Source organism: Prosthecobacter sp. (genome assembly GCF_044373815.1).
Taxonomy (GTDB): Bacteria; Verrucomicrobiota; Verrucomicrobiia; order Verrucomicrobiales; family Verrucomicrobiaceae; genus Prosthecobacter.
Genome location: NZ_JBIPNG010000001.1, coordinates 1 through 52,411, shown reverse-complemented (window position 1 = coordinate 52,411; position 52,411 = coordinate 1). Strand labels below are relative to the sequence as shown.

Below are 52,411 nucleotides of genomic sequence, written 5' to 3'. Positions count from 1 at the left end.
TCACACATGCCACCGAGCCGATCCACGCATGGTTCCCCTTCGCAGATCAACTCCAAGGCGTGGGCATCTCGAACGACGAAGGAAAGACATGGAAACTCCACGGCGCGCTCAGCATGCCCAAATGGGCGCTCGAATGCATGATCACCGAACTCAAGGACGGTCGTCTCTGGCTCCTCAGCCGCACAGGCAGCGGCTTCCTCTGGGAAAGCCACTCATCTGACAAAGGCCGCACTTGGGCGGAGCCGAAAGCTACCCGCATCTCCAATCCAGGCTCCCGGTTCTTCATCCGTCGTCTTGCCTCCGGCAATCTGCTGCTCATCAATCACTACAAGTTTAAGGGCCGCAGCCATCTTTACGCCCAACTCTCCACCAACGATGGCCAAAAATGGAACGAAGGCCTCCTGTTGGACGAGCGTTCCGGCGTCTCCTACCCCGACGGCGTGCAGGACAAGGACGGCCTCATCTGGATCACCTACGACCGCGACCGCCAAGGCGATGGCGAGATCTTGCTGGCGAAGTTCAAAGAGGAAGACGTGCTCGCAGGGAAAAACGTGTCAGGTGCGGTGGTGCTGAAGCAGTCGATCAACAAGCTACACAAGCCTTCACTCCTCCCCGCCAACTGGGACCCGGCGCTCGCAGGCGACATCGTCATGCAGCGACTCGTCAATACCTCCGCGCCGCGCGTGAAAGGTGCGCATGATGCGGAGTTTGTGTGTGTGGGTGAGCGTGCCTACATCGTCACCGAAGCCAATGACGTGAGGGCAGGGGAGAGCGCAGGCTGGCCGGAAATTTACGCGACTCTCTCCATCGTGAACCTCAAGACGCTTGCTCTGGAAAAAGTGATCGACTTTGCCAAGGGCGAACAGAGGTTTGGAAACGAGACTCTGCCAGTGGGCGCATGCTTCGTGCCGCGAATCCTGCAGAAGGATGCGAACACTCTGCGCTGCTACTTCACCAGCGAAGATCCCGGAAAGCGGCAGTCGCAGATGTGGTATCGCGACTTTGATCTGAAGTCCGGCGACTTCGTGCCCACGATCCACAAGGCAAAGCTGAAGACAGCGGCGGGCACCTTTGATTTCCAGCCCCAGTATTTTCATGCCGATGCAGCGGCGCAGGGCTTTGCCAAGCGAGCATTGGACTCCTCGTTCTTCATCTTTGATTCGTTCAAGAAGTTCGACGGCAAGACCTACGTCGCCCTGAACAACTTCAGCGGCAAACAGAACGCACTGTCTCAGGTTCATGAAGACTTGGAGACCTTTGAGGTTCTCGGCCATTTCAACGAGCCTCAGTCGGAGGCCTTGAGCGAATCAGCCGTGAACCGTCTGCCCGACGGCACATGGATGGCGATCTGCCGCAACGACAAGGGAAACTACCATTTCTCGACCAGCGCCGATGGCAAAACGTGGAGCGTGGGCAAGCCGCTGCCCATCGTGCCGAATGGCGCGAACTCGAAACCGACCTTCGACAAGTTCGGTGGCGTTTATTACCTCGGCTGGCAGGAGTCCACCCGCATCCAGGGCGTCAGCCGCAGCGTGTTCAATGTGGACGTTTCGCGCGACGGAAAAACGTGGGAGCGCAAATACCGCTTCGAGACGCTTCAGTCCTTTCAATATCCGACCTTTCACGAACACGAAGGTGCTATCTGGCTCGTCGTGACCCAGGGAGACAAAGACGCGAGCCGCAAAGAGCGCATCATGTTTGGCAAACTCGAAGACGTAGCGCAGTTCGAGCCGCAGGCTGGGCAAAAGCGTATCGTCTGGCCTGCGCCACCGCCGGTGGAAGCTGCGGTGATGAAGGTGGGAGTGAAGCTCTTCACGGACCGTGACTACGTGATTGAAGCCTTGCTTGAGCAGATCAGCGGCCTGCCATTTCTGCGCACAGGCATCGAGAAGATTGACGTGGAGATCACCAAGCCGGGCACGCTTTACGCACTCACGCCGTCCCCTCGGCCACAGGCTGCGAGCCAGGAAGCAGCACTCGCCAGCGCCGGTTTCACGAAGATGGATGCACCCGAGGTGCAGCTTTTCCCCGGTGAAATCAATCGCGTGAACTTGTATCGTAAAGAGGTCTTGGCTGGCGAGCAACTGCACTTCAAAAAGCTGGTGCTGCTGATCAGCGGCACTGGGGTGGCGCTGCGCGAAATCCATCCTTGATCAACACCACATCCTCTTGGTATCACCGCACATGACCCGCTTTCTCAACTGGTTTAACAATCTCTATCCCGTGTGGCTTGTGAGCCTCGCGACACTCGCGTTCTTCTTCCCGCAGACCATGCTGTGGTTCGACAAGCCGTGGATCTTCTGGTCGCTCGCGGCCTCCATGCTCGGCATGGGGCTCACGTTGAGCCTGGATGACTTCAAGGCCATCGCCCGCATGCCCGGCAGCGTGGCGCTGGGATTCCTCGCGCAGTACACCATCATGCCGCTCACCGGCTGGCTGGTGGCCACGCTGCTGAAACTTGAGCCCGGACTCGCGGTGGGCATCATCCTCGTTTCGAGCTGCCCCGGCGGCATGGCCTCCAACATGATCAGCTATCTTGCCCGCGCAAACGTGGCTCTCTCGGTGGTTCTCACGCTCGCTTCCACCTTGCTGGCCTTCTTTTTCACCCCCATGTGGACCAGCGCGCTGGCCGGAAAATATGTGCCGGTGGATGCCTGGGGCCTGTGCCTGTCGGCATTGCAACTCACGGTCGCTCCAGTCGTGCTTGGGGTGCTCATTCGCTGGAAGCTGCCGCGCACCGCCGATCGAATCGGAGCCTGCGGTCCCACCGTTGCCGTCCTGGCCTTTACACTTGTGAGCGGTGGCATCGTGGCCGCCAGTGCCGACGCCGTTGCCTCACATTTTGGCCGTCTGGCTCTCGCTGCATTTCTGCTGCACGTCATTGGCTTTGTGGTTGGCTACATCATTCCCAAAGTGCTGAGGTATCCCGAATCTGTCGCTCGCACGGTGAGTATCGAGGTGGGCATGCAAAACGGTGGCATGGCGGCCGCGCTCGCCCGTGAGCATTTTCCCATGATGCCGCTCGCCGCCGCCGCCGCCGTCTTCAGCGGTGTGATGCAAAACATCGTCGGCGGCCTCATGGCCGCCTGGTGGAAGCGCCGCACACCGGATGCATGATCATGAGCCGACGCGACATCTATTACTGGAAATGCGACCGCCCAGCGGCGTTTCACGGCACGCAGATGCGCGGCGCGGCGGATGCCGAAATCGAGCAGCAGCTTGGTGAGGCTTTGCAGCGGCATTTCGTCACGCAGGTCGTTGAGCTGAGCAAAGGAATCGGTCAGGGCAATCATCTCACCTGGAATGCCAGGGTGGCCGGACAGTCGATGTTCATGCGTGTCGAAAACGGCCCTGAAAAGGACGGCCAGCTTGCCGTGGAGTCGGCGCTTCTGGCAAGGGTGCGTGACGCCGGAGTGATGACACCGCGGGTTTATGCCTGCGATGCTTCGCGGTCTCGTGTCCCCTTCGCCTGGCAAGCCTTGGAGCGCATCTTTGACCCTGATCTCAATCACTGGTTCAAGCAGGGGCGTCTCGATGTGCCGCGCATTGCCTTCGGTATCGGCGAGGCAGTGGCTAAATGGCAGACGATCAAGCTGCCGGGCTTTGGAATCCTGGATGAGTCGATGTGTGGCTATCACGCCACCTACGCCGACTACTTCCATCTTCGCCTCGATCAACACCTGTCCTTCCTCGTCACCCGCGGCTTCCTCACGCAATCTCAAAGCGACGAAATCAGTGCCGAGATCGAAAATCATCAGTCGCTTCTCCAACTCGACACCGGCTGCTTCGTTCACAAGGACCTCGCCCTCTGGAACATCCTCGGCAGCGAAAGCGAGATCTCGGCCTTCATCGACTTTGACGACGCCATCAGCGGCGATCCCATGGACGATCTCTCGCTCCTCGCCTGCTTTCATGATGATGCGTTTCTGCGCCGGGCCTTTGAGGGTTATCAAAGCACCCGTGTCCTGCCTGCAGAACATATGCGCCGCTTCTGGCTGCATCTGCTGCGCAACATGATTGTCAAATCCGTGATCCGCGTGGGTGCGGGCTACTTTGACCGTGACGATGGCTTCTTCCTCATCTCGTCCGGCACCTCCGGCCAGTCTCTGCGCGAATTCACCCTCAAAAAGCTCTTCCACGCCCTTCACTGCCTGAGATCCGAAGCAGCATTGTAGCGCGGTATTCCGATACCGCGACCGCCCCGCCGCGAAACCAAACTCCGCATTACAATAAAGCATCGATCCACTCCGCTTGGTGCAATTGAAATTCGTCCTCATGCAGATGCCTTGGATTCTTCGCAATGTAATCCCGCGTTCTTCGCAATTCACCAAGATCACGAATGACCCGATCAAACGACTCCGGCTGCCAGACATTCCCGGCTCGTGTCACCAGTCGCTCCTCAAGATTACCTTCCTGCATCAAACGCGCGGCTGTAAATCGCTTCACCGAATACAACCACTCTTCCAGTTGAACGCCCGCAAACGGCTGCGCGATGACATGCACGTGATTGGGCATGATCACGAAATCACCAACCCACAAACGCCGTCCATGGAAGAAGCGCAGCGAGTCTGCTACCTGAGCTTGGGCTTCCTGCTGCCTCAGCGCACAGCAGCCGTGACATTGATCTAGTTCGAGAAAAAACTGACGCGCCATCTCGCGTTGAAAAGCTGCACGCACTGATGGGTCGAGCCCTGACACCGCCTGCCGAAAGCGTTCAGGATCACGATTCTGCCAATGAATGTCGATGCCGTGTTGAAACAGCCATTGAGACTCGTCCTGCTTCCAGCGCAGAATCACCTTAGACGGAAGAGAATCGGCCAGTCGAAAGGTCACGAAGTATGTGGCTCCGATCAACCGCCAGTGTGGCAGGTTGCGCTCATATCCAGGAATGAGCCAGAAATCCTCCTTTTCCTCATAAGCAGTAAACACCGGCCTTTCCGGGATTTGAACAGGCTGCGACAGTGGCTGGTGCGGCATGACGGCGTTGTAGCGCGGATTTCCGATTCCGCGATGGCGTTTTCTCGGTATCGGAATACCGAGCTACAACCAATCCATGAAAACTCACATCGGCACCTTTCTTTCAATCGGTTCACCTGCGGTCACTGAACTCGCCGCCGAGTGCGGCTTCGACTGGGTTTTGATCGATCTGGAGCACGGCTGCGAATCCGAAGCCGCGCTGCCAGATCAACTGCGCGCTCTGCGTGGCAGCGACACCCTTGCCATCGTGCGTGTGAGTGCTCCGCATCCAGATCTGATTGCTCGCGTGCTCGACTGGGGCGCGCAGGGCATCATGGTGCCGCACGTAAACACAGTCGCGGAGGCGCGGCATTGTGTGGACGCAGCCTATTATCCCCCGCAGGGCCATCGCGGCGTGTCACGCACCGTGCGTGCTTATGGCTATGGCATGCGTCTTCCGGACGGCGCCATGCCCAAGCCGATCATCCTCGCCCAGATCGAAACCGCCGAGGCGGTGGCGAATGCCGGTCAAATCGCCGCCGTGGAGGGTATCGACGCGCTCTTCATCGGCCCCGCCGATTTGTCCTTCGACCTCAAGGCCCAGCAGTCACCTCGCAGCTATGATGATTGCGTGGACAGCATCGTCAAAGCTGCCAAAGACCACAGCAAAGGCTGCGGCATCCTCGTGCGGCATGCGGATGATAAGGAAAAGCTCAAGGCCCTCGGGTTCACCTGGATCGCCATGGATTCCGACCTCTCGCTGGTGCGCGAGGGCTTCAAGCGGAATCTCGCGGCGGCGCGGGCATGGTGAAAAAGTCTGACTTTTTCCTGTTCAAAGGCGTTTCCCCTATAATCTCGCCTCCCCCATGACCGCATCCCCCCAAATCAAATCCAAGATCGTCGAACTGTGCGAAACCCTCGTGGCCGACACCGACGTGAAAAATGCCCGCGAAAAAGCAGAAGCCTTCCTCGCCAATGAATCGGCAGTGTCTCTCTATCGCGAGATGGCCACGCTCGGCCGCGCCCTGCACCAGAAGCAGCACAACGGCGAAGAGCCCAGCGGAGAAGAAATTTCCCGTTTCACCGATCTGCAGGATCAGTGCGATGCCAACACCGCCATCCTCAGCTTCATCGAAGCCCAGGACGTGCTGCGCGGCATCGCCGAAGTGGTCACAAGCTACGTCGGCAAAAGCCTCGAACGCGGTGAAGTGCCTGCGGAAGCCGAAGTGTTCTCCAAAGGTTGTGGTGAAGGCTGCGGCTGCCACTAATCACTTGGCTGCATGAAAGCGTTCGTCCTGATCGCTGCGATGCTGTTTTGCGTCTCGTCCTTCGCGGGCGAGGCCAAAACGGTGAAGTTGCTCACCATCGGCAACAGCTTCTCCGCCAATGCCACGCATTACCTCGGCGATCTGGCGAAGGCGGGCGGGCACACGCTCATTCATCAGCCCCTCGTCATCGGCGGTGCCTCATTTCAGGTGCACGCCGAGAAAGCGCAGAAGCATGAAGCAGACCCGAAGGACAAGGCGGGTCTCTACACAAGTGGCCGCGGGTTGAAGGAAAATCTCGAACTGCAAAAGTGGGACTACGTCACCATCCAGCAGGCCAGCATCAAGAGCCACGACTTCGCCACCTATCAGCCCTACGCAGGCTGGTTGCGCGACTACATCACCAAACACGCGCCCCAGGCGAAACTGCTCGTGCACGAAACCTGGGAATATCGAAAAGACGATCCACGCTTCTCCAAGCCAGGTGATCTCAAGTCACAAGAGGAGATGTATACCGGCCTGCGTTCCGCCTATGACAAAATCGCCGCAGAATTTGGTGCCCGCATCATCCCGACCGGCGACGCTTTCCATCTCGCGGACACCGATCCGAGTTGGGCTTATCAAACAGATACCACCTTCAATCCCAAAGCGGCCAAACAGCCGGAATTGCCGAATCAGACACACTCCCTGCACGTCGGCTGGCGCTGGGCCAAGCCCAAAAACGGTGGTAAAATCGCACTCGGCATGGACGGCCATCATGCCAGCATGGCTGGCGAATACCTCGGTGCCTGCGTCTGGTACGAGGTGCTGTTTGGCGAGAGCGCCGTAGGCAACACCTTCATGCCCAAGGGACTGGATCCGACAGACGCCCGTTTTTTACAGGAGACAGCGCATCGCGCCGTGACCGAACGGACAAAATGATGTCCAAAATGAGAGGGGCGTGTTCTTATGTGAACCATGACTCGCCTCGTCTCGCTTCTCTTTGCACTCAGTTTCTCAGCACATGCCGCCACGGAGGCGGACGTCATTGTCTATGGAGCCACCCCGGGCGGCTTTTGCGCAGCCATCGCAGCAGCACGTGAGGGCGCCTCTGTCATCCTTCTGGAGCCCACCGCTCATGTCGGCGGCGTAAACACCGGCGGCCTCTGCTTCAGCGACTCTAATCAAACAGTGCGCTGTACGGTTCTTGGCCTGTTCGAGGAATGGCATGCACGCATCGAAAAAGACTACCAGATGCGCGGTGTCGCACTGCCTTACAGCGTAAGTGACAAAGATCACAAACCCTGGACCTACGAGCCTCATATAGTGGCAAAGATCACGCAGCAGATGCTGGATGAAGCCGGTGTGAAGGTGCTGACGAAGCGAGTTTTGCAATCAGTGGCAAAACAAGGCAATCACATCACAAAACTAGTCACAAGTGACGGTGATTTCGCAGCCAAGGTGTTCGTGGATGGCACCTATGAAGGAGATTTGATGGCGGCGGCCGGAGTGAGCTGGACGATTGGCCGCGAAGGACGGCAGGACTTCGGCGAGCCTCTGGCCGGAAAGCAGTATTCCAAGGCGAAGCTGGCCATCTCGGGCCTTGATGACGCAGGCAAGCCGCTGCCGCTCATCACGACAATAGATGCTGGTGCTGATGAGGCGGGCGACAAGAACGTGATGGTGTACAGCTTCCGTCTTTGCGTCACGAAAGACCCGGAAAATCGCGTTCCCTTTCCGCAGCCTGCGCACTATGACCCTGCACGCTTTGAAGTCGTGCGGCGCTACTTTGCGCAAGAAAAGCAACCGCATCTGCTGTGGGACCTCTATCCGCTTCCGGGCAACAAGTTTGATGCAAACAACGGCATCGGCAAACAGTTCTCCATGGGTCTCGTGGGAGCCTGCAACGGCTGGAGCGAGGCAGATGAAGGCATGCGTGCGAAAATCTGGGAAGCGCACAAGCAATACACGCTGGAGATGCATCATTTCCTCAGCACCGATCCTGCCGTGCCAGAGCACCTGCGGCAGCAGATGTCGGAGATCGGCCTCTGCCGTGATGAATTCCCCGCTTATGGCCATTGGTCACCTCAGCTCTACGTGCGCGAAGGTCGGCGCATGATCGGTGAATACGTCGTTTCGCAGAAAGACATCATGGACGAGCCGAAGAAGGACGATGCCATCATCGTCTCATCCTTTCCAATCGATTCGCACGATTGCCAGCGAGTGGGGACGAAGGACATGGTCACGGATGAGGGCACCATCATGCCGGTGCGGATGGCGGGTCGGCGGCATGGCTATCCATATCACATTCCCTATCGCGCCATCACGCCAAAGCTTGCCGAATGTGACAACTTGCTGGTGCCCGTTGCGCTGTCTTGCACGCATGTGGGCATCTCATCGATCCGGGTGGAGCCTACGTGGATGATTCTCGGCCAGAGTGCAGGCATTGCCGCCGCTGTGAGTGCGAAGCAAAACCTCGCTGTGCAAAAACTTCCGTATGCCGCACTGCGTGAGCGGCTTCTGGCGCAGAAACAGGTGCTTGAACTGCCCGTTCTGCCGGATGTTCCACCCGAAGCGAAGGGTGCGATGAATGTTGATCCAAAAACCCTTCCCGGCATTGTGCTGGATGACTCGCAGGCCGAACTCAAGGGCCAATGGAGCCGCTCTTCCGGCTTCAAGCCACACATCGGCACCGGCTATCTCCATGATGACAAACGCGCCGACGGCCAGTCCATCGCCATCTTTCGCTGCAAAGCGCTCAAGACAGGCAGCTACGAGCTGCGCATGGCCTATTCGCCTCATGAGACTCGTGCAGCAAAGGTGCCAGTGACGATTCAATGCGGCGGACGCAAGACTGATATTATTGTCGATCAAACGCTGCCGCTGGCCGCTGGGGAGGCGTTTCGCACCATTGGCAGCGTGCAGCTTGATGGCGGTGTTGAAACAGTCATCACTGTCAGCAATACCGGCACAGCAGGGTTTGTGATTCTGGATGCGCTGCAACTCATCGAGTCTAACCACTAAACCCACCATGAAGACATTTTTCTTCGCTTGTTTGATCTGCGTCACCCACCTCAAAGCTGCGGACATCGTGGTGTATGGCGGTGTGCCCTGTGGCATCGCGGCATCCATCGTGGCTGCGCGTGAAGGGGCCAAAGTTGTGCTTATTGAGCCGACGAAGCACGTCGGCGGTTTGAGCACGAGCGGCATCAACACTGCCGAGAGCGAGCACATGCTGAAATGGACCATCGGTGGTTTTGCGGATGAATTTTATCGCCGCCTCGGCGCCCACTATCAGACCGGTGGTCCGGAGTATTTCTTTGAGTCCAGCATCGCCGAAAAAATCTACCTCGAAATGATGCGTGAGGCGGGCGTGGAGGTGCGTTCTGGTGCGTCGGTGGATACAGTGGAAAAAGATGGCGCGCGCATCACTGCCATTACCCTTACGGATGGTTCCAAGCTACAGGCGAAAGTCTTCATCGACGCAGGTTACGAAGGCGATCTCATGGCGCGTGCTGGTGTCAAATACGCAGTCGGTCGCGAGGCAAAGGCGGAGTTTGGCGAAGAGGCTGCGGGCGTCCGTTTTGACAAGACAGCGCGCCAAGCCCGGACGGTGGATGAGATTGGAACGTTGCTCCCTGGTATCAGTGCGTGGGCCAAAGATTTGTATGAAGGCGATGCCCATCGTGCACCGATGAACTACAATTTCCGCCTCACGGTGGCAAAGGATCCCAAGCTGCAGGTGCCCATCCCAGTGCCGAAGCATTACGACGAGAAGCGTTACGCGCTGCTGGCCAGCTGGCTTAGCGATCAGACCCAGCAAAAGAAGCCGGTGAAACTTGCGGACATCATCGACCTCTACGGACGTCGCAATGGCAAGTTTGAACTGAACAACAAGCAGTCCGCCATCTACTCTCTGGGACATTTTGGCGGTCAGTTTGACTGGCCCAATGCCACCTACGAAGAGCGTGCCCGCATTTACCAGGATCACATGGATTACACGCTCGGTCTGCTGCACTTCCTCGCCACGGATGCCGCAGTGCCTGCGAACGTGCAGGAGGAGATGAAGGCGCTGGGCCTGCACAAGAATGAGTTCACTGACAATGGCAGCCTGCCCTATCAGCTCTACGTACGCGAGGCACGGCGGATGCGCGGCGAACATGTCGTGACGCAGCAGGATGTGCAGGAAGACCGCCGCAAGCCGGACAGTATCGGCATGAGCAGCCATTTCATCGACTGCCATCATGTTCAGCGTGTGGCCTTGAATGAAAACGAGTTCGTCAATGAAGGCCGCATCTGGCGCATGGGCTACGCTTATCAGATTCCGTATCGGGCGCTGATACCGAAAGCCTCCGAATGCACCAACTTGCTGGTGCCCGGCGCTGCGAGCTACACCCATGTGGCCTTTTGCACGCTGCGGCTGGAGAGCGTGTGGATGATCACCGGTCACGCCGCAGGCATCGCTGCTGCGCTGGCGGTGAAGGATGGTGCCACCGTGCAGAATGTGCCGTTGGCCCCATTGCAGGACAAGCTGCGCGCCCAGAAGCAGGTGGTCGATTTCATTCCCGGATTGCCGGAGAAGTGTGAACATCTCAACGGTCCTCCTGAATTTTAACGTTCAATTCAGTTTCACTGCCTCCCAACCATGCCTACCCGCCGTCACTTCATCGCCTCCGTCACCGCCGCGCTTGGTGGTTCTGTTTTTGCCGCCAATGGAAAGCCGAAGACCATTCTGCTGCAATCTGCCTGGGATACAGTGAACATCGGTGACATCGGTCACACGCCGGGAACGCTGCGTGTCATTAAAGAGCATCTGCCGGAGGTGAAGGTGGTGCTGTGGGCGATGAAGCTGGACGAACGCGTCACCGCGATGCTCAAGACGCGCTTTCCCAAGGTGGAGATTCTGCAGGGCAGCCTCACAGGCAAAGGTGAAAAGGACGAGGCGCTGCGGCAGGCGATCATGGGCTGCGATCTGTTCATCCGCAACTCCGGCATGGGTCAGGACATCAGCTTCATGCAGTTTTGCCAGAAGGCAGGCAGGTCTTATGGACTGTTTGGGCAGTCGTATTTCGCCAGCATGGTGGAAGGCAAAGGCGCGGAGGAGCGCATCGCCTTGCTGAATGCGGCTTCGTTCATCTACACACGTGAGACGAAGACTCTGAGAATCCTCAATGGCGCTGGTATCAAGACGCCCGTGCTTGAGTTCGGGCCGGACGGCTGTTTCGGCATCGACGTGCGCGATGACATGCGCGGATTGGCGATCATGAAGAAACTCGGATTGGAAGAGCGGAAGTTCATCACCCTCCAACTGCGCACCAACACGGCCAAACTGCCCGGCGTGGATGACACCCGCACCCCGAAGCTCAACCCGCTGCATCCCACCCCTGAGCAGATCGCCGATGATGAACGCCGTGCGGCTAAGTATCGGGAGCTCGTCACGATGTGGGTCAAGAAGACCGGGCACAAAGTACTCATCGCCCCTGAGGTGAAGAAGGAGATGGAGCACAACAAGCGCCTCATCCACGACCCGCTCCCGCCGGAGATTCAGAAGCACGTCGTGAATCTGGAGTACTTCTGGAATGCCGACGAGGCCGCCTCCATTTTTGCGCGCGCCCACACCATCGTCTGCCACGAGCCGCATTCACCAATTATCGCCTTGGCAAACGGCACGCCGATCATCCACACCTACTCCGAGTTCCACTCGCCAAAGTGCTGGATGTTCAAGGACATCGGCCTGGGTGAATGGCTGCTGGAAATGGACGAGACACCAGCGGACAAGATGGCGGAGACTCTGTTCGCCATCGATGCCGACTACCCTGCGGCCCAGGACAAAGTGAAGAAGGCCATGGTTTATGTGCATGAATGCTTCGGCAAGTCGATGCAGCACGTGAAGGGCATTCTCGAAAAGGCATGATGATTTGACGGCAAAAAAAGGGCTGGGTCTCGTTTTCACACGCCATGTCTTCTATTTCTCGCCGCGCCTTTCTCCATCACAGCTCCCTTTGCCTTGCCGGTATCGGGGCTGATAGAATTCTCGCTGCTGATACTGCGGCGAAACCCCTTCTGCGTGTCGGCTTGATGACGGATCTGCATTATGCGGACAAGGAGCCCACCAAGACGCGGTTCTACCGCGAGGCACTGGCGAAGCTGGATGAGGCGGTGGAGGTCATGAATCGTGAAAAGCCGGCATTAGTGATCGAGCTGGGTGATTTCATCGATCAGGCGGATTCAGTGGAGCGTGAGATCGAATGGCTGAAGACGATGGAATCGCAATTCGCCCGGCTCGCGATTCCGAGGCATTATGTGTTGGGAAATCACTGCGTGGGCACGTTGACGAAGCAGGAGTTTGCCGCTCACACGAAGGCGACGGGAGGGCATGCAGCATTTGAAGAGAATGGGGTGACGTTTTTGATTCTCGACGCCTGCTTCCGTGAGGATGGCACACCGTATGAACGGAAGAATTTCAACTGGCAGGATGCCAATCTGCCCAAGGCGGAGCTGGAATGGCTGGAGGCTTCGCTGGCCAAGGCAGGCGGTCCGGTGGTTGTCTTCGCGCATCAACGGCTCGACATGGACAAGGCGCACGCCGTGTGCAACGCCGCCGAAGTGCGTGCGCTGCTGGAGAAGTCCGGCAAGGTGCTCGCTGTGTTCCAGGGCCACTCGCACAAGAACGACTATCAGCAAATCGCTGGCATCCACTTCACCACGCTCGTCGCCATGGTGGAGGGCAGCGGCATGGAAAACAACGGCTACTCGATGCTCGACATCATGGCTGATGGCTCGCTGCGCTTGAACGGCTTCCGCAGGCAGGTAAATCGTACTTTGAACCACGCATGAAACACTTTCTCCTTCTCCTGGCATTCACAAGCTCCGTGCTCGCGCTGGAGCCCGGCTTCGAATCCCTATTCGACGGCAAAACCCTTGATGGCTGGAAGCATGATGGCAACTGGACGGTGGTGAATGGCGAGATCGCACGCGTGAAGAAGGGCGGCTCATTGACCTATGAAAAGGCGAAGGTGCCGGATGATTTCGAGCTGCGCTTTGAGTGGAAAGTGGCGAAGGGCTGCAACAGCGGTGTGTATTACCGGCCGGGTCAGTATGAGTATCAATTGCTCGACAACGCCAACAGCCCCTACGGCGAAAATCCGCGGCAGAGTGCGGGCTCACTGTTCTTCTGCATGGCCCCGACCAAGGATGTGGTTCGACCATTTGAGCAGTGGAATGAGGCGCGCGTCATCTGCAAGGGCAGCGTCATCCAGCATTGGTTGAACGGAGAGAAAGTGGTCGATTTCGACTATGCCGATCCGCGCTGGAAAGACGCCATCAAACTGGTCAGCTATCGAGGCACGGACCTTGCAAAGCGGGGTGGTAATCTCTGGCTGCAGGATCATGGCGCCGATGTGTGGTTCAAGAACCTGCGCTGGCGCACGATTCCAGCTGACGAGCCGCTGGTGAGTGAAAACCTCACGCCCATGCCCGTGTCCGAGGCTGCATTGAAAAAAGAAGAGGCGCGTATTCAGGAGCTGCTGAACCCCAAACCCAAGCCTGCGAAAAAATCTGCGTTGCGGCACCAAGAGATGAAACGATTCAAGGCTGAGGAGGCGCATCAAGGTGTGGCAGTGGATGACACTTATTTTTATGCGATCACGAACGCGGCCATCGGCAAATATCGCAAAGACAGCGGCGAACGTGTCGGCGGCTGGAAGGAGGCGAAGGAGGGACACATCAAGCATCTGAACGCGGGAGTCGTGCTTGATGGGAAGCTCTACTGCGCGCATTCCAACTACCCTGAGATGCCGATGACGAGCTCCGTGGAGATTTGGGATCCACAGACGATGCTGCATTTGGAGTCCATTGACCTGACGGACGCCGACGGCTCGCTGACCTGGGTGGACCGGCGCGATGGGCTTTGGTATGCCTGTTTTGCGCAGTATGCGAAGACCGGTGATCCTGCGAAGACGCGGATCGTGATGTTTGATGCCCAGTGGAAGAATCTCGGAGAACTGAAATTTCCGAGCGAAGTGGCGGCGAAGTTTGGCAAGAACAGCAGTTCCGGCGGCAGCTTTGGGCCTGCCGGGCATCTCTTCATCACCGGCCATGATGCGCAGGAGTTGTATGTGCTCGATCTCCCGGCCAAGGGTGACGTGTTGCTCTGGCAGAGCGCGATACCGATCAGCGCCCACGGACAGGCCTTCGCCTGGGATCGCGGTAAAGACGGAGTGCTGTATTCCATCGACCGGAAGACCTCTGAGGTGATTGTCTCACGAATTTCGAAGTCCTGATTTTACCGCCAATCGTAGAATGGGTTTTCCTGACAAACTCTCATCCACACGATCATGTAACAAAAAGCATCCGCGCAATGGCAGGGGTCCCTCAGAGAAGGAACCGGCACTCTCAGCACCGGCTCCGGTGCGCTCACTGACAAACCCTACTCTTTCAAGACTCGATTCGAAGGCGAGCAGGGTACAAATCCTGAAGAACTCATCGGTGCGGCCCACGCGGGCTGCTTCTCGATGGCTTTCTCCATGATTCTGGGCGGCGCTGGATTTACCCCCGACAAGATCGACACCAGTGCCACCATCACGCTGGAACGGAAAGACGGGGGCTTTGCCATCACGGCCAGCCACCTCGATGTGACCGCCGTCATCCCTGGCATCGACGACGCCACCTTCCAAGACCTCGCGGGTAAAGCCAAGGCGGGGTGTCCCGTGTCCAAGCTGCTGAATGCGACAATCACGATGGAAGCGAAGCTGGCGTGATCCCGGCTGTGAATGAAGAAGACTTGTCAAGTCCGGTGTCTTTTGACACTGGCTTGGTCAGCTTTGCTGCAAGATGGCTTTCGTGCCCGGTTCCCAGGCGAGCCCCCAGTCACGGATGGACTTCATAACTGGCCGGAGGGAATCGCCTTTCTCAGTGAGTTCGTAGGCCATGCGCTTGCCACCGTCAGAGGCGGGGATCTGGCGGATAATGTCTGCTTCGAGAAGACGTTCGAGGCGGTCGCTGAGGATGTTGGTGGGAATGCCTTCGGGAGAGCTGACAAAGTCTTTGAAGCGGCTGCGGCCCAGCATGAGATCGCGGATGACAAGAAGCGTCCACCGGTCGCCAAACAGGTCGAGTGCACAGGACACAGGGCAGGGGGAGCGGCGTGAGGATGTCGGTGGCGCCTTGAGCGGGCGTTTGGATGCTTTGGCCTTGGGCATGGGGGACTATGATTCCAAATACTTGCGTTTCAAAAGTAAAAAACTTGCATAATGCAAGCAATGCACAATTTTGCTCGCATGAGCACCAGTACTTATTCTCAACTCGCCCCGCCGGGCGCCGGTCTGCCAGTCATCGAACTTTGGGTCGCCAGGCTGTTATTCGCGCTGACACGCCTTCGCGGCAATCGTGAGGCTTTTGTGACCAAGTTTGAGCAGGAGCGTGCGGCGATCCGTGCGCTGGTGGGATCATGCCCTGAAGCGCAGCGTGGTGAGCAGGTGCTCATCGCTCGTTTACCCGGCCTAGAGGACAGCAGCCGCGACTGGTCCGTGTGGATGACGCTGGATCATCTGCGCATCACCAACATCGCCTTCGCACGAGTCATCAACGCACTCACTCATGGGAATGTGCCGCCGGGAAAGGCGAGCACGGCGGCGGTCAAACCGAGTGTCTCGGTGACTGCAACCGTCGAGGCGGACTTTGAGCGTTCGTGTGATGGAGTGCTTGCTGCGATCACTGAAGCATCCGATTTGAAGACCAAGGTGCGGTTTGCACATCCGTGGTTCGGCCCACTGGATGCTTTCGGGTGGGCGGCAATGGCTGGCACGCACATGGGCATTCATCGTGCGCAGATTCAAAGCATCCTGCTAGGATTGGACCGATGAAGCAGCCGCTGTCGCTCACCACTGATCCCATTCCCCAGCTCATCTGGCGCATCGCGCTGCCGATGAGTGTGGGCATGTTTTTCAACACGATGTTCAATGTCGTGGACACGCTATGCGCTGGCTGGCTGGGCACAGACTCGCTGGCGGCGCTGTCGCTGTCGTTTCCGTTGTACTTCGTTGTGTTTGCCATCGGCAGCGGCATCAGCCAGGGCACCACGGCCTTGCTGGCGAATGCGCTGGGCGCGGGGCATGCGGCGGAGGCACGCAGGGTGTTCGCGCAGTCGCTGGTGTTTGCCACCACGGCGGGTGTGCTGCTTTCCAGCGTGGGCTGGCTGGTGGCCCCGGGGTTGTTTCGGCTGCTCGGCGCCGAGGGCAGTTATTTGAGTGCCGTGCTGGATTACATGCACGTGATCCTTGCCGGAGGGGTGTTCTTTTTGCTGCCGATGATCCTGAACTCAGCGCTGTCTGCGCAGGGCACCACCTGGGTGTATCGAAATTTTCTCATCGTCGGCTTCGTGGCGAACATCGTGCTCAATCCTGTGCTGATGTGGGGCTGGACGGGGTTGCCAGCACTGGGCGTGGCCGGCATCGCGCTGGCCACGGTGCTTGTGCAGATGGGCGGTGGAGTTTTTCTGTGGTCTCATGTCAGCAAGGCGGACTATTGCCGCAATCTGCGGCGGGATGATTTCAAACCTGATCTGCAGGTGCTGCGGCGGATTGCAGGACAGGCAATTCCAGCGGCGCTGAACATGCTCACCATCTCGCTGGGGGTGTTTGTCATCACTTGGTTCGTGAAGCACTTCGGCAAAGAAGCTGTGGCGGCCACGGGCATCGCCACACGCGTCGAGCAGATTGTGCTCATGCCTGCCATCGGTCTGAATTCAGCGGTGCTGAGCATCGTAGGGCAGAATCACGGTGCAGGACTCCCGCTCCGCGTGCGCGAGGCCTGGGTGACGAATGTGAAGATTGGCGCGGGGCTGATGCTGATCGGCGGCTTGCTCGTTTGGCTGTTGCGTGTGCCTGCCATGAGGATGTTCAGCCAGGATCCGATCGTGATCGGGCATGGTCGGAACTACTTGCTCAGCTCATCACTGACTCTTGCGGCCTACCCGATTTTGTTTGTCACCGTCTTTGCCATGCAGGGCATCAAACAGCCTGCCTATGGTCTGTGGATGGGCATCTACCGGCAGCTCGTCGCACCCGTGGTGGTGTTTCACACCCTGGCCTTCACGCTTGGCTGGGGGCTGTGGGGCGTGTGGTGGGGCATCTGCATCGTCACCTGGAGCGCCGCCCTTTTCGCGCTCGGCTGGGGATGGCGGAAGTTTTGAAGCATTTCTGTCGCTGCAGATGAGCAGCACCTGATTGACAAATTCGCGGCACCGGCGACGCATCCGTCATGTCCGCCAAACCTGATCCCGCCACGCTGCCTTGCAGTCCACTCGATGAAACCGCCGGTTTGAAATACTTCCCGCGCATGCTGGGCAAGATCCGTCTGCATGCCGCTGGCAAGCTGTGGGAGGATTTGCATGCGAATCTGGGCAAAGGCAGTGACGGCAGCTGCGTCGGATTCCTGCATGTGAACTATGACGATCTCAAGGGCCGCGTGCTGGAGGGTGGGGCGGATGAGGAGATTTTGCACTGGTGCCAGGTGCACGGCCGCCAGCTGAATGACACCGACAAGCTCGTCTGGAACTACTACATCCTGAAACTCGGCATCAATGATCATATCACGGACATATTGGCAAAACGAAAAGCCGATGGCGGTCTTGGTGATCGTGATGACATCCAGACCATCACGAAATATATTGATGTGGATGAGGGAAGACTGCCTTGAATGAGTGAAGAGGCGTCACCACCGGTTTCATTCTGGCAGAGCGTGCGGCAGTCGTTGCGTGGTGCGGAGCAGCATGACTACACCGCGCTGCCACTGAATCGTGCGGTCATCCTGCTCGCGGTGCCGATGGTGCTGGAGATGGTCATGGAGTCGCTGTTCGCTGTGGCGGATGTTTTCTGGGTTTCTCATCTCGGAAAGGAGGCCGTGGCCGTCGTGGGCCTCACGGAGTCGATCATGACGCTCATTTATGCGGTGGCGATTGGCATATCGATTGCTGCCACGGCGATTATTTCACGCCGCATTGGTGAAAAGGAGCCGGAGCTCGCAGCACAGGCGGCGGGGCAGATCGTGCTGCTGGGCTTGCTTGCGGCGACTGGCATTGGCATCGTGCTCGGGTATTTCGCCCCTGATATTCTGCGGCTGATGGGTGCGGGTGAGGAGATCGTGACGCTCGGCACCGGTTTTGCCCGCATGATGTTAGGCGGCAATGCCACGGTATTTTTGATCTTCCTCATCAACGCCATCTTTCGTGGTGCGGGTGATGCTGTGATCGCCATGCGCACACTGTGGCTGGCGAATGCGCTGAACATCGTGCTGGGGCCGTGCTTCATTTTCGGCTGGTGGATTATTCCCGAACTTGGCGTCACGGGTGCGGCGGTGGCGACGAACATTGGCCGCGGCATTGGCGTGCTGTATCAGCTCTGGCATCTCGCAGGGCATCACAGCCGCGTGAAAGTGCGCTGGCAGCATTTCAAACCTGAGAGGGAGGTAATCAGCGCGGTGCTCAGCAAGTCCGGCAGCGGCATCATCCAGCTTCTCATCAGCACGACGAGCTGGGTGGGGCTGTTCAAAATTCTCGCGCTCTTCGGCAGTTCGGCGCTGGCAGGTTACACGATTGCGATACGCATTGTGGTGTTTGCGCTGATGCCCGCATGGGGGCTGGCCAATGCCGGAGCCACCTTGGTGGGGCAGAATCTCGGCGCACATAAGCCAGAGCGTGCGGAGGCAGCGGTCAAGATCGCCGTGAAGTTCGACGTCATCGTCCTGAGCTTGATCGGGATCTTCTTCGTGCTGTGCGCACATCCGCTGATTCGTTTGTTCACCCAAGATCCTGAGGTGGTGGCGTACGGCACACAGGCATTGTGGGTCGTGAGCCTTGCTTTCCCACTTTACGCGGCCGGCATGTGCTTCGAGGCCGCGTTCAATGGTTCCGGTGACACCTGGACGCCCGCACGACTGAATTTCCTCTGTCTCTGGATAGGCCAGATTCCCATCGCGTGGCTGTTTTCAAAAACCTTCGCCTTTGGCCCTGTCGGCGCGTTTGTCTCGGTTCCCGTTTCCTACTCGTTGCTTGCCATCTTCAGCGGCCTGCTATTCAAACGTGGCCGGTGGAAAACCCAGAAGGTTTGAGCTCAGCCCGTCTTAGCATGTTATGAAATCCTTCTTACTTGGCCTGATCTGGCTTGTTTGTCTGACAGCATCTGCCGCTGAACTTCAATCCACTGGCGCAGGCATCGAAATTTCCGCCGGGAGTCTGGGCAGCTTCACGCTGACCTATCCTGAGTTTGATCCGGTGCACAAACAGATCGAGGTGAAAGTGGTGGGTGCGAATGCAACGGTACGCTATGAAGGCGGGGCGGAGTGCGCGGTTTCCATCAGCAAGGATGAGATTGAGCTCACTTTCAAAGGCATGCCGGAAGGGGTGAAGTCGTGGAAGATGTCTGTGCTCATCGACATCGGTTTCGCTAAAGGCGGCGAGTGGAAAATTGCTGAGAAGGAGGGCAGGTTTCCGGCGGAAAAGTCCACGCCACCTCAGTTCGCGAGCCTGAACAGCACGAGCTTCGTGCTGAAGAATGCGCAGGGGCAGAGCCTGAGCTTCACCACGCCGGATTATTCGTTTCAGCAACTCACCGACAACCGTGAGTGGAACTGGGCCATCTACAATTGGTACTTCATGGTGCCGTACAATAAGGACCAGCCAACGGCGAAAATTCGCATCACTTCAGATCTCGCTGCCGTCGCGAAGTTGATTGATCCCTTTGGTCAGAGCCTCAAAGATTCGTTCCCGAACAAGCTCAAAAACCCGGAAGACCTGAAGGCTGATGTGGAGGCGGACAAGAGTTACTACGCAAGCATCGAAACGCCAAAGCTGGATCGTTTCGGCGGCCAGCTCGGCAGCGGTGAGGCGTTGGGCCTGAAGAAGACCGGCTTCTTTCATGTGGAGCAGAAGCAGGACAAGTCATGGCTTGTTGATCCCGATGGGAACGCTTTCTTTCACCTCGGCATCTGCGGCTTCGCCCCGAGCGATGACTACACCTACGTCACAGGTCGTGAGGGCATCTACGAGTGGTTGCCAAAGGCAGAGGGTGAGTTTGCCAGTGCCTTCCGGCCCGGCGATGGGGATGCGAATTTCTCCTTCTATCTCGCGAACGTGATCCGCAAGTTCGGCGCTCCCTATGACTATGAAACGCATGCCACACGCATGATCGAGCGGGTGCGCAAGTGGGGCTTCAACTCCATCGGCGCGTTCAGCCCCACGCCCGAGAAGACGCATGTGAAGGCCGATTTCCCGTATGTGACCAGCCTGCCGATCAATGCCTGGGAAGGCGTGCCACGCATACCCGGCGTGCATGAGGTGTGGGATCCGTATGATGCAGCGACAGCGCAAAAGATCGCCGAAAACCTCGCGCGTGAGCTGCCAGCGCGCGCCAATGATCCGCTGCTCATCGGCTACTTCATCGTGAATGAGCCGCGTTACGATGAAATCTCACTCGTCGTTCCCTCTCTCACCGGCAAAGAAGCCTGCAAGCGTCGCCTGGTGGCGGTGCTGAAGGACAAGTATCACTCCGTCGATGTCTTCAACACCGCATGGCAGCTCAAAGCGGCCTCTTTTGATGAACTGATCGACGTCGGGCTCGCCGTGACGACGGACGCGGCCAAAGCAGATATGAAAGCCTATGTGAATGCGTTCATGGAAACCTACTTCGCGCAGATCGAAAAACTGTTCCGCCAGCACGACACCAATCACATGCTCATCGGCAGCCGTTTGCAGCCCGTGACGATCAACGACGAGCAGCTTTGCCGTATGATGGGCAGGCATCTCGATGTCGTATCCTACAATTACTACACCATGGGAGTGGATACGGCGGCGTTGAAGCGCTTCCACGAATGGACCGGCAACAAGCCGATGATGCTCAGCGAGTTCTTCTGGGCCTCGCCCAAGGACAGCGGGTTGGTGGGCGGGCGTGAAGTCAGCAGCCAGCAGGAGCGGGGACTGGCCTACCGCAACTACGTCGAGCAGAGCGCCGCCCTGGGTTTTGTCATTGGCATTGAGTGGTTCACCCTCATTGATCAGGCGACGACCGGCCGCTGGTTCAGCAAGTACAATGGAGAGAGCTACAACACCGGCCTCGTCAGTGTGGCGGATCGCCCGTGGAAGGACATGCTGGCCGAGATGATGAAGACGAACCACAACATCTATGATCTCCTGCTGGGCAAGCGCCCGCCGTTCGCCTGGGATGATCCCCGTTTCCGTGCCGAAGCAAAATAAGGCGGCTAGATCAAGGATGGTCATCCAGGTGCCAAGGATGCGCATCTGGTGCGAGTTGTGACTTGTGCTGGTGAACTGCTAGTCTCGTTGCTAAGATGTGGTTTATGCCATCCAAATCCAAAATCGTTCAGCTCGTGGCCAGCGGTGACCTGCGCCTTTCTGCCAACCAAACATGCTGGGCGGCGCAGGCCGCCATGGAGGAGGCGCTGGGTGCCGCATTGAAGGCGGAGGGCTGGGAGGTCAAGCGTGCGCATGCGCTGGACACATCCAAGAAGCACGGGTTCATCGATTCGCAACGGATGGGCATCGAGGTGTTTCGTGGCATCGATCCCGAGGCACCGCTGATCGTGGCGGAAGCAGTGTGGCAGTACTCGCACCATGTGCTGGCGGGTTTGACCACGCATCGCGGCCCGATTTTGACGGTGGCAAACTGGAGCGGCCAGTGGCCTGGGCTGGTGGGCATGCTGAATTTGAATAGCTCGTTGACCAAAGCGGGCGTGAAATACTCGACGCTCTGGAGCGAGGATTTCACCGACACTTTTTTCAAGACCAAGCTGAAGCAGTGGCTCAAGTCCGGCAGCATCACCCACGATCTCAGCCACGTGCAGAAGCTGGAGAAGGTGAAGGTGCCCGCAAAGACCGCGGCCCTGGGCAAGGAACTGGCCGCGACCCTGCGTGCGGACAAGGCCATCATGGGCATCTTTGATGAAGGCTGCATGGGCATGTTCAATGCCATCATTCCCGACCATGCTTTGCATGCTTGCGGCGTGTTCAAGGAGCGGCTGAGCCAATCGGCGCTGTACCATGAGACGATGCAGGTCAGCGATTCAGATGCACTGGCGATCCATACCTGGGTGGTGAAGCATGGCATGACCTTTCAGCTTGGCGACAATCACGCCATGCAGCTCACGCGCGATCAGGTGCGGCTCCAGTGCAAGATGTACGCTGCTGCGCTGCGCATCGCGGATGACTTCGGCTGCGACGCCATCGGCATCCAGTATCAGCAGGGCTTGAAGGATTTGCTTCCGGCAAGTGATCTCGTGGAAGGCATGCTGAACAACTCGGATCGCCCGCCGGTGAAGTCGCGTGACCGCAAACGCACCCTGCTGGAAGGCCAGCCGCTGCTGCATTTCAATGAAGTGGACGAATGCGCCGGGCTGGACGGAATGCTCACGCAGCGTGTGCATCGCGCGCTGCAGCAGCCGGTTGAGACGACGCTGCACGATGTGCGCTGGGGCGAAAAATACGGCAAAGATTACGTCTGGGTCTTTCTCATCAGCGGCGCGGCACCTCCCGCCCATTTCGTTGAAGGTTGGAAGAGCGCGGAGGGCTTCCGCCAGCCCGCGATGTACTTCCCGAGCGGCGGCTCCACACTTCGTGGTATTTCCAAGCCGGGCGAGATCGTCTGGTCGCGCATCTACGTGCAGGATGAAGCGCTGCACATGGACATCGGCCGCGGCTGTGTGGTCGATCTTCCACGTGAGGAAACCGAGCGCCGCTGGCAGCTCACCACACCGCAATGGCCGATCATGAGCGCGGTGACCTATGGCGTGAGCCGTGATCAGCTCATGGCCAAGCATCAGGCCAATCACGTCCAGGTCGCCTATGCGAATGACGCCAAGGCGGCGGACGACTGCATGTTTGCCAAGGCGGCGATGGCCCGCGCTCTTGGCATGCAGGTGAATGTGTGCGGCACTCTGTCGCGTTGATTGTTTTCCCAACCATGAAGCTCCTCCAACCCCTCCTGCTTGCCTGTCTCTGTAGCCACGCTTTTGCCGCCGACGGCCTCGCGCCGCTCAAGTACAACAACCCCGGCCTCGTGGTCGATCTCGGTGTGGGTTTGTGGGCGTGGCCGCTGCCGATGGACTTCGATGGCGATGGCGATCTCGACCTCGTGGTGAACTGTCCCGACAAGCCCTACAACGGCACCTATTTCTTCGAGAACGCCAGTGGAGACACGTCGAAAAACAAGATGCCGGTGTTCAAGCCTGCCAGGCGCATCAGTGCAGGAAAGCAGAATGTGCAGGTCAGCTATGTGGATGGCAAGCCACGGGTGCTTTCGCCCGGCAAAGAGTATCCCGACTTTCTCAAAACCGGTCTGGATCACGAGCAGAAGCTGCCCGTGGACGCAAAAGTCCATCCCAACAAAATCCGCGCCGACATGTGGCGCATGGTGGATTTCGATGGTGACGGAAACAACGATCTCATCGTCGGCGTCGGCGACTGGACCGAGTACGGCTGGGACAACGCCTACAACGAAAACGGCCGTTGGATGAACGGCCCCATTCGCGGCTATGTGTATCTGCTGCGCAACACCGGCACGAACGACAAGCCCGCCTACGACAAGCCCAAGAAAATCATGGCCACTGACCGCCCGGTTGAAACCTTTGGCTGGCCTTCGCCGAACTTTGCGGACTTCGATGGCGATGGCGACCTCGACCTGCTCTGCGGCGAGTTCCTCGACGGCTTCACCTATTTTCAAAACACCGGTACGCGCACCAAGCCGAAATATGAACTCAGCGTCCGCCTGAAGGCCGACACGGGCCGCTATCTCACGATGGATCTCGAAATGATCACGCCCACCGCGATCGACTGGGACAAGGACGGCGACCTTGACCTCATCTGCGGCGACGAAGACGGACGCGTAGCCTTCATCGAAAACACCGGCAAATTTGAAAACAAAGCGCCCGTCTATGCCGAGCCCCGCTACTTCCAGCAGGAGGCGGATCAGGTGAAGTTTGGCGCGCTCGTCACGCCTGTCGGTTTCGACTGGGATGGCGATGGAGACATGGACCTTATTTGTGGAAACACGGCGGGCTACGTCGGCTTCATTGAAAACCTCAGCGGCAAAGGCGTGGAGACGCCGAAGTGGGCCGCGCCTGTGCGCCTGGAAGCTGCGGGCAAAGTCATCCGACCGATGGCTGGCGGCAATGGCAGCATTCAGGGCCCCTGTGAGGCGAAGTGGGGCTACACCACACAGACCGTGGCGGATTGGGATGGCGATGGCCTGCCAGATCTTTTGCTGAATTCCATCCTCGGCAAAGTCGTGTGGTATCAAAACATCGGCACACGCCAAAAGCCGCAGCTTGCCGCAGCGCAGCCTGTGGAGGTCGAATGGAACGGCCCTCAGCCTACGCTCGCCTATGGCTGGCTGCGTCCGGAAGGCAAGGCGCTGCTCACCCAGTGGCGCACCACGCCAGTCGCCGTGGATTGGAACAAGGATGGTCTTATCGATCTCATCATGCTCGATCAGGAAGGCTACCTCGCGTTTTTTGAGCGGGCGAAGCAGGATGGCAAACTGATCCTCAAGCATCCGCAGCGTGTGCTGTGCGCAGCGCAGGAGGTGCAAGCACCTGCGGCAGCGGACAAGGCGGTCAAAGTGAAAACACCTGTCGCCATGAAGCCCGGCGAACCGCTGCGTCTGAATGCTGGCATCGCCGGTAAAAGCGGCAGGCGCAAGATCTGCATCATGGACTGGGACAAAGACGGCAAGCTCGACATCCTGCTCAACTCCGCCAACGCCAATTTCATCCGCCAGACCTCCAGCGGCGATGGCAAATGGTTCTTCACCGACATGGGCCTTCTCATTGATGCCAACATCGAAGGCCACGACGTGAGCCCCACCACGGTAGATTTCAACGCTGACGGTCTGCCGGACTTCGTCGGCGGCGCGGAGGACGGGCATCTCTATTACCTGCGAAATCCGCAGGCAAAATAGCTCGTTTCGCGCATACACCGCACTTTCCACGTGCTCTGCGCTGAGTAGTGAGAGAGATGACTTGGATCGAAATCCTCACCCTCAGCGCCGCAGGCTGCGCTGCCGGTGCGATCAATGCCATTGCGGGCGGAGGCACGCTGCTGACGTTCCCAGTGCTGCTCATGTTCGGCACGCCTCCCGTGCTGGCAAATGCCACAAGCACTGTAGGGCTGGTCATCGGTACGGCGGGCAGCATCGTGAGCTTTCGCGGGCATTTGAAAGCGATCCGCACACGGCTGTTCCAGTTCATCCCGATCTTCTTCATCGGCGCGGCCATCGGGAGCTGGTTGCTAACGCAGACCAGCGACGATCAGTTCTCCAAGCTCATTCCCTTTCTCGTTCTGTTCGCGACTGTACTGTTCTTCCTTCAGGGATTTCTGCGCAAGTCAGCAACTTCGTCGAAATCAAAGGCGCTGTGGTTTTCCATCGCACTGCAGCTGCCGGTGGCGATCTACGGCGCGTTTTTCGGCGCGGGCATCGGCATCCTGATGCTCGCGTCGTTCGGCTTCATGGGGATGACGAACATCCACGAGATGAACGCGCTTAAGAACATTCTCGGCTCGCTGATCAACGTCATTGCCGCCGTATGGTTCATCGCAGTTGGCATGGTCAACTGGCCGCAGGCATTGGCCCTGACAGCAGGTGCATTGATCGGCTACTATCTCGGAGCACACTACTCCCAGCGCATTTCACCGCAGAAAGTAAGGAATCTCATCACAGCCATCGGGTTGATCATTTCTGTGCTCATGTTCTGGAAGCAGTTTGGATGACCGGACTGCTCCCTCGTCGCCGAAAACGGCCCGCGAATAAGATCCATGAAGTCGAAATGGAATTTTAAAACGGCTTGGCACCAATCAATTCGAGCCAGCTGATAGTTCCCTGATGCCGCCAGGTAGCTGTTATCACGAACTGGCTTGACTTGCCCCAGGGGAGCAGTGTTTCAAGGCGTTTGCTCAATGCTTCATGCCTCGGTATGAAGGCATGCCCCTGACCACTGTCGGTCTCAACCTTGAAGCATTCGTATTCCGCATATCGTGGCGCATCACCTCCAAAGTAATGCATGCGGGAGAGCATGGCGATCAGAGTGAAATTTCCGGCCTGTGGCATTGTCAAAATATCTGAGAGGTCATTGCCACGAGCTTCACCAAGGAGCCAGTGGTTGATGGCTTCGCGAAATGGGTCCGGCATGCGAAGCTTGAAGTCCTGCGGGATGACAGGCCTCATGAACATCTCCTCCACGGGCTTGCCGTTCTGTGGCAGGTGGTGCCTGCGGAAGATGGTGGGAGACGCCAGCCATAACTCCTCCTTCTCCCGGTCCCAGAAAATGATGAAACGCTCGTTTTGGATCGACAGCGGTGCAAAAGCGGTGACACCTGCGACGCCATCGCTCAGCCTGTCTTTGAGGGTGTAGCTGCGCATGCTCGAACGACCGTCCTTTCCCCGCATGGGTTGGGGATCGACACTGATGGTATAACGCGAGTTCAGCTGAAGTGGGCGTCCGGCTGTGGTGAGGAATCGAGGATCGTCTTCCACAAACTGTGGAATGCGGGTCGCTGGTTTCAGCCGCTCCTGCTCGATTTGTTTCTCCAGCCTGGTGATTTGCTCGCTCAAGGACTTCATCTGTGGATGGTTTCGTCCGAGTGTCTGTCTAAGGTCGGACATTTGCCGCTGACAAAAGAGCAGTTCCTCCTGCAGCCGGTTTTCCCAGGCCGACATAAGGGCCTTGGATTTCGCAGGCGGCTGAACAGAAGCTGCGCTTTTGCCGGGAGACTGGCCGCTGAAATACCACACCACACTGCCTGCCACGCCCAGTAAAAGCAGGGCCAGCAGCAGGATGAGCACCACTGCACAGCCTATGCGCTGGCGCTTGAAAAGAGAACGAATCAACCCAATGAGACCGACCAAAACCAAGGCCAGCACCAGGATTTGCAGACCAAAGATATTGGCGCTGACTCCGAATTGTTCCTGAGGAGTGACGGTGGATGAAACAGTGCTCGCCTTGGCAGGCAGCTCAAGCTTCAGCGGCTGGTCCAGCAGACGACAAATGACAACTGCACTGTTTGTATTTGTTTTTGCAGAGATGAGGCTGGTCGTGAGAAGTTCGTTCTGGAGTTGTGTGTAATTGCAGTTGAGTTCCTTTGTCTTTTCAGAGTCACCAATCTGTGTGTGAATTCGAACAAGCTCGTCTTTGAGGCGGGTGATTTCGATCCGTGCCTTCACTTCATAGTCTTTAGAGGCCTGGTTCCACTGCAGGTGGCTGGACTGAGTGACGTTGGCATATTCGATGCGCACTTCGCTCGCTTCCAAGGAGCTCACGGTCCATTGGACGTAAAAGGATGATGCAGTCCCGCTGTGCTCACTCATGATGAACACCCGGCTTGAAGTGTTGGCCGTCGTGGTGCGCGAAGTATCGTGACGCAGGATAAACAGCACCACCAGAATTCCTGCAATCAATGAGCCTAGCACCATGCCGAGAGCGCCCCGCCTTTTTTGAGGCCGCGGCGAAGCCGTATGCGTTTTTCCCAGCTCCGTTTTTTCGGGCATGGGTGTCACCGCTCCGGCGAGCTGCGTGCGGAATTCTGCCGCCGTGGCAAAGCGCAGCTCCGGTTTTGTTTCCAAGGCACGCAGCACAATCTCATCCAGTCGCACGTCGATCTGCACGCGTTTGGATGGCGGTTCGAGTTTTTCATTCGGCAGCTCGCCAGTCAGAAGTTCGTAGAGAATCACGCCGAGTGAATAGATGTCCGCCCGATGATCCACATGGCTTGTGTCACTGCGCTGCTCCGGCGCTGCATACGCCGGTGTGCCGAACGGCTGTGACAATGACTCGCCGCCATTCTCTGACATTGTACCGATCATCTTGGCGATCCCAAAGTCGGCGATCTTCACGCGTCCTGTTTTGTCGAGCAGTAGATTTTCCGGTTTGATGTCTCGATGCACGATGCCGTGCTCATGCGCATACTGCAGCGCCTCACACACCGGTGGCACGATGGCCAGCGCCTGCTCCGGCGTGAACCGGCCTGCCTGCATCGCCTGGCGCAGATTGACGCCATCGACGTACTCCATGAGCAGATAGAAATAGCCGCCGGCCTGGCCGAAGTCGTGAATCGTGACGATGTGCGGATGATTCAGTGCGGCCAGCGCCTGCGCCTCCTTTTCAAAACGTGCGGCGAACTTCGCGTCCTCCGAGCGCTCTGGAGCGAGGAGTTTAAGGGCGACGAGGCGGTTCAGTGTTTTTTGCCGGGCCTTGTAAACAACACCCATGCCACCACGACCAAGGCACTTGATGATTTCCAGCTGTGGAAAATGCGGAGCCAGTTCCTCCGGAGTCAGCGGTGCCTGGGGTGAAAGGGGAAGGGCATCCGGCGGCAGTGTTTCCGTCGCGAAATTCAATGCGGCGAGGCAGCGCGGACACAGGCCCTGAGGGGCATCGGTCGGCAGTTCGCAGCCGCATTTGGGGCATGGGGTGGATTCGGAACTCATCGCTTCCATGAGTAGTTCAGGGGTTTCGCAGTCGTGTTACAAGCGAATTCCCATCAAACGCTGCTCAGCACTGCGACCACATGCTTCATCTCCATGTCCACATCCTCGCCTTCCGCCAGCGTGGCGGCGATGCTGGCACGGAACAGTTCACGGAAACGCTTGCGCAGCCGATGCACCGCCACGCGTGCCGCACCCTCGGTGCAGCCTGTTTTGGCAGCCAGCTCCGGGTAGGAGATGCTGCCGCGATCAAGTGTCAGGCAGTGCTTCAGCGCCTGAAAATCTTCGGCTTTGGATGCCGCCGCAAATTCAGCCTCCAGGCTGGTCAGGGTCTGCTCCAGGAGCGTCATCGCCCAGCGCCGTTCAAACATCGCATCCGGTGCCAGATCAGGCTCGCTCGCAAACCGGCGCTCCGCATCCTCTGCATCCAGCGGCACATGCGTGATGTGTCCTCCGCGTTTCTGCGAGGTGTTTTTGTGCCATTCGTTGATGAGAAATCGCTTCATCGCCACGAGCAGAAAGGTGCGAAAGCGCCCCTGCTCCGGCCCGGCGGCACGCAGCCAGTCCTTTTCCACCAGTCGCGCAAAAAACTCCTGCGTAAGATCCTGCGCATCGTGCGGAGTGTGGCCATCTCGACGAACATACGCATACAATGGATACCAGTAGGCCCGGCACAGCGTCTCCATGGCCTGTTGGGAATCCTGATGCTTCGCCGCCAGCACGACGGACCAGCGAGTGGTCACAAACAGTGGGGAAGGAGAAGGGCTGGCGGGCATGTTGGCGGCGTTTCTTCAGGAAACGCGGCCGCATGTTACATGCAAATCACACCAGCTGCCACGGGCCGCGCATCGGACGTGTCAGCATGGCGGAGGCTTCTGCATCATCGAGGATCTGCTCTTTCGCCGGATCCCAGCGCAGCTTGGAGCGGTTCAGCCGCAGGGCGATGTTGGCCAGATGCGCGATGGTGATGCTGCGGTGAGCGTACTCGATGGGAGCGGCTGGTTTCACACCGTCTTGGATGGCGTCGATGAAATTGCGGAAGTGGTCCTTGCTCTCGTAGAGGCGGACATCGCTTTCGGCCAGCGGCTTGCGCAGCGTGTCGGGCTTGATCTCCAGCTTGCCCCGGGTGCAGAGTACGCTGCCGCTTTCGCCTTCAAAAAGGATGCCGGAGCCAAAGTCCTGCTTGTCAGCCACACTCACGGTGGTGCCATCTTCGTAGCGATAGGCGAAGGAAAACGTTGGTGGCGTGGTATAGAGACTTCCGGCAACGGGCCAAGTGGCCTTCAGATCGAAGAACTCGACCGGGCCGCTCTCATCCTGCCCCAGCGCCCATTGCACGATGTCGAGGTGATGCGCGCCGAAGTCGGTGATGTTGCCGCCGGAGTAGTCGAAAAACCAGCGCCAGTTCGAGTGCAGTCGTGCCGGACAAAAGGGGGCGTCAGGCGCTGGGCCGAGCCAGAAATCGTAGTTCAATCCTTCTGGAACTGGCGCAGGTGCAGTTTGTGCCGCGCTGCCGTTGTTGTCGCGGTTGTCGCTCGCCAGACCGACGCGGATTTGTTTCAGCCTGCCGATCTTGCCGTTGCGCACGTATTCGCAGGCCATGCGGAAGTGGATGTCACTGCGCTGCTGGCTGCCGGTCTGCCACACGACCTTGCTGTCCCGCACCACGTCACTCATGAAGCGGCCCTGCGCGACGGTGAGGCTCAGCGGCTTCTCGCAGTAGATGTTTTTCCCGGCCCGTGCCGCCGCCACGGCCATCAGCGCATGCCAGTGGTCCGGCGTGGCGATCTGAACGGCATCCACGTCTTTGCGTGCGAGCACCTCGCGGAAATCCTCATGCGTGGCGCAGCCTTGCGTGCCGTAGGTCTTGTCCACCAGACGCCGCGCCGGTTCGCGGCCCAGTGTTCCCGCCTTTTTGATGATGCCCTTGTTGTAGCGGTCGGATTCGCGCTCCACATCACACACCGCGATAACCTGGACACGTTCGTCCTGCAGAAAATTCTTCACCACATCCGTCCCACGACCACCGCAGCCGATCAGCGCGAGCGTCGTTCGGTTGGACGGTGACACCGCGCCATTTTTCCCCAAAGCTGAGCCGGGGATGAGCGTGGGAAAGCCCAGTGCCGTGGTTGTGGCGGTGCATTTCTGGAGAAATCGGCGACGGGAGCAGGGTGCTGCGGCATTCATGGCTTTGAATGTCAACGTGTTGGCTAAGGCAGTTCTTCAAGCAAGAGCCAAGGATTGAGGACATGCGTAATCAGTTGAATGAGTATAGTAATTAGGCTGTAAGATGTTAGTGCAAATAGATGGCAGGTAGGTAAATATGGTTGACGATAAGCAGATACAATTACTAGAATCCATGCGTTAATCGTGAAATCCTCTGCTATGAAAACACATATCCTCGCCAGTCTGTGCCTCCTCGCCGTAGTTCCGGCGCTGTCTGCCCATGAGTTTACCGATCTCCAAGGTCGCAAGCTCGATGCAGAGATTGTTGCCGCCTCCGGTGGTCAGGTCATGCTCAAACGAACTGCCGATGGCCGCACATTCAATGTGGCTGCCAACAGCTTCATTCCAGCGGATCAAAAAATCATCTCCGACTGGGCGGACGCCAATACGAAGTACAGCTTTGACGTGACCTACACCAAGAAGAAACTCAATCAGACCCGCACGAAGCGGGGGGCCGTGACTCTTGAAGAGGAGACTTGGATCTACAAAATCAACATCAGAAACCGCCTGCCCACCGCAATAGGTGACCTTCGTGTCGATTATTGGTGCTTCCGCCGGGAAGACTCTGGCAAAGGCAAAGGAGCGGCCCGGATCGAAACTTCCGGCAGCAGCAAAGTAGAATCCGTTGTCGGCTCTGGCGCAGCGACGGTGGACACCACGGAAATCATCCTGCACAAAGAAGAGCTCGCGGGCGGCTTTTATTGGGCCAATGGCGACAGTGCCATCAAGTCTGACGGCATGGGTGGTCTTGCCATCCGCATCTTTGATAAAAACGGCCGTGAGGTTTACAAGTGGGCGACCAAGGACGACCTCTTCGCAGCCGCTGTGGGCAAGCCGCAGGCAAACGGCTCACGCTCGCAATCTAATGCCAGTCCGAAATAGTTCACTGCCCATCCTTGAATTTGCGCGTTTCGCACGCTGATATGCAGCGCCGGGTGTTTTCACCCGGCGCTTTGTTTTGGACCCCGTCAAGCGCGCCACCAAACCTCGCGCCGTGAAGAAGGCTGCGAACCGCAAACCACCACCCCACTCCGGGCGTGCGCGGGGGGATGCGCTCGGTCTGGTGGATCTGACGCTTGCCGCTGCCGAGGTTCAGCGAAAACTCAAGCAGACAGACCTGGTGCTCGACCACGTCACGCCGCAGGCCTTTGGCTTTGCGGCGGCACTCATGGTTCGGCACGCGGAGAAGACCATGCCCGGGCGTCGCGTTTGGATCTTGTGCGCGGACGTGAAGACGCAGGATCACGTGCATGCCGAACTCGGTGTATGGCAGTGCCCCGCCTTATATTTCCCGCGTCTTGGGCAGGTGGTGAACGATGCCTTGGTTGATCCTGAACTGCTGGCGGAGCGCGCGGGGGTGCTTGGCCGCATGATGGAAGGAGACGCGCCGGTCATGGTGCTGTGCGCGGAAAGTTTGGACGAGCCTGCTCCCGCACTGGCTGAAATCTCCAGCCAGCGCCGCGTGCTCAGCGTCGGCGCGAAGCTGGATGTGGAGGACCTGCTGCGAGATCTGAGCGAGGCGGACTACGAACGTGTGCCCGTCGTTACCGAGCGCGGTCAGTTCGCCCGTCGTGGTGGCATCGTGGACTTTTTCTCCTGGCAGGCGGAAGAACCGCTGCGACTGGAGTTTTTCGATGACGAGATCGAATCGATCCGTGCCTTTGATCTGCACAATCAGTCTTCCATCAAGCGGCTGGAGAGCGTGGGCGTCATCCTTCAGATGAATGACAATGCGGAGGAAGCTTCTCGAGTGCGGGAGCATCTGCATAAGGAGGATTTCGTCGTCACCATTGATTGTGAGGGCGAAGCGCATGCCCGCATTCTCAGCGGTGCGGCGCCCGTTGAGGGCATGGAGGATTACTCGGCGGCGATTCATGAGAACCCGCTGGGAGTGTTCGATGCTTCCGACTTTGTTTTGCATGAAGCACGGCGTGAGCACTTCGCCCGTCAAATTCGCGAATGGCATGGCGATGGCTGGCGCACCGTCATTTTCTTCCATAACGAGGCTGAACGTGAGCGTTTCGCGGAACTGCAGAGCGGCCTTCCTGCCTCGCTCGAAACAAAGCTGGGCTTGTTGTATCGCGGTTTCACCGTGCCGGCGGCCAAACTGGCGGTGCTGACCGGAGCTGAAATTTTTGGCCGTCATCAAAATATCCGCCGCGTGCGCGGCTCGAAACTCGATGAAGCCGAAGTGCTGCGCAAGGCGCGCGATGTGATGCGCGACCTGCGCGAAGGCGACATCGTCGTGCATGCCGAGCATGGTGTCGCCCGCTTCGGCGGCGTCGAGGTGCGTGATTCCGGCAAGCGCGAAGAGGTGCTCGTGCTGCATTACGCCGAAGGTGCGAAGCTCTTTGTGCCCGTGGCTCACACGCACATGGTCACGCGTTACGTGGGCGTCGGTGGTAAAGCGCCCGCCTTGAGCAAACTCAGCGAAGCGCGCTGGCAGAAGACGCGCAAGAGCGCGGAGAAAAGCGTCGAAGACTTCGCCGTGCGCATGCTCAGTGTGGCGGCAGAACGGCAGACGCTGAAGGCGTATTCGCACCAGCCGGACACGAAGTGGCAGGTCGAGTTTGAAGAATCGTTTTTATACCGCGAAACTCCGGATCAGCTTCGCAGCGTGGAGGAGATCAAACGTGACATGGAGGCTGAAAAACCCATGGACCGTCTGCTCTGTGCCGACGTCGGCTTCGGCAAAACCGAGGTCGCCATTCGTGCAGCCTTCAAAGCCGTCATGGGAGGCCGTCAGGTGGCCATCCTCGTGCCCACCACGGTGCTGGCACGGCAGCACTGGGAGAATATTCGCCAGCGCATGAGCGAGTTCCCTGTGTCGGTTGAAATGCTCTGCCGCCTCACACCACCACACCGCGAACGCGAAATTTTGCGGGGCATCACTGAGGGCACCGTGGACATCGTCATCGGCACGCACCGCGTCATTTCCAAAGATGTGCGCTTTAAAAATCTCGGCCTCGCCGTGATCGATGAGGAGCAGCGCTTCGGTGTGAAGCACAAAGAAAAATTCAAAGATCTCTTTCGCCTCGTCGATGTGCTCACGCTCAGCGCCACGCCGATTCCGCGCACGCTCTACCTGGCGCTCATGGGCATGCGTGACATGAGCACCATCGAGACACCACCGCCGAACAAGCAGGCCGTGCAGACGATGATCTGCCCCTACGACGAGCGCACGATCAAGCAGGCCGTCGAGGCGGAGATCGAGCGTGGCGGGCAGGTCTTCTTCCTGCACAATCGCGTGATGACCATCGAAAAAGTCGCGCAGCGCATTCGTGATTTATGTCCGAAGGCCCGCGTGATCATAGGCCACGGCCAGATGGACAGCGAGCTGCTGGAGGACGTGATGCACACCTTTGTCGATGGCGGGGCGGATGTGCTCGTCTGCACCACCATCATCGAAAGCGGGGTCGATATCCCCAATGCGAACACCATCATCATTGATCGTGCGGATCGCTTCGGTTTGGCGGATCTCTATCAGCTGCGCGGTCGTGTCGGCCGTGGGGGGGTGCAGGCCTACGCCTATCTGCTGCTGCCCCAGGATGCGGTGACCGCAGGCGATGCACGCAAGCGCGTGAACGCGATCAAGCAGTACGCTGGTCTCGGCAGCGGCTTCAAAATCGCGCTGCGGGATCTGGAGATTCGCGGCGCTGGCAATCTTCTCGGCACCGAGCAGAGCGGCCATATCGCTGCCGTCGGGTTTGATCTCTACTGCCAGATGCTGAAGCAAAGCGTCGCCCGCATGCAGGGCCGTCGTGTGGCACGCCCGGTCGAAGTCGGGCTGCGTTCAGATTTCCTCGTCATGAACGAGGCCATGATGGTGCAGGCGGAAAAACACGCCACGCCGGCCTTCCTGCCGTCCACCTTCATCGAAGACCTCAAGCTGCGCATCACGGCCTACCGCCAGGTCGGCGAGATCATGACCCGCAAGGAGCTTGAGGAACTGGAAGCCCAGTGGCGTGACCAATTTGGCGAAAAGCTTCCCCACGCCGTGCAGAACCTGCTCACCTGCGCCTCCATCCGCCTCGCCGCAGCACACGTCGGCATCAGCGATGTCGAAATCAAAGAGCGCAAACTCATGCTCACGCGGAATGGCAAGTTCGTCATGATCCAGGGCAAATTCCCCCGCCTCAGTTCCCGCGAAGGTCACAAGCAGCTCACTGAGACTCTGGAGATGCTGCGGACGCTGTGATCAGACGTGGCTCGACAGCTCCGCGTCGAAAAGCTTTTGCCCTGTGGCATCCCCAAGCTCATAACACTGCTTGAGCCTGCCCGGAAAAAATGGCGAAGGGCGCGAATGGTTCGTGGTGATGATGGTGAGCTTTTTGCCGTGCAGGCGTGCCAGTTCAATGCGGTCGTTCAGAATCTGGCGGTTCATCGATGCATGCGTCGCGGCGATGGTGGCCATCAGACGAGACAGCGGCATCAGCGGCGGCTTCCCACGCGGCTGGTCGATGCGGTGAATGATGATGTGATCGATGTCGTCATCCGTGAACCAGGGATCAATGGGCGATTCATGCGCGACACCACCGTCAGTGCACATGCGGTTTTCAAACTCAAGCGGCGTGAAGAGCATCGGCACGCAGGAGCTGGCAGCCATCGCCGTGGCCAGTGGCCCGCTGCGAACGAAGAGGGTTTCATGTTTTGACAGATCGCTCAAAGCGATCAGCAATCGGGGGCTCGACAGAGTTTCGATAGTCCGCTTGCCAACGACCGATTCGAAATGACTGATGGCCCCCCGGGGGTCGAAAAAGCCGGGATGAGGACAAAAGAAGCTGCTGATGAGCTGGTGCCAGAGCCACTTGGTGCGCATGGCAAAGGATAGATGGAGGCGAGGGCTTAGCACCGCCTGCCGGATGACTTCCTGTTCCAGGCCTGCGGCGTAAAGCCCTGCGGTGATGGCCCCTGCTGAAGAGCCGGAGATGGCCACCGGACGCACCCCCAGCGCATGAAGCCGCGCCAGGAAGCCCGCATGCGTGGCATAGCCCATGAACGAGGCTCCGAGTGAGATGGCGATGCGCGGTGGTGAACTCATGCGCACTGCGCCTCCGGCGCGATGATGGCGGAATGCTTGGCGCGCAGGAAGATCACACCTCCGACGATGCCCCAGAACAGATTGAAGATCCAGCCTGCCAGAGAGGCAGAGACGCCCACAGCCACGGGCACATTGGCCAGACCTGCCAGCAGAGCCTCGAAGGTGCGCTCACGTACGCCCAGCCCCGAGATGGAAACCGGCAGTGAGGCCGCTGCATCGACGATCGGCATGGCCGTGAGCACGTCGAGCACAGGTGCCGCGCCGCCCACCGCACGCAGGCCGCAATAAAAGCTCATGAAAAAAGCCGCATGCATGCCGGTGGAAACAACCGAAGCCGAAAGGGTGCGCTGCCAGAGCCGGGCAGCGACATCATGAATTCGCGAAAGACGTGCGATGAGTCCGGCCAGCCTGGGATTTCCCATGGTGCGGGGAAACGCGCGCCGTCCCCAGGCCAGCAGGCTGGGTTTGAAGGAAAGCCAGCTGATCACCAAGCACACAAGCGCCCCGCCGACATACATGGCATAACCCGTGATCAGCATGCGCAAATCATGGCCGATTTCATTCCAGTGAGAGGCCCTCGTCAGCATGCAGATCGCGAACAAGGCGGCCACGGAGATAAGACCCGTGAGATGATCCAGCACGAGCGACACACTCACCGGCATCGTCTGTCCGGGCAGACGCCGGGAAAGTGACATGATCTTGTAAGTGTCGCCACCCACCACGCCGACGGAACTGATGTTGAAGAAGGCGCTGACGATTTCCGTGGAGAGCACAACATGGAACGGCAGATCCGGCACCTGACCGCGCAGAATGATGTGCCAGCGCAGGGCGGCCAGAAACAGCGAGAAAAACGCAAAGGAGATCCCGGCAAGCATCCAGGGCCAGTTCGTCAGCAGGGCACGCAGACGCGGAACGATGTCAGCGATGAGATCATGCTCCCGAAACAGCAGCGCAAGCAGCACTCCGCTGATGAGCAGACGCAGGGAGATGGAGATGAGGCGTTTCAAAACGCAGGGCTAGGGCAGGGAAGTCACGCTGCCGCCTTCTGGTCCACGGCCTCAGCGATCGAGTTCACATTTTGCAGAATGCGCTTTGCCTGATCCTGATCGGCCATTTTGAAGCCAAAGTGTTTTTCGATCATCACCACAAGCTGAAGGGCGTCCACGGAATCGAGGCCGATGCCTGCGGGTCCAAAGAGAGGGGTGTCATCGCCGATTTCATCTGCGGCCATGTCGAGCATGAGTTCGCTGATCATTAGTTCCTTGAGGCGCTGGCGGGTCGGCATGTAGGGGATACGTTTCGTAGGGTCCAGAGGGTAGGCTAAAGGAGGCCTCCGTCAATTTTTAGGGTCGAACCAGTGATATAGCTCGCATCCGGGCTCGCAAGGAAGAAAACCGCAGCCGCAATCTCCGCCGGCTTGGCGAAACGCCGCATCGGGAGCTGCATTTTGAGTGCTTTGAGGTGCTCCGGGGTCCATTCGGACGGCAGACCCCCTTCAATATAGCCGGGGCAGATCACATTCACGGTGATGCCCATGCGGGCAGATTCCTTGGCCAGACTTTGTGTCAGACCTATCACTCCGGCCTTGGCGGCGGCGTAATTGGTTTGTCCCGCCGGTGAAGAAATGGCGCTGAGCGAGGCGATGTTCACGATCCGCCCCTGCCGCTCCCGCATCATCCCGGGCAAAACCGCCTGGCAGCCGTGGAAGACGGCGTTCAGATTGGCATCCAAAACACGCGACCACTGATCCTGCGCCATGTTGGCCAGCAGCGCGTCCTCATGAAAGCCCGCGTTATTGATCAGGACGCTCACCGGTGCTGCCTGGGCCTCGATTTCGGCCAGTGCAGTCTTCCATTCGTCTGGAGAGGTGATTTCGAGCGTGATCAAATCCGCACGGCCCGGGAATCGCGCCACAAGCTCCTGCGCCCGCTCCCGCCGCTCGCGCACACCAAGAAACACACGGCAGTCCTCTTCCCGTGTCAGGAAGAATTCGGCGGTGGCAAGGCCCAGCGCCCCATTCGCGCCGGTAATCAGGATGCTACGACTCATCGTGAAGCATTGGCGTCCGCAGGGAGGAGTTGCAAGTCACTTGATCGTTCCAATCCAGACCTGGGGCGATCGGACGCCCGGCCGTGCCTCACCGCCGGGGATCACGATTTGGTCCTGCCAGCGCACGGCATTGGTCGTGACGAGAGAAAAAGGCACCTCGCCCGCCTGGCTCCAAGTCTGCGTTTTCACGTCAAAGACTAGAACCGACCGTGGGAAGCCCGGATGCTTTTCCTTGGGTTCAAAGTTCACATTCGCTCCGTCGTCACCGCCCAGAATGTAGATCTTGCCATCGATCACGGGAGCCGGATTCGGAGCCGCCACGGCCACGCGGGGCATATCAGGCAGTTTTTTCCATCCTGTGGCCGGTTCGTAGGCCCACGCATTGTTCAGCCATTCGCGCTCAGGTTTGCCATCCTTTCCCGCGTGCAATGCCGCGCCACTGAACAAGTGCACCACGCCATTCACGGCAGCCATGCATGCCAGGATGCGTGGTTTGCCGGGGCAGTGGGGGAGTTCCTGCCATTTTGCATCGGATTGTTTCAAATCGAGCGACCAAAAGGTGCTCAGGGCGGTGGTGGCCGCCGGTGTTTCGATGCCCCCAGATATGTAGATGACCCCATCGGATTCGCACCCGCACATAAAGGCGCAGGGCTTTGGCAGCGGCGGCAGTTGGCCAGCTTTTTGCACCCAGAACACCTCGCGGAAATGCTCGGTGGCATTGCCACCGCCGAGGACGATCCAGCCGGCGGGAGTCGTGATGCTCACCCCGTAGCCATTGAGTTTGGGCAGTTTTCCCACCACCCGCCAGGCTCCGTCAGGTTTCTCCAGCGCGAAGAGTGTGTCATACCAGACCTTCGTGCCGCCTTCCCACGGCATTTTGTCGATGAAATGCGTGCCTCCGGCGACCATGAGCGTGCCATCCACCACCCCGGCAAACGAACCGGCGAACCCTCGTGCATCGGGCAGAGCAGGCAGCGGCGACCATTGCAAATCGGCGGCGGAGGCGGTCAAAGTGAGGGACATGAGACAGAGCAGCGGGCGAAGCATGACCGGCACATAACGTCGTTTTGATGATAGTTCCGGCACATTGAGTGCTTATTTTGGCATACTCATGCTCACCATTTCCGGCAAATCCCACGGCAAGTTCTGCGACGGCGTCTCGCGTCGCGACTTCCTGCGCATCGGCGGCCTCGCCATGGGCGGGCTGTCGTTGCCGGAATTGCTGAAGGCCGAGGCCGAGGCGCGCACGGGCCGCAGCTTTAAATCCGTGATCATGATCTACATGTGTGGCGCACCGCCGCACCAGGACATGTATGATTTGAAGATGGACGCGCCGCTGGAGATTCGCGGCCCCTATAAACCGATCAAGACCGCTGTCCCCGGCATCCACATCTCCGAGCACGCGCCGCGTCTCGCCAAGATCATGGACAAGCTGGTGCCGATCCGCAGCATGTACGGCTCTCCAAACGGCGCGCACGACAGCTTCATCTGCTACACCGGCAAGCCACCCCCGCCGAACGGTGGCGGTGCCCCTGTGGGCCGCCTTTCCGATCCGCCCTCCATCGGTTCCGTCGTTTCCAAGCTCAAAGGCCAGGCGGATCCTGCCATGCCCGCCTTCATCGGCCTCGCTCCCAAGGCCGGTCATCCTCCCTATGGCTCGCCAGGACATCCGGGCTTCTGCGGCAACACGCATGCCGCCTTCCGTCCGAACGGCGCGGGCATGGAAGATCTCCAACTCAATGGCATCACGCTTGACCGTCTCGAAGACCGCCGCTCACTGCTCACCGGCTTTGACAAATTCCGCCGCGAGATCGACGCCAGCGGCCTCGTCGGCAGCATGGACGCCTTCAATCAGCAGGCCCTGAATGTACTGACATCCAGCAAGCTGCTCACCGCGCTCGATTTGAACCAGGAGAGCCTCAAAACCCGTGAACGCTACGGCAAAGGCGACCCGAGGAACTACGGCGACGGCGCTCCGATGAATCTCGAGCACTTCCTGCTGGCCCGCCGTCTCGTCGAAGCCGGTGCCCGTGTGGTGACGCTGAATTTCGGCCGCTGGGACTTCCACGACAACAATTACCCGCAGCTCCTGCGCCATCTGCCGCTTTTCGATCAAGGCATGAGCGCTCTCGTGGAAGATCTCCATCAGCGCGGCCTCGACAAAGACGTCGCTGTTGTCGCCTGGGGTGAGTTTGGCCGCACGCCGATGGTGAACAAAGAGGGGGGGCGCGACCACTGGCCTCGTGTCGGCGGTGCTTTGCTTGCGGGTGGCGGTATGCGCACAGGTCAGGTCATCGGTGCCACGGACCGGCTCGGCGGCGAACCCACCGAACGCCCCGTCCATTTCGGCGAAGTCTTTGCCACGCTCTACAAGCACATGGGCATCGACACCGTGAAGACCACACTCAACGATTTGACCGGCCGTCCGCAGTATCTGGTCGATGGCTGGCAGCCCATGCCGGAGCTGATTTGAGGCGGAACGCGCCTTGCCCATGCCCCCTTCAGGCATTATAGGTTGCCATGTATCCGATCAAAACCACCATTCCAGAAGGCTTGGTCCTCAAAGAAGGGGATGAAGCTGATCTGCGTGTGGTGATGCAGGATGGCGCGATTGTGGTGACCAAGATATTGCGTCAGAAGTCCGCTGCAGATCCTGCAACCGCTGATCATACGATCAAGCTGGGTGCTTGGAACCGGAAGTAGTTCGTTTGGAAAGTCTTGGCGGCAGAAGGCGTATTTCCATACGCATGTCTTTTCCGCATCCAGCACATCCCGTTTCCCGCCGTGAAGTGATTCAGGCCGGGGCGGTGGGTTTGCTTGGCCTCGGCATGAATCATCTCAGCGCGCTCCAGGCGATGACGGCGGCCACGCAACCGCCACGGGCAAAGTCCGTGATCTACATCTTTCTTTCAGGCGGACTCGCCCAGCATGAGAGCTTCGACATGAAGCCGGATGCCCCCATGGAAATCCGGGGCGAGTTCAAACCCATCCGCACGCGTACGCCAGGACTGCACATCTGCGAGCACCTGCCCAATCTCGCGCGCATCTCGGAAAAGTGGTCGCTGGTGCGTTCGCTTACCCATGGCAGCAGTGATCACTCGCTGGGCCATCACATCATGCTCACCGGCCGCAGTGATGCGCCGCTGGGGTTCGATCCATCGAAGCCGAAGAAGTCCGATCATCCCAGCATGGCGGCGCTGGCCACGGCATTGCTGCCAAAGCGCAAAGACAATCTGCCGCCTGCCATTGTGCTGCCGGAGAAACTCGTGCATCGCGAAGGCCGCACGCTAGCCGGGCAGTTCGCAGGCACGCTTGGCGCGCAGCATGACCCATGGTTTTTGGAGATGTCTCCCTACCATCCGAAGCACTACGGCGCGTTTCCAAACTACCTGTTCCATCATGAGCGCGGTTTTGAAACGGACACCACCCTGCGCTTTCAGGCCCCGCATCTCTCGCTGCCGCAGGGGCTCACGATGGATCGCGTGATGGACCGCGTTTCACTCCGCAATGCCTTGGAGCAGCAAACCAATGATCTCACCGCGCTGGCGGGTGATGAAGCCTTTGATTCCACCCGGCAGGCGGCCATCGGCCTGCTGAGCAATCGCAAGGTTCATGATGCATTCAGTCTGGAAAAAGTGGATCCCAAAATGCTCGACCGCTACGGTCGTAACAGCTTTGGCTGGTCGCTGCTCATGGCCCGCAGGCTTGTGGAAAGTGGCGTGCGCATGGTGCAGGTGAATCTCGGCAACAGCGAGACCTGGGACACTCATCAGGCCGCTTGGGGAAATCTGAAAAACTACCTGCTCCCGCCGATGGATCTGGCCGTGAGCGCCTTGCTCGAAGATCTCGACGCTAGCGGGCAGCTCGATGAGACCCTCATCATCATGGGCGGCGAGTTTGGCCGCACGCCTAAAATCAAAAGCATCTCCGCCACCGCTCTGCCGGGTCGTGATCACTGGGGCCACGCACAAAGCATTCTTCTTGCCGGCGGTGGCATCAAAGGTGGTCGCGTCATCGGCTCCACCGACAAAATCGGCGGCTATCCCGCCAGCGATGCGCAGACGCCTGAAAATCTCGCTGCGACGATCTACGAGGCTCTGGGCCTGCCACGCGAAACGATCTGGAAAGACTTCACAGGCCGCCCGCACACGCTGTACATGGGCTCGCCGATTGGCGGGCTGACGTAACGCGTCATTTGCCTTTCCGCTCGGTCTTTGCTGTCACATCGACACCATCAGAAGTGATCTCAATGTTGCCATGCCACGCGGTCACAAACACCTGCGTACCCAGCGGCTCAAACTGCTTTGTCAATTTCTCGCCGGGCGAGGGCACTTCGCTTCCCGCGTAAAAATCCAGGCATGAGGCAATGGCAAATTTTGGCTTCGTCGCCGCCGCAAATTCGGGATGCGTATTGAAACCATGATGCGGTGCCGTGACCACCGCCGCTTTCAATTTCTCCGGCGGAGTTTTTTCCAGGACATAGCGCTGCCCCGTGCCGTAGGCGTCGCCGGGGAAGAAGATGACGTTTTGACCATGCTGCATGCGCAGGAAGAGCGAGTTTGTGTTCAGCAGTCCGTGCTCGGTGATCTTGGCAGGATCAGTGTCGACGTTGTGCATGGTCTTCGGCGGCGAGAGCACTTCGACGGTCAATGCAGGATCAAAGTTGAGTTTGTCTCCCTCGGTGGCGGCGATGTACTTCGCACCGCGTTCCTGCGCGTGTTGGCGGAGGCGGTTGTAGGCCAGCGAGAAGCCGCGTGCGGAGTAACCAGTGTCCACAAAGGTCTTCACCGGCATGTGATCCAGCAGCCACATCGCGCCGCCATAATGGTCGCCATGCGGATGGCTGATCGCGATGCCGTCGAGCTGCGTGATTCCCCGTGCTTTGAGAAAGGGCTCAATGGTGTCGCGTCCGGCATCATACGTGTCGGACTGCGGCCCGGTGTCGATCATCCATGTCCTGCCGCCCGGTGTCGATCATCCATGTCCTGCCGCCCGGCTTTTGCACCACCACGGCCAGCCCGTGCTTCGGCATGTTCAAGTAGGTGATGATGAGCTTGCCATCCGCTGCGTGAAGGGATGTCGCCAGCAGCAGGCAGAAGGTAATGAGTCGTATCATAGACGTTTGAGCCTGTTCCAGCCTTCAGCGGGCTGTCGAGGCAATTTCCTCCACTCCGGCACCTGCACGAGAGTTTGCTCCATCAAATCGGCGCATTGCTCGGCGATTGTCACCAAAGTATCCCGCATGCCCGCGCTCTCGGCGATTTTGATCATCGCATCAAACTCCAGCCCTCCGCTCACGCGCTTCGCTTCCTCGCTGTCACGCTGCACCACACGCAGCACATCGGTGGTGTGATACGGGAGCCAACGGCGGTTTTCGGTGAGCACAGCAGCCAGCAGTGATTGTAACTCGGGCTTCCAGCCGTCATCAAACAGCTGCGCGAGATCACCGCGCTTTTCGCCAACACGCATGTAGTGCGACTGGATCGACTCCACCGGCGTTGCGGCCATGTCACGAAAGGTTTTGACCCACTCGATGCCCAACTCGCCGCCAATCGTATGAAACGTGAACTGATCCTGCACGATGCGATTTCGCGGGGTGTAAACGCCATCGAGCAAATGCATTCGAATGCCCGGCTGGATCGACTTGATCAACGAGTCTCCAACAATGTGCACCATCCAGCCCAGTGCATAAGCCAGGCCGCGCTCAGAGCTCATGTCATCACGAATCGCCCGCGCACAATAATCTGCCAGATGGTCCCACGGCACACGCAGGTTCACCTCCGGTTTTGCCCAGCCGAATACTAGATGCGCACGTCCATAAAACAGCTCATGAATTTCCTTGGGCCGGTATTTGCGCCCCTCATGCTCCAGTGTCCAAGGTTTCACCGCACCTCCGGTGATCGGGCTTTTTTCCAACGGCACCGTGCCAAAGCCCAACTCGCGTCCGGTATCTATACAGACGGCTTCTGGCATCACCTGGATGTCGCAGCCGAGATACGCACCGCAGAGGAAGCTGGGCAAATGTCGCTCGATGATCGGAGTGATGGGCAGGCCGCGTCCTTTCGCGGCTTTTGCCGCGAGAATGCCATACATCGTGTGTCCGATCAGTCCGCTCATGTTTAGAACCAAACGCATTCTGTATCACCGGTCTGGCAAGAGTCCCATCCCTCGCCCCGTAGGTTAACGGCCCTCCACCCAGCCATGCTCAATCTCTACTCACATCCCAGCGGCGGCTATTGCGATGGCGTGTCGCGTCGAAACTTCCTCAAGATCGGCGGGCTCGCCATGGGCGGGCTGTCGTTGAATGATGTGCTGCGTGCCGAGTCCGTTCAGAAGACTGGCAAGTCGCACAAGGCGGTGATCATGATCTTCCTGCCCGGCGGCCCGTCGCATCAGGACATGTTCGACATGAAGCCGGACGCGCCGAGTGAGATTCGTGGCGAGTTCAAACCGATCTCAACCAACGTCCCCGGCATCCAGATCTGCGAGCATCTGCCGCGTCTCGCGAAGATGATGGACAAGTGCACTCTCATCCGTTCGCTCGCCGACTGTGATTCGCGCCACGATGCCTTTCAGTGCCTCACCGGCCGCAACTCCAAGCAGCAGCCTCCCGGTGGCTGGCCTTCGCTCGGCTCCATCGTCTCGCGTTTGCAGGGCAGCACCAATCCCGCCATGCCGCCGTTCGTCGGACTTGCGCCCAAGATGGGCCACATGGAATGGGCCCGCACGGGTGAGCCAGGCTATCTCGGCGTCGCGCATGCACCGTTCCAGCCAAACCGCGGTGGCGGCACGGAGGACATGTCGCTCCATGGTATCACGCTCGATCGTCTTCGTGATCGCAAGTCGCTGCTCTCCAGTTTTGACGTTCTGCGGCGTGATCTCGATGCCACCGGACTCATGGGCGGCGTGGATGTCTTCAATGAGCAGGCTCTCAATGTGCTCACGAGCCCGAAGCTGCTTCACGCCCTCGATTTGAGTCGTGAAGATCCGCGTGTCGTCGAGCGCTACGGCAAAGGCGAAAACCGCAATCGTGACGACGGCGGCCCGCGTCTGCCCGAACACTTCCTTGCCGCACGCCGTCTCGTCGAAGCTGGCGCTCGTGTCGTCACGCTCGCCTTCAGCCGCTGGGACTACCATTCCAACAACTTCGGCCAGTTGCGCGAAGACCTGCCGCTGCTCGACAGCGGACTCAGCGCGCTTATTGCTGATCTGCACGAGCGCGGCCTGGACAAAGATGTCTCCGTTGTCGTTTGGGGAGAATTTGGCCGTACTCCGAAGATCAACGCCAATGGAGGCCGGGACCACTGGCCGCGCGTCGCCTCCGCACTCCTTGCCTGCGGTGGCATGCGCCACGGTCAGGTCATCGGTGCCACCGATAAACAAGCCGGCGAACCCACCGAACGCCCCGTCGCCTTTGGCGAGGTCTTCGCCACGCTCTACAAGCAGATGGGCATTGATGTCACCAAGGCCACGCTCACTGATCTCACCGGCAGACCCCAGTATCTGGTCGATAGCCATCTGCCGATGGCGGAGCTGGTGTGAAAGATTCAAACCGGAAACTCACTCTCCTTTTAATCTGGAAGACAAGAATTCAGCTCTCACCCCGTAGTTTGACCCATCATGAATCTGAAACGCGCCACCCTCATCGCCGCACTGTCTGCTTCCGCACCATGTTTTGCGGCCGAAGCTCTGCGCCCGCTGAATTTTGCGAACGACATCGTTCCCATCCTCACCAAGGGCAGTTGCAACTCCGGCGGTTGCCATGGCAAATCGGGCGGACAGAACGGCTTCAAGCTCTCGCTCCTCGGCTTTGAGCCCCAGGAAGACTATGAGCATATCGTGAAGGAAGCCCGCGGACGCCGCGTGTTTCCGGCCTCGGCAGAGCAAAGCCTGCTGCTGACCAAAGGCACCGCCCAGCTCCCGCACGGCGGCGGCAAGAAGCTCGATCCAAAATCCGAGGACTATGCCGATCTGGCACGCTGGATTCGTGAGGGCATGCCCTATGGCAAGGACACCGATCCCAAGATGGCGAGTATCAGCGTGGAGCCCGCTAAGCTCACCATGCCGCTCAAAGGAGCGCAGCAGCTCAAGGTCACCGCACATTACACCGACGGCAGCACCCGTGACGTTACCAAGCGCGCGCTGTATGAAGCCAACGAAAAAGCGATGGCCGAGACCAGTGAAACCGGCCGCGTGCAGCTCTTTGATCTTCCCGGAGATGTCGCCGTGATGGTCCGCTATCAGGGCAAGGTCTCCACCTTCCGCGCCACCGTGCCGCTCGGCGCTCCGGTGGACAAACTGCCCGCCTCGCGTGGTTTTGTGGATGATCTCGTCTTCGCGAAATTGAAGACCATCGGCATGCCGCCGTCTGACATCGCTGACGACGGCACCTTCATTCGCCGTGTCACCCTCGACATCACCGGCCGCCTGCCCACCGCCGCAGAAATGAAGGACTTCATGGCCTCCAAAGATGCCGCAAAACGCAGCGTCCTCATCGACCGCCTGCTCGACAGCCCTGAATACGCCGAGTACTTCGCCAACAAGTGGAGCGCTCTCCTGCGCAATCAGCGCACCCAGCCCAATTTTGCGCGCGGCAGTTATCTCTTCTACTCATGGATTCGCGACAGCATCGCAGACAACAAGCCTTACGATCAATTCGTGCGCGAAGTCGTCTCCGCTTCCGGTGATCTCGATCAGAATCCCCCTGTCGCCTGGTATCGTCAGGTCAAGGAAATGAAGCAGCAGATGGAGGATGTGGCTCAGCTCTTCCTCGGCACACGCATGCAGTGTGCGCAGTGTCACCATCACCCCTTTGAGAAGTGGAGCCAGCAGGACTACTACGGCTTCGCCGCCTTCTTCAGCAACGTCAGCCGCAAGCCCTCGGCTTTTGCCGGTGAAGAAATGATCTTCAACAAGCGCGGTGTAGCCCAGACCACGAACATTCGCACAAAGGAGGCCGTCACCCCCACCAGTCTCGGCGGTCCAACTTTGAAACTGAAGCCTGAACAAGATCCACGTCGTGCGCTCGCCGAATGGATGAGCCAGAAGGACAATGCTTTCTTTGCCCACACGCTGGTGAATCGTTACTGGAAGCATTTCTTCAACCGCGGCCTCGTCGAACCCGAGGACGACATGCGCGAGACCAATCCGCCGGTGAATCCCGAGCTTCTCAGCGCCCTCGCGGCGGACTTCGTGAAGAGCGGCTACAATTTGAAGCAGCTCATCCGCACCATCACCAATTCCACCACCTACCAGCTCAGCGCTGTTCCAAACACCTACAACGCGAAGGACCGTCAGAACTTCAGCCGCTACTATCCAAAGCGTCTCAACGCCGAAGTCCTCTACGATTCCGTCAACACGCTGCTCGATGTACAAACAAATTTCGCCGGTCAGGCCCCCGGCACACGCGCCGTCTCTCTGCCTGACAACAGTTACAACCAGAGCACCTACTTCCTCAGCGTCTTTGGCCGTCCCGACTCCTCCAGCGCCTGCGAGTGCGAGCGCACGCAGGAGGCCAGCCTCGCGCAGAGCCTCCATCTGCTGAACGCCGCAGAAATCCAGACCCAGCTGTCCCGTGGCAATGGTCGCGCCGACACCCTCACGAAGGACACGCGTCCTGATGACGACAAGATCTCCGACCTCTACCACATCGCTCTCAGCCGCGACCCCAACGCTGCCGAAGTCAAATTTGCCCACACTCATCTCGACAAGAAAACTGCAGGCAAAACCGGCGATGAAGCCTTCAAAGGCAAAAAGGAAGCCTATGAGGACATTCTCTGGGCGCTGCTGAACACGAAAGAGTTCCTTTTTAATCACTAAGCGCTCGTGCCATGCCTTGCTCCAATTTTCAGTTTTCAGTTCTCAGTTTGCAATTTTCAGTTCTGCTGGCGCTCTCTGCTCCAGCGTTCTCTCAGGCCACCTTTCCGTCTCCGACGCTGACCTCGGTTGCTCCTCTGGGTGCCAAGGTCGGCGCCACGCTGGAACTCACCCTGCGTGGTACGGATCTCGAAGGGCCGCAGTCGGTCCTGCTCAACGAGCGCGCCATTCCGCTCAAGAGCATCAAGCCGAACGTCTTTAGCATCACGCTTCCCGCAGACCTGAAGCCTGCCCTCTACGATTGCCGCTTCGTTGGCCGCTACGGTGTCTCCAACCCGCGTGTCTTTGAGGTCACCACGCTTGATTCCATCGACTCCACTGGGGTAAACGCCAAACCTGACAAAGCGCTCAAAGTCAGTCTCAATTCTGTGGTTGAAGGCTGCTTCAAATCCAATTCGCCCCAGTGGTTCAGCGTGGATTTGAAAAAGGGGCAGCACCTTACCGCCACCTTCGACGGACGACGTTTTGACACACGCACCGAGTTGCTTGGCGCGCTGCTTGCACCCACCGGGCGCGAACTGGCCCACATGCGTGCCGGAGTCCTCGCCTTCACCGCCGCCGCCGATGCCACCTATCTTCTGCGCGTCAACGAGCTCATGTATCGCACGGGGGATGATTACGGCTACCGCATCACTCTTTCATCCGCGGCCCCTCCGGCACCAAGGACCGTCAAGCTTGAGGACGTGCGCCCCATCCAGATCGGTCAGACTGTTCGGGACTCCTTCCTGCCCCAAGGTCTGCCGCAGGTCTTTGATCTGCCCTTCAAGACGGGCGAAAAATTCATCATTGAGGTGCATTCCCATCAGCTCGGTCATGCCACCGATCCGCATCTGGTCATTGAAAATCTTGCCAAAGATCCGGCAGGCAAAGAAACGCTCAAACCACAGGCTGAGGTTGCTGATGCACCGGCCATCGTGCCCGTTCCCAGCATCAATCTTCCCAGCCGCGATCCCTCGTATGCCTATGAAGCAAAGGCGGACGGCACCTTCCGCATCACCCTCAGCGACAATTTCGCCACCACACAGCCCTACGAGCTGCGCATTCTCAAGGAAGCGCCCAAGCTTGACGAGCTCATCGCCCTCAATCCCATCCTCCCCGGAGCCAAGACCAAAGGAGGAGAGATCGGCAGCGCCAATATCCCGCGTGGTGGCATCGCCGCGTTGGAAATCATCGCTCCCAATCGCAATGCCCTGAGCGAGCCCCTTGAACTCAAGGCCGACAAGCTCCCTGCGGGCGTCACCTGCCTCGGCGGATTCATCGGCAAAGGCCAGTCGCTGGGCTACATCGCGTTTCAAGCGAGCGCCGATGCCCCGGCTGGAGCCAGCCTCCTCAGCGGAATTCCAAAGAGTCGCTTCGTGTGTTATGCGGTGGCTGACGCCACCCGGGACAACGTCCTCTATCGCACCGCCGGCGCATCTGCGCTCGGTGTCAGCGCACAAACCGCTCCTGCGTTCGTGCAGACGGAGAAAACGGACATCCTCGAAGTCGCTGCCGACGCCAAACTCGAAATCGCTCTCAAAGTCACCCGTCACGCCGACTTTACCGATGCTCTCAAACTGAAGGTCCTCGGTCTCATGGATGTCACCAAAGCTCCTGAAGCCGACATCCCCGCCAAAGCTGCGGCTGGCAAATTCACGCTGGATGTGAAAACGCTCAAACTCGCACCTGGAGATTACGGCTTCATCCTCCAAGGCCCGGCAAAAATGAAATTCCGCCGTGGTGTCGAAGAACTCAACGCTGCCGAAGCCGAAGCCAAAAAAGCCATCGAAGCGCAGGCTGCAGCCAAAAAGCAGCTCGACACCGCGAATGCGGACGCAACGCCGAAAAAGGCCGAACTCGTCAAAATCGCCACCGCCGCCCTCAAGACGGCAGACACTACCAAAGCCACCGCTGACAAGCTCGTCAAAGACCTCACCGCGAAGTCTGCTGCCAAAGACGCCACCTTCATTGTCTATTCCAATCCCATCCGCATCCGTGTGAAGGAGGTCGCAAAAAAATGAGAATCATCCTCCCATTCATCATCCTGAATTCGTCTTTCGTCATGGCCGCGGCTCCCGCGCCCATCGACTACGACCAGCAGATCCGTCCGTTCTTGAAGGACAACTGCATCGCCTGCCATAACAAGACCACCACCAAGGGCGGCCTCAACATGGAGACGCCTGAGCTCATGGCCAAGGGCGGCGAGAGCGACAAGGGCATCATTCCCGGCAAAGGCGCGGAGAGCGTCATGTACCAGGCTGCTGCGCATACCTGGGATTCCGAGATGCCGCCAAAGGGCAACAAGGTCGGCGCGGTGAATCTCACCCCCGAGCAGCTCGCGCTCTTCAAAGCGTGGATTGATCAAGGCGCAAAAGCCTCACCCAAAAAGTTGCAGATCATCGCATGGGAGCCGCTTCCGGCGGGCTTGCAGCCCATTTATGCCATCGCCGTTGCACCCTTGGGTGACTTTGCTGCTGCAGCTCGTGCAAACCAGATCAGCATCTACCACCTGCCCACCCAGAGTCTCGTCACCAAGCTCACGGATGAAACCTTGCTCAAAACCGGCCTCTACAAACAGCCTGGTGTCGCCCATCGCGATCTCGTGCAGTCTGTGGCTTTCAGCCCGGACGGCACACGCCTTGCCACCGGCAGCTTTCGTGAGGTGAAGCTGTGGAAACGCAGCGCCCCCGCTGCTCCCGCCTTCGCTCCTTCGGCCAAATTCACCGCAACGCAGGAGGCGGACAACTCCATCAAGCTGACCGAAACCGCCGGCGGCAAGCTCATCGCCCACATCAAATCCGACCTCTCCGCCGAGCAGGCCCTTGCTCAGCGCACGCTCACCGCCGTGCGTGCGGCGCTGGAAGAGACTTATCAGGGGGCAGCCATCAGGACGGCTGAAAGAGCTGTCACTGAGCAGACCGATCGCCTGAAGAAAGCCAACGAACTCGCCGAGCTCGCCAAGAAGGCCCTCGAAGAAAAGAAGAAGGACATCAAGCCCAAGGAGGACGCCAAGGTCGCAGCCGATAAAGCTGCCAAGGACATCGCGGATGAAGTGGCTAAAGCCAGCGCTGGCAAACCAGATGAAGCTTTGGCTCAAAAGCAGACTGCCGCACAGGCCAGTCTTGCCAAAGCCGTAACCGACCTTGCTCAGGCTCAGGCCGCTCTCCAACGCGCCGAAGCAGCCTTGGTAACCGCTGCCGCCGAAATCAAACTTGCGGCCACCAGCGATGCAAAAAAAACGGCTGCTCTGACCGAGCTCGTGGAACTCGCTAAAACGGGCCTCGAAGAAAAACGGAAGACCCTCAAGCCCAAGGAGGATGCCAAAGCCGCGGCAGAGAAATCAGCGAAGGAAATCGCGGATCAAATGGCCAAGGCTCCCAAAGGCAAACCCGACGAAGCATTGGCCAAAAAGAACACTGACGCTCAGGAAAAGGCCACGAAGGCGGCTGCGGATCTCAAACTCGCGCAGGAAGCCTTCACCCGTGCCGAAGCCGCGATCACCGACACGGCGAACGAAATCAAACTCGTCACCGAAAATGAAAAGAAAGCCAAGCAGTCCGTCATTGATGAGAAGGCACGCCTCGAAGTGGTGAAGAAGGAGGCGCTGAAGGCAAACGCAGACCGTGATCTCATTGCCAAAACGCTCACTACCGGACTCAAGAAAGCTAAGTCGCTCCAGTTCTCCGCGAACGGCCTCGAACTCATCGCCGAACAGGACAGCGGCCCGCCGCTCGCTTGGAGCACCGTGAATGGCAAACCCATCACGCCGGGCAGCACGAGTGCCGCATGGACCCTCGAACGCACCTTTGGCACCGGCGACGGCAATTCCCAAATCACTGACCGCGCCAACAGTCTCGCCTTCAGCCCCGACGGCAAAACGCTGGCCATCGGCAGCGGCGAGCCATCACGCAGCGGTGACATCACACTCTGGGACGTGGCGACTGGAAAGCTCACCACGAACTATGCCGAGCGCCATCTCGATAGCATCTTCGCGCTCGATTTCTCGCCCGATGGCAAGCTCCTCGCCTCCGGCGGCGCGGACAAAGCCGTGCGCATCACCGATTTGAGCACAGGTAAAGTCGTGAAGGTCTTTGAAGGTCACACGCATCACGTGCTCGGCCTTTCATGGCGCGCCGATGGCCGCGTGCTGGCCAGCAGTGGTGCTGACAACGTCGTCAAAGTCTGGGACTGGACCACCGGCGATCGCCGCAAGAGCGTCGATGGCTGGGACAAGGAAGTCACCGGCATCCACTACCTCGGTGCCGCAGATCAGATCGCCACTAGTGCTGGCGATACCAAGCTCCGCCTTATCACAAGTGATGGCGGCGAGGTGAAAAAACTGGCTGGCAGCACGGGCTTCCTCCAATCACTCGCCACCACCAAGTCCGGAGATGTGGTTCTCGGCGGCGACCAAGACGGATTTGTCCGCGCTTGGGATGTCGCCACAGCGAAGGAAATCGCTGTCTTCAAACCTTGAGTCTCAATCTGAGCATGGAGTGAAGCCGGGAGAAAGGATGCTGGCAGCGCTGCGTTAGCCTGTTGTACTCAGCAAGCCA

The 52,411-nt window shown here is 58.8% G+C and carries 41 protein-coding genes and 1 pseudogene; 29 read left to right on the top strand and 13 right to left on the bottom strand.

Annotated features, from left to right (window positions below):
- The 3 genes from ACIREA_RS00210 to ACIREA_RS00200 all read left to right on the top strand — a co-directional run.
- Positions 1-2,153: sialidase family protein (locus ACIREA_RS00210; protein WP_397379310.1), on the top strand; the 2,153-nt coding region annotated here is incomplete at its 5' end.
- Positions 2,154-2,184: 31 nt separating this feature from the next.
- On the top strand, positions 2,185-3,117 hold the full coding sequence (locus tag ACIREA_RS00205; RefSeq protein ID WP_397379308.1) for a bile acid:sodium symporter family protein: 933 nt from the start codon (positions 2,185-2,187) through the stop codon (positions 3,115-3,117).
- A 2-nt stretch (positions 3,118-3,119) separates the two neighbouring features.
- Complete coding sequence (locus ACIREA_RS00200) at positions 3,120-4,175, top strand: phosphotransferase family protein (RefSeq protein ID WP_397379307.1); 1,056 nt, start codon at positions 3,120-3,122, stop codon at positions 4,173-4,175.
- Between the two features lie 49 nt (positions 4,176-4,224).
- On the opposite strand, the gene ACIREA_RS00195 is transcribed toward ACIREA_RS00200, so the two are convergent.
- On the bottom strand, positions 4,225-4,977 hold the full coding sequence (locus ACIREA_RS00195) for a hypothetical protein (RefSeq protein WP_397379305.1): 753 nt from the start codon (positions 4,975-4,977) through the stop codon (positions 4,225-4,227).
- Between the two features lie 76 nt (positions 4,978-5,053).
- On the opposite strand from ACIREA_RS00195, the gene ACIREA_RS00190 reads away from it, so the two are divergent.
- The 9 genes and pseudogenes from ACIREA_RS00190 to ACIREA_RS00150 all read left to right on the top strand — a co-directional run.
- Positions 5,054-5,767 carry an HpcH/HpaI aldolase/citrate lyase family protein gene (locus ACIREA_RS00190; protein ID WP_397379303.1) on the top strand — a complete coding sequence of 238 codons (714 nt, stop codon included), beginning with the start codon at positions 5,054-5,056 and terminating at the stop codon, positions 5,765-5,767.
- Positions 5,768-5,822: 55 nt separating this feature from the next.
- Positions 5,823-6,224 (top strand): YlbF family regulator, encoded by a 402-nt coding sequence (locus ACIREA_RS00185; RefSeq protein WP_397379301.1) that lies wholly within the window; start codon positions 5,823-5,825, stop codon positions 6,222-6,224.
- 12 nt (positions 6,225-6,236) lie between these two features.
- On the top strand, positions 6,237-7,142 hold the full coding sequence (locus ACIREA_RS00180; protein ID WP_397379299.1) for a DUF4886 domain-containing protein: 906 nt from the start codon (positions 6,237-6,239) through the stop codon (positions 7,140-7,142).
- A gap of 36 nt (positions 7,143-7,178) precedes the next feature.
- A complete protein-coding gene (locus ACIREA_RS00175; protein ID WP_397379297.1) occupies positions 7,179-9,224 on the top strand; it encodes an FAD-dependent oxidoreductase in 2,046 nt (681 codons plus the stop codon).
- A gap of 7 nt (positions 9,225-9,231) precedes the next feature.
- Positions 9,232-10,815 (top strand): FAD-dependent oxidoreductase, encoded by a 1,584-nt coding sequence (locus ACIREA_RS00170; RefSeq protein ID WP_397379295.1) that lies wholly within the window; start codon positions 9,232-9,234, stop codon positions 10,813-10,815.
- A gap of 30 nt (positions 10,816-10,845) precedes the next feature.
- Positions 10,846-12,114: a polysaccharide pyruvyl transferase family protein gene (locus ACIREA_RS00165; RefSeq protein ID WP_397379293.1), complete on the top strand. Its 1,269-nt coding sequence runs from the start codon at positions 10,846-10,848 to the stop codon at positions 12,112-12,114.
- 44 nt (positions 12,115-12,158) lie between these two features.
- A complete protein-coding gene (locus tag ACIREA_RS00160) occupies positions 12,159-13,037 on the top strand; it encodes a metallophosphoesterase (protein WP_397379291.1) in 879 nt (292 codons plus the stop codon).
- Positions 13,034-14,482 carry a DUF1080 domain-containing protein gene (locus ACIREA_RS00155; protein ID WP_397379289.1) on the top strand — a complete coding sequence of 483 codons (1,449 nt, stop codon included), beginning with the start codon at positions 13,034-13,036 and terminating at the stop codon, positions 14,480-14,482. Before ACIREA_RS00160 ends, ACIREA_RS00155 begins: the two co-directional genes overlap by 4 nt.
- A 66-nt stretch (positions 14,483-14,548) precedes the next feature.
- Positions 14,549-14,959: pseudogene (locus tag ACIREA_RS00150) on the top strand (OsmC family protein); the annotation flags it as partial.
- A gap of 57 nt (positions 14,960-15,016) precedes the next feature.
- Here ACIREA_RS00150 and ACIREA_RS00145 read toward each other — a convergent pair.
- Positions 15,017-15,400 (bottom strand): winged helix-turn-helix transcriptional regulator, encoded by a 384-nt coding sequence (locus ACIREA_RS00145; protein ID WP_397379286.1) that lies wholly within the window; start codon positions 15,398-15,400, stop codon positions 15,017-15,019.
- Positions 15,401-15,478: 78 nt separating this feature from the next.
- Between ACIREA_RS00145 and ACIREA_RS00140 the strand changes: the two genes are divergently transcribed.
- The 8 genes from ACIREA_RS00140 to ACIREA_RS00105 all read left to right on the top strand — a co-directional run bounded on the left by ACIREA_RS00140 (position 15,479) and on the right by ACIREA_RS00105 (position 25,974).
- Positions 15,479-16,063, top strand: coding sequence for a DinB family protein (locus tag ACIREA_RS00140; RefSeq protein ID WP_397379284.1), 585 nt, complete (start codon positions 15,479-15,481; stop codon positions 16,061-16,063).
- Positions 16,060-17,391, top strand: coding sequence for an MATE family efflux transporter (locus ACIREA_RS00135; protein ID WP_397379282.1), 1,332 nt, complete (start codon positions 16,060-16,062; stop codon positions 17,389-17,391). The genes ACIREA_RS00140 and ACIREA_RS00135 overlap by 4 nt, the downstream gene beginning before the upstream one ends.
- Positions 17,392-17,459: 68 nt before the next feature.
- Positions 17,460-17,897 (top strand): DUF5069 domain-containing protein, encoded by a 438-nt coding sequence (locus tag ACIREA_RS00130; protein ID WP_397379280.1) that lies wholly within the window; start codon positions 17,460-17,462, stop codon positions 17,895-17,897.
- Positions 17,898-19,307 carry an MATE family efflux transporter gene (locus tag ACIREA_RS00125; RefSeq protein ID WP_397379278.1) on the top strand — a complete coding sequence of 470 codons (1,410 nt, stop codon included), beginning with the start codon at positions 17,898-17,900 and terminating at the stop codon, positions 19,305-19,307. It begins immediately after the preceding gene.
- 22 nt (positions 19,308-19,329) lie between these two features.
- The gene (locus ACIREA_RS00120) at positions 19,330-21,447 is read left to right on the top strand and encodes an agarase (protein WP_397379276.1); all 2,118 of its coding nucleotides are present in this window, start codon (positions 19,330-19,332) and stop codon (positions 21,445-21,447) included.
- A 104-nt stretch (positions 21,448-21,551) separates the two neighbouring features.
- Positions 21,552-23,156 carry a fucose isomerase gene (locus ACIREA_RS00115; protein ID WP_397379274.1) on the top strand — a complete coding sequence of 535 codons (1,605 nt, stop codon included), beginning with the start codon at positions 21,552-21,554 and terminating at the stop codon, positions 23,154-23,156.
- A gap of 14 nt (positions 23,157-23,170) precedes the next feature.
- Complete coding sequence (locus tag ACIREA_RS00110; protein WP_397379272.1) at positions 23,171-25,165, top strand: FG-GAP repeat domain-containing protein; 1,995 nt, start codon at positions 23,171-23,173, stop codon at positions 25,163-25,165.
- A 56-nt stretch (positions 25,166-25,221) separates the two neighbouring features.
- Positions 25,222-25,974 (top strand): sulfite exporter TauE/SafE family protein, encoded by a 753-nt coding sequence (locus ACIREA_RS00105; protein WP_397379270.1) that lies wholly within the window; start codon positions 25,222-25,224, stop codon positions 25,972-25,974.
- A 64-nt stretch (positions 25,975-26,038) separates the two neighbouring features.
- Here the strand turns inward: ACIREA_RS00105 and ACIREA_RS00100 are convergent, their stop codons facing one another.
- Genes ACIREA_RS00100 through ACIREA_RS00090 form a run of 3 tightly spaced genes read right to left on the bottom strand, consistent with a single transcriptional unit; the run spans position 26,039 to position 30,871 of the window.
- Positions 26,039-28,687, bottom strand: coding sequence for a protein kinase (locus tag ACIREA_RS00100; RefSeq protein ID WP_397379268.1), 2,649 nt, complete (start codon positions 28,685-28,687; stop codon positions 26,039-26,041).
- A gap of 53 nt (positions 28,688-28,740) precedes the next feature.
- The gene (locus tag ACIREA_RS00095) at positions 28,741-29,460 is read right to left on the bottom strand and encodes an RNA polymerase sigma factor (RefSeq protein WP_397379266.1); all 720 of its coding nucleotides are present in this window, start codon (positions 29,458-29,460) and stop codon (positions 28,741-28,743) included.
- A 46-nt stretch (positions 29,461-29,506) separates the two neighbouring features.
- Complete coding sequence (locus ACIREA_RS00090) at positions 29,507-30,871, bottom strand: Gfo/Idh/MocA family protein (RefSeq protein WP_397379264.1); 1,365 nt, start codon at positions 30,869-30,871, stop codon at positions 29,507-29,509.
- 198 nt (positions 30,872-31,069) lie between these two features.
- Here ACIREA_RS00090 and ACIREA_RS00085 point away from each other — a divergent pair, with 198 nt between their 5' ends.
- Together ACIREA_RS00085 and mfd are read left to right on the top strand one after the other, a co-directional pair.
- On the top strand, positions 31,070-31,792 hold the full coding sequence (locus tag ACIREA_RS00085; protein WP_397379262.1) for a hypothetical protein: 723 nt from the start codon (positions 31,070-31,072) through the stop codon (positions 31,790-31,792).
- Between the two features lie 76 nt (positions 31,793-31,868).
- The gene (gene mfd, locus ACIREA_RS00080; RefSeq protein WP_397379260.1) at positions 31,869-35,108 is read left to right on the top strand and encodes a transcription-repair coupling factor; all 3,240 of its coding nucleotides are present in this window, start codon (positions 31,869-31,871) and stop codon (positions 35,106-35,108) included.
- Here the strand turns inward: mfd and ACIREA_RS00075 are convergent, their stop codons facing one another.
- From ACIREA_RS00075 to ACIREA_RS00055, 5 genes are read right to left on the bottom strand one after another with little or no spacing between them, the layout of a single operon-like run.
- On the bottom strand, positions 35,109-35,951 hold the full coding sequence (locus ACIREA_RS00075; protein ID WP_397379258.1) for a patatin-like phospholipase family protein: 843 nt from the start codon (positions 35,949-35,951) through the stop codon (positions 35,109-35,111).
- Positions 35,948-36,958 carry a YbhN family protein gene (locus tag ACIREA_RS00070; RefSeq protein ID WP_397379256.1) on the bottom strand — a complete coding sequence of 337 codons (1,011 nt, stop codon included), beginning with the start codon at positions 36,956-36,958 and terminating at the stop codon, positions 35,948-35,950. The genes ACIREA_RS00075 and ACIREA_RS00070 overlap by 4 nt, the downstream gene beginning before the upstream one ends.
- A gap of 23 nt (positions 36,959-36,981) precedes the next feature.
- Positions 36,982-37,236 (bottom strand): phosphopantetheine-binding protein, encoded by a 255-nt coding sequence (locus ACIREA_RS00065; RefSeq protein ID WP_397379254.1) that lies wholly within the window; start codon positions 37,234-37,236, stop codon positions 36,982-36,984.
- Between the two features lie 35 nt (positions 37,237-37,271).
- The gene (locus ACIREA_RS00060) at positions 37,272-38,000 is read right to left on the bottom strand and encodes an SDR family oxidoreductase (protein ID WP_397379252.1); all 729 of its coding nucleotides are present in this window, start codon (positions 37,998-38,000) and stop codon (positions 37,272-37,274) included.
- Between the two features lie 36 nt (positions 38,001-38,036).
- On the bottom strand, positions 38,037-39,023 hold the full coding sequence (locus ACIREA_RS00055) for a galactose oxidase (RefSeq protein ID WP_397379250.1): 987 nt from the start codon (positions 39,021-39,023) through the stop codon (positions 38,037-38,039).
- Positions 39,024-39,111: 88 nt separating this feature from the next.
- Between ACIREA_RS00055 and ACIREA_RS00050 the strand changes: the two genes are divergently transcribed.
- The 3 genes from ACIREA_RS00050 to ACIREA_RS00040 are packed head-to-tail and all read left to right on the top strand — an operon-like array spanning position 39,112 to position 42,187.
- Positions 39,112-40,473: a DUF1501 domain-containing protein gene (locus ACIREA_RS00050; RefSeq protein WP_397379249.1), complete on the top strand. Its 1,362-nt coding sequence runs from the start codon at positions 39,112-39,114 to the stop codon at positions 40,471-40,473.
- Between the two features lie 47 nt (positions 40,474-40,520).
- On the top strand, positions 40,521-40,703 hold the full coding sequence (locus ACIREA_RS00045) for a hypothetical protein (protein WP_397379247.1): 183 nt from the start codon (positions 40,521-40,523) through the stop codon (positions 40,701-40,703).
- 44 nt (positions 40,704-40,747) lie between these two features.
- Positions 40,748-42,187, top strand: a complete 1,440-nt coding sequence (locus tag ACIREA_RS00040) for a DUF1501 domain-containing protein (protein WP_397379245.1) — start codon at positions 40,748-40,750, stop codon at positions 42,185-42,187.
- Between the two features lie 4 nt (positions 42,188-42,191).
- Here the strand turns inward: ACIREA_RS00040 and ACIREA_RS00035 are convergent, their stop codons facing one another.
- Genes ACIREA_RS00035 through ACIREA_RS00025 form a run of 3 tightly spaced genes read right to left on the bottom strand, consistent with a single transcriptional unit; the run spans position 42,192 to position 44,117 of the window.
- A complete protein-coding gene (locus ACIREA_RS00035) occupies positions 42,192-42,950 on the bottom strand; it encodes a ComEC/Rec2 family competence protein (protein ID WP_397379243.1) in 759 nt (252 codons plus the stop codon).
- Complete coding sequence (locus ACIREA_RS00030; RefSeq protein WP_397379241.1) at positions 42,916-43,116, bottom strand: hypothetical protein; 201 nt, start codon at positions 43,114-43,116, stop codon at positions 42,916-42,918. Before ACIREA_RS00030 ends, ACIREA_RS00035 begins: the two co-directional genes overlap by 35 nt.
- A complete protein-coding gene (locus ACIREA_RS00025) occupies positions 43,113-44,117 on the bottom strand; it encodes a hypothetical protein (protein ID WP_397379239.1) in 1,005 nt (334 codons plus the stop codon). Before ACIREA_RS00025 ends, ACIREA_RS00030 begins: the two co-directional genes overlap by 4 nt.
- Positions 44,118-44,201: 84 nt before the next feature.
- On the opposite strand from ACIREA_RS00025, the gene ACIREA_RS00020 reads away from it, so the two are divergent.
- From ACIREA_RS00020 to ACIREA_RS00005, 4 genes are all read left to right on the top strand, one after another.
- Complete coding sequence (locus ACIREA_RS00020) at positions 44,202-45,542, top strand: DUF1501 domain-containing protein (protein WP_397379237.1); 1,341 nt, start codon at positions 44,202-44,204, stop codon at positions 45,540-45,542.
- A gap of 78 nt (positions 45,543-45,620) precedes the next feature.
- Positions 45,621-47,819 (top strand): DUF1549 domain-containing protein, encoded by a 2,199-nt coding sequence (locus ACIREA_RS00015; RefSeq protein ID WP_397379235.1) that lies wholly within the window; start codon positions 45,621-45,623, stop codon positions 47,817-47,819.
- A gap of 47 nt (positions 47,820-47,866) precedes the next feature.
- Positions 47,867-49,876: a hypothetical protein gene (locus ACIREA_RS00010; protein ID WP_397379233.1), complete on the top strand. Its 2,010-nt coding sequence runs from the start codon at positions 47,867-47,869 to the stop codon at positions 49,874-49,876.
- On the top strand, positions 49,873-52,332 hold the full coding sequence (locus ACIREA_RS00005) for a c-type cytochrome domain-containing protein (RefSeq protein WP_397379231.1): 2,460 nt from the start codon (positions 49,873-49,875) through the stop codon (positions 52,330-52,332). The genes ACIREA_RS00010 and ACIREA_RS00005 overlap by 4 nt, the downstream gene beginning before the upstream one ends.
- The last annotated feature ends 79 nt before the right edge of the window (positions 52,333-52,411 follow it).

Excerpts from the sequence above, each read along its gene's own strand:
- ACIREA_RS00200 (WP_397379307.1), top strand. The coding sequence starts at position 3,120 with ATGAGCCGACGCGACATCTATTACTGGAAATGCGACCGCCCAGCGGCG.
- ACIREA_RS00190 (WP_397379303.1), top strand. The coding sequence starts at position 5,054 with ATGAAAACTCACATCGGCACCTTTCTTTCAATCGGTTCACCTGCGGTC.
- ACIREA_RS00115 (WP_397379274.1), top strand. The coding sequence starts at position 21,552 with ATGCCATCCAAATCCAAAATCGTTCAGCTCGTGGCCAGCGGTGACCTG.
- ACIREA_RS00060 (WP_397379252.1), bottom strand. The coding sequence starts at position 38,000 with ATGAGTCGTAGCATCCTGATTACCGGCGCGAATGGGGCGCTGGGCCTT.
- ACIREA_RS00050 (WP_397379249.1), top strand. The coding sequence starts at position 39,112 with ATGCTCACCATTTCCGGCAAATCCCACGGCAAGTTCTGCGACGGCGTC.
- ACIREA_RS00140 (WP_397379284.1), top strand. The coding sequence starts at position 15,479 with ATGAGCACCAGTACTTATTCTCAACTCGCCCCGCCGGGCGCCGGTCTG.
- ACIREA_RS00180 (WP_397379299.1), top strand. The coding sequence starts at position 6,237 with ATGAAAGCGTTCGTCCTGATCGCTGCGATGCTGTTTTGCGTCTCGTCC.
- ACIREA_RS00120 (WP_397379276.1), top strand. The coding sequence starts at position 19,330 with ATGAAATCCTTCTTACTTGGCCTGATCTGGCTTGTTTGTCTGACAGCA.
- ACIREA_RS00095 (WP_397379266.1), bottom strand. The coding sequence starts at position 29,460 with ATGCCCGCCAGCCCTTCTCCTTCCCCACTGTTTGTGACCACTCGCTGG.
- ACIREA_RS00005 (WP_397379231.1), top strand. The coding sequence starts at position 49,873 with ATGAGAATCATCCTCCCATTCATCATCCTGAATTCGTCTTTCGTCATG.
- ACIREA_RS00110 (WP_397379272.1), top strand. The coding sequence starts at position 23,171 with ATGAAGCTCCTCCAACCCCTCCTGCTTGCCTGTCTCTGTAGCCACGCT.
- ACIREA_RS00175 (WP_397379297.1), top strand. The coding sequence starts at position 7,179 with ATGACTCGCCTCGTCTCGCTTCTCTTTGCACTCAGTTTCTCAGCACAT.
- ACIREA_RS00135 (WP_397379282.1), top strand. The coding sequence starts at position 16,060 with ATGAAGCAGCCGCTGTCGCTCACCACTGATCCCATTCCCCAGCTCATC.
- ACIREA_RS00065 (WP_397379254.1), bottom strand. The coding sequence starts at position 37,236 with ATGCCGACCCGCCAGCGCCTCAAGGAACTAATGATCAGCGAACTCATG.
- ACIREA_RS00125 (WP_397379278.1), top strand. The coding sequence starts at position 17,898 with ATGAGTGAAGAGGCGTCACCACCGGTTTCATTCTGGCAGAGCGTGCGG.
- ACIREA_RS00035 (WP_397379243.1), bottom strand. The coding sequence starts at position 42,950 with ATGATCGACACCGGGCCGCAGTCCGACACGTATGATGCCGGACGCGAC.
- ACIREA_RS00105 (WP_397379270.1), top strand. The coding sequence starts at position 25,222 with ATGACTTGGATCGAAATCCTCACCCTCAGCGCCGCAGGCTGCGCTGCC.
- ACIREA_RS00040 (WP_397379245.1), top strand. The coding sequence starts at position 40,748 with ATGTCTTTTCCGCATCCAGCACATCCCGTTTCCCGCCGTGAAGTGATT.
- ACIREA_RS00090 (WP_397379264.1), bottom strand. The coding sequence starts at position 30,871 with ATGAATGCCGCAGCACCCTGCTCCCGTCGCCGATTTCTCCAGAAATGC.
- ACIREA_RS00155 (WP_397379289.1), top strand. The coding sequence starts at position 13,034 with ATGAAACACTTTCTCCTTCTCCTGGCATTCACAAGCTCCGTGCTCGCG.
- ACIREA_RS00170 (WP_397379295.1), top strand. The coding sequence starts at position 9,232 with ATGAAGACATTTTTCTTCGCTTGTTTGATCTGCGTCACCCACCTCAAA.
- ACIREA_RS00045 (WP_397379247.1), top strand. The coding sequence starts at position 40,521 with ATGTATCCGATCAAAACCACCATTCCAGAAGGCTTGGTCCTCAAAGAA.
- ACIREA_RS00160 (WP_397379291.1), top strand. The coding sequence starts at position 12,159 with ATGTCTTCTATTTCTCGCCGCGCCTTTCTCCATCACAGCTCCCTTTGC.
- ACIREA_RS00055 (WP_397379250.1), bottom strand. The coding sequence starts at position 39,023 with ATGTCCCTCACTTTGACCGCCTCCGCCGCCGATTTGCAATGGTCGCCG.
- ACIREA_RS00015 (WP_397379235.1), top strand. The coding sequence starts at position 45,621 with ATGAATCTGAAACGCGCCACCCTCATCGCCGCACTGTCTGCTTCCGCA.
- ACIREA_RS00185 (WP_397379301.1), top strand. The coding sequence starts at position 5,823 with ATGACCGCATCCCCCCAAATCAAATCCAAGATCGTCGAACTGTGCGAA.
- ACIREA_RS00165 (WP_397379293.1), top strand. The coding sequence starts at position 10,846 with ATGCCTACCCGCCGTCACTTCATCGCCTCCGTCACCGCCGCGCTTGGT.
- ACIREA_RS00205 (WP_397379308.1), top strand. The coding sequence starts at position 2,185 with ATGACCCGCTTTCTCAACTGGTTTAACAATCTCTATCCCGTGTGGCTT.
- ACIREA_RS00025 (WP_397379239.1), bottom strand. The coding sequence starts at position 44,117 with ATGAGCGGACTGATCGGACACACGATGTATGGCATTCTCGCGGCAAAA.
- ACIREA_RS00100 (WP_397379268.1), bottom strand. The coding sequence starts at position 28,687 with ATGAGTTCCGAATCCACCCCATGCCCCAAATGCGGCTGCGAACTGCCG.
- ACIREA_RS00020 (WP_397379237.1), top strand. The coding sequence starts at position 44,202 with ATGCTCAATCTCTACTCACATCCCAGCGGCGGCTATTGCGATGGCGTG.
- ACIREA_RS00145 (WP_397379286.1), bottom strand. The coding sequence starts at position 15,400 with ATGCCCAAGGCCAAAGCATCCAAACGCCCGCTCAAGGCGCCACCGACA.
- ACIREA_RS00085 (WP_397379262.1), top strand. The coding sequence starts at position 31,070 with ATGAAAACACATATCCTCGCCAGTCTGTGCCTCCTCGCCGTAGTTCCG.
- ACIREA_RS00030 (WP_397379241.1), bottom strand. The coding sequence starts at position 43,116 with ATGATACGACTCATTACCTTCTGCCTGCTGCTGGCGACATCCCTTCAC.
- ACIREA_RS00075 (WP_397379258.1), bottom strand. The coding sequence starts at position 35,951 with ATGAGTTCACCACCGCGCATCGCCATCTCACTCGGAGCCTCGTTCATG.
- ACIREA_RS00195 (WP_397379305.1), bottom strand. The coding sequence starts at position 4,977 with ATGCCGCACCAGCCACTGTCGCAGCCTGTTCAAATCCCGGAAAGGCCG.
- ACIREA_RS00130 (WP_397379280.1), top strand. The coding sequence starts at position 17,460 with ATGTCCGCCAAACCTGATCCCGCCACGCTGCCTTGCAGTCCACTCGAT.